General features: G+C 66.9%; 56 protein-coding genes and 1 riboswitch (2 of these 57 cut by a window edge). Of the genes, 36 read left to right on the top strand and 20 right to left on the bottom strand.

Annotated features, from left to right (window positions below):
• A protein-coding gene (locus AB3K92_RS09495) for a patatin-like phospholipase family protein (RefSeq protein ID WP_021159964.1) crosses the window boundary here: on the top strand, positions 1–135 show its 3' portion. 750 nt of this gene lie to the left of the window's left edge; the window shows 135 of its 885 coding nt (coding positions 751–885); its start codon lies beyond the left edge, outside the window; its stop codon occupies positions 133–135.
• A gap of 142 nt (positions 136–277) precedes the next feature.
• On the opposite strand, the gene AB3K92_RS09500 is transcribed toward AB3K92_RS09495, so the two are convergent.
• The 3 genes from AB3K92_RS09500 to AB3K92_RS09510 form a co-directional block, all read right to left on the bottom strand.
• Positions 278–1759, bottom strand: coding sequence for an aldehyde dehydrogenase family protein (locus tag AB3K92_RS09500; protein WP_111999569.1), 1482 nt, complete (start codon positions 1757–1759; stop codon positions 278–280).
• 28 nt (positions 1760–1787) lie between these two features.
• A complete protein-coding gene (speB, locus tag AB3K92_RS09505; RefSeq protein ID WP_059857490.1) occupies positions 1788–2738 on the bottom strand; it encodes an agmatinase in 951 nt (316 codons plus the stop codon).
• 168 nt (positions 2739–2906) lie between these two features.
• On the bottom strand, positions 2907–3806 hold the full coding sequence (locus tag AB3K92_RS09510; protein ID WP_060048566.1) for a helix-turn-helix transcriptional regulator: 900 nt from the start codon (positions 3804–3806) through the stop codon (positions 2907–2909).
• A gap of 198 nt (positions 3807–4004) precedes the next feature.
• Between AB3K92_RS09510 and AB3K92_RS09515 the strand changes: the two genes are divergently transcribed.
• From AB3K92_RS09515 to AB3K92_RS09530, 4 genes are all read left to right on the top strand, one after another.
• Positions 4005–4349, top strand: a complete 345-nt coding sequence (locus AB3K92_RS09515; RefSeq protein ID WP_027789860.1) for a cupin domain-containing protein — start codon at positions 4005–4007, stop codon at positions 4347–4349.
• A gap of 84 nt (positions 4350–4433) precedes the next feature.
• The gene (locus AB3K92_RS09520; RefSeq protein WP_042975380.1) at positions 4434–5891 is read left to right on the top strand and encodes an FAD-binding oxidoreductase; all 1458 of its coding nucleotides are present in this window, start codon (positions 4434–4436) and stop codon (positions 5889–5891) included.
• Positions 5892–5978: 87 nt separating this feature from the next.
• Positions 5979–7169: an MFS transporter gene (locus AB3K92_RS09525; protein ID WP_060070663.1), complete on the top strand. Its 1191-nt coding sequence runs from the start codon at positions 5979–5981 to the stop codon at positions 7167–7169.
• Positions 7170–7298: 129 nt separating this feature from the next.
• A complete protein-coding gene (locus AB3K92_RS09530) occupies positions 7299–8219 on the top strand; it encodes a LysR family transcriptional regulator (protein ID WP_042975417.1) in 921 nt (306 codons plus the stop codon).
• Positions 8220–8234: 15 nt separating this feature from the next.
• Here the strand turns inward: AB3K92_RS09530 and AB3K92_RS09535 are convergent, their stop codons facing one another.
• A complete protein-coding gene (locus AB3K92_RS09535; protein WP_060085742.1) occupies positions 8235–9065 on the bottom strand; it encodes a helix-turn-helix transcriptional regulator in 831 nt (276 codons plus the stop codon).
• Positions 9066–9303: 238 nt separating this feature from the next.
• Between AB3K92_RS09535 and AB3K92_RS09540 the strand changes: the two genes are divergently transcribed.
• The 4 genes from AB3K92_RS09540 (at position 9304) to AB3K92_RS09555 (ending at position 15246) form a co-directional block, all read left to right on the top strand.
• Positions 9304–11028, top strand: a complete 1725-nt coding sequence (locus AB3K92_RS09540) for an amidohydrolase (RefSeq protein ID WP_060225277.1) — start codon at positions 9304–9306, stop codon at positions 11026–11028.
• A 213-nt stretch (positions 11029–11241) separates the two neighbouring features.
• A complete protein-coding gene (locus tag AB3K92_RS09545; RefSeq protein WP_048024576.1) occupies positions 11242–12357 on the top strand; it encodes a polyamine ABC transporter substrate-binding protein in 1116 nt (371 codons plus the stop codon).
• A 97-nt stretch (positions 12358–12454) separates the two neighbouring features.
• Entirely contained in the window at positions 12455–14053 is a 1599-nt protein-coding gene (locus AB3K92_RS09550; protein WP_059654237.1) for a DUF3138 family protein, read from the top strand.
• 116 nt (positions 14054–14169) lie between these two features.
• Positions 14170–15246, top strand: coding sequence for a C45 family autoproteolytic acyltransferase/hydolase (locus tag AB3K92_RS09555; protein WP_369464897.1), 1077 nt, complete (start codon positions 14170–14172; stop codon positions 15244–15246).
• 57 nt (positions 15247–15303) lie between these two features.
• Here the strand turns inward: AB3K92_RS09555 and AB3K92_RS09560 are convergent, their stop codons facing one another.
• Positions 15304–16689 (bottom strand): MFS transporter, encoded by a 1386-nt coding sequence (locus tag AB3K92_RS09560; protein WP_369464898.1) that lies wholly within the window; start codon positions 16687–16689, stop codon positions 15304–15306.
• Positions 16690–16870: 181 nt separating this feature from the next.
• On the bottom strand, positions 16871–17731 hold the full coding sequence (locus AB3K92_RS09565; protein WP_060275332.1) for a hypothetical protein: 861 nt from the start codon (positions 17729–17731) through the stop codon (positions 16871–16873).
• A 26-nt stretch (positions 17732–17757) separates the two neighbouring features.
• On the opposite strand from AB3K92_RS09565, the gene AB3K92_RS09570 reads away from it, so the two are divergent.
• A complete protein-coding gene (locus AB3K92_RS09570) occupies positions 17758–18498 on the top strand; it encodes a YbhB/YbcL family Raf kinase inhibitor-like protein (protein WP_260426392.1) in 741 nt (246 codons plus the stop codon).
• On the opposite strand, the gene AB3K92_RS09575 is transcribed toward AB3K92_RS09570, so the two are convergent.
• Together AB3K92_RS09575 and AB3K92_RS09580 are read right to left on the bottom strand one after the other, a co-directional pair.
• Positions 18495–18863, bottom strand: coding sequence for a hypothetical protein (locus tag AB3K92_RS09575; protein WP_059488765.1), 369 nt, complete (start codon positions 18861–18863; stop codon positions 18495–18497). The two genes, AB3K92_RS09570 and AB3K92_RS09575, sit on opposite strands and share 4 nt — an antisense overlap.
• Before the next feature lie 30 nt (positions 18864–18893).
• Entirely contained in the window at positions 18894–19286 is a 393-nt protein-coding gene (locus AB3K92_RS09580; RefSeq protein WP_369464899.1) for a winged helix-turn-helix transcriptional regulator, read from the bottom strand.
• Positions 19287–19422: 136 nt separating this feature from the next.
• Here AB3K92_RS09580 and AB3K92_RS09585 point away from each other — a divergent pair, with 136 nt between their 5' ends.
• The 10 genes from AB3K92_RS09585 to arsH all read left to right on the top strand — a co-directional run bounded on the left by AB3K92_RS09585 (position 19423) and on the right by arsH (position 29801).
• On the top strand, positions 19423–20055 hold the full coding sequence (locus AB3K92_RS09585) for a glutathione binding-like protein (protein ID WP_369464901.1): 633 nt from the start codon (positions 19423–19425) through the stop codon (positions 20053–20055).
• Between the two features lie 87 nt (positions 20056–20142).
• Positions 20143–20526, top strand: a complete 384-nt coding sequence (locus tag AB3K92_RS09590) for a hypothetical protein (RefSeq protein WP_369464903.1) — start codon at positions 20143–20145, stop codon at positions 20524–20526.
• A 93-nt stretch (positions 20527–20619) separates the two neighbouring features.
• On the top strand, positions 20620–21912 hold the full coding sequence (locus AB3K92_RS09595; protein ID WP_369464904.1) for a TolC family protein: 1293 nt from the start codon (positions 20620–20622) through the stop codon (positions 21910–21912).
• Between the two features lie 11 nt (positions 21913–21923).
• The gene (locus tag AB3K92_RS09600) at positions 21924–23465 is read left to right on the top strand and encodes an efflux RND transporter periplasmic adaptor subunit (protein ID WP_369464905.1); all 1542 of its coding nucleotides are present in this window, start codon (positions 21924–21926) and stop codon (positions 23463–23465) included.
• A complete protein-coding gene (locus AB3K92_RS09605; protein ID WP_369464906.1) occupies positions 23462–26668 on the top strand; it encodes an efflux RND transporter permease subunit in 3207 nt (1068 codons plus the stop codon). Before AB3K92_RS09600 ends, AB3K92_RS09605 begins: the two co-directional genes overlap by 4 nt.
• Positions 26665–27033, top strand: a complete 369-nt coding sequence (locus tag AB3K92_RS09610; protein ID WP_059488773.1) for a copper-binding protein — start codon at positions 26665–26667, stop codon at positions 27031–27033. The genes AB3K92_RS09605 and AB3K92_RS09610 overlap by 4 nt, the downstream gene beginning before the upstream one ends.
• A 210-nt stretch (positions 27034–27243) precedes the next feature.
• Positions 27244–27576 (top strand): helix-turn-helix transcriptional regulator, encoded by a 333-nt coding sequence (locus AB3K92_RS09615; protein ID WP_042975389.1) that lies wholly within the window; start codon positions 27244–27246, stop codon positions 27574–27576.
• Positions 27573–28643 carry an ACR3 family arsenite efflux transporter gene (arsB, locus tag AB3K92_RS09620; RefSeq protein ID WP_369464907.1) on the top strand — a complete coding sequence of 357 codons (1071 nt, stop codon included), beginning with the start codon at positions 27573–27575 and terminating at the stop codon, positions 28641–28643. The genes AB3K92_RS09615 and arsB overlap by 4 nt, the downstream gene beginning before the upstream one ends.
• A 20-nt stretch (positions 28644–28663) precedes the next feature.
• A complete protein-coding gene (arsC, locus tag AB3K92_RS09625; protein WP_042975391.1) occupies positions 28664–29086 on the top strand; it encodes an arsenate reductase (glutaredoxin) in 423 nt (140 codons plus the stop codon).
• On the top strand, positions 29064–29801 hold the full coding sequence (arsH, locus tag AB3K92_RS09630; protein WP_081052748.1) for an arsenical resistance protein ArsH: 738 nt from the start codon (positions 29064–29066) through the stop codon (positions 29799–29801). The genes arsC and arsH overlap by 23 nt, the downstream gene beginning before the upstream one ends.
• 73 nt (positions 29802–29874) lie before the next feature.
• Here arsH and AB3K92_RS09635 read toward each other — a convergent pair whose 3' ends face one another.
• Entirely contained in the window at positions 29875–30885 is a 1011-nt protein-coding gene (locus tag AB3K92_RS09635) for a sodium:calcium antiporter (protein WP_369464908.1), read from the bottom strand.
• Positions 30886–30999: 114 nt separating this feature from the next.
• Positions 31000–31134: riboswitch (yybP-ykoY riboswitch) on the bottom strand.
• Positions 31135–31821: 687 nt separating this feature from the next.
• Between AB3K92_RS09635 and AB3K92_RS09640 the strand changes: the two genes are divergently transcribed.
• The 4 genes from AB3K92_RS09640 to AB3K92_RS09655 all read left to right on the top strand — a co-directional run bounded on the left by AB3K92_RS09640 (position 31822) and on the right by AB3K92_RS09655 (position 34403).
• The gene (locus tag AB3K92_RS09640) at positions 31822–32511 is read left to right on the top strand and encodes a hypothetical protein (protein ID WP_369464909.1); all 690 of its coding nucleotides are present in this window, start codon (positions 31822–31824) and stop codon (positions 32509–32511) included.
• Positions 32512–32919: 408 nt separating this feature from the next.
• Complete coding sequence (locus tag AB3K92_RS09645; RefSeq protein WP_048024557.1) at positions 32920–33195, top strand: metal/formaldehyde-sensitive transcriptional repressor; 276 nt, start codon at positions 32920–32922, stop codon at positions 33193–33195.
• Between the two features lie 12 nt (positions 33196–33207).
• Positions 33208–34215 carry a CDF family Co(II)/Ni(II) efflux transporter DmeF gene (dmeF, locus tag AB3K92_RS09650; protein ID WP_175925211.1) on the top strand — a complete coding sequence of 336 codons (1008 nt, stop codon included), beginning with the start codon at positions 33208–33210 and terminating at the stop codon, positions 34213–34215.
• Positions 34216–34217: 2 nt separating this feature from the next.
• Positions 34218–34403, top strand: a complete 186-nt coding sequence (locus tag AB3K92_RS09655) for a DUF1289 domain-containing protein (protein ID WP_021159996.1) — start codon at positions 34218–34220, stop codon at positions 34401–34403.
• A 73-nt stretch (positions 34404–34476) separates the two neighbouring features.
• Here the strand turns inward: AB3K92_RS09655 and AB3K92_RS09660 are convergent, their stop codons facing one another.
• Positions 34477–35889: a heavy metal sensor histidine kinase gene (locus AB3K92_RS09660; protein ID WP_369464910.1), complete on the bottom strand. Its 1413-nt coding sequence runs from the start codon at positions 35887–35889 to the stop codon at positions 34477–34479.
• Positions 35886–36557, bottom strand: coding sequence for a heavy metal response regulator transcription factor (locus AB3K92_RS09665; RefSeq protein WP_027789830.1), 672 nt, complete (start codon positions 36555–36557; stop codon positions 35886–35888). The genes AB3K92_RS09660 and AB3K92_RS09665 overlap by 4 nt, the downstream gene beginning before the upstream one ends.
• Positions 36558–36823: 266 nt before the next feature.
• On the opposite strand from AB3K92_RS09665, the gene AB3K92_RS09670 reads away from it, so the two are divergent.
• From AB3K92_RS09670 to AB3K92_RS09715, 10 genes are all read left to right on the top strand, one after another.
• The gene (locus AB3K92_RS09670; protein ID WP_059619007.1) at positions 36824–37180 is read left to right on the top strand and encodes a hypothetical protein; all 357 of its coding nucleotides are present in this window, start codon (positions 36824–36826) and stop codon (positions 37178–37180) included.
• Between the two features lie 90 nt (positions 37181–37270).
• Positions 37271–37549, top strand: a complete 279-nt coding sequence (locus tag AB3K92_RS09675) for a hypothetical protein (protein ID WP_175850790.1) — start codon at positions 37271–37273, stop codon at positions 37547–37549.
• A complete protein-coding gene (locus tag AB3K92_RS09680; protein WP_369464911.1) occupies positions 37546–39042 on the top strand; it encodes a TolC family protein in 1497 nt (498 codons plus the stop codon). The genes AB3K92_RS09675 and AB3K92_RS09680 overlap by 4 nt, the downstream gene beginning before the upstream one ends.
• A 1-nt stretch (position 39043) precedes the next feature.
• The gene (locus tag AB3K92_RS09685; RefSeq protein ID WP_059494350.1) at positions 39044–40339 is read left to right on the top strand and encodes a multicopper oxidase family protein; all 1296 of its coding nucleotides are present in this window, start codon (positions 39044–39046) and stop codon (positions 40337–40339) included.
• A gap of 68 nt (positions 40340–40407) precedes the next feature.
• Complete coding sequence (locus AB3K92_RS09690) at positions 40408–40755, top strand: copper-binding protein (RefSeq protein ID WP_048024600.1); 348 nt, start codon at positions 40408–40410, stop codon at positions 40753–40755.
• 14 nt (positions 40756–40769) lie between these two features.
• Positions 40770–41150 carry a copper homeostasis periplasmic binding protein CopC gene (copC, locus tag AB3K92_RS09695; protein WP_369464912.1) on the top strand — a complete coding sequence of 127 codons (381 nt, stop codon included), beginning with the start codon at positions 40770–40772 and terminating at the stop codon, positions 41148–41150.
• A complete protein-coding gene (locus tag AB3K92_RS09700) occupies positions 41147–42088 on the top strand; it encodes a CopD family protein (protein ID WP_369464913.1) in 942 nt (313 codons plus the stop codon). Before copC ends, AB3K92_RS09700 begins: the two co-directional genes overlap by 4 nt.
• 215 nt (positions 42089–42303) lie before the next feature.
• Positions 42304–44118: an ExeM/NucH family extracellular endonuclease gene (locus tag AB3K92_RS09705; protein WP_369464914.1), complete on the top strand. Its 1815-nt coding sequence runs from the start codon at positions 42304–42306 to the stop codon at positions 44116–44118.
• A 729-nt stretch (positions 44119–44847) separates the two neighbouring features.
• A complete protein-coding gene (locus AB3K92_RS09710) occupies positions 44848–46695 on the top strand; it encodes a peptidase S10 (RefSeq protein ID WP_048024534.1) in 1848 nt (615 codons plus the stop codon).
• A 43-nt stretch (positions 46696–46738) separates the two neighbouring features.
• A complete protein-coding gene (locus AB3K92_RS09715; protein WP_051392297.1) occupies positions 46739–47170 on the top strand; it encodes a hypothetical protein in 432 nt (143 codons plus the stop codon).
• On the opposite strand, the gene AB3K92_RS09720 is transcribed toward AB3K92_RS09715, so the two are convergent.
• Positions 47121–47435, bottom strand: coding sequence for a helix-turn-helix domain-containing protein (locus AB3K92_RS09720; RefSeq protein WP_369464915.1), 315 nt, complete (start codon positions 47433–47435; stop codon positions 47121–47123). The two genes, AB3K92_RS09715 and AB3K92_RS09720, sit on opposite strands and share 50 nt — an antisense overlap.
• Positions 47436–47470: 35 nt before the next feature.
• Positions 47471–48481 (bottom strand): GlxA family transcriptional regulator, encoded by a 1011-nt coding sequence (locus AB3K92_RS09725; RefSeq protein WP_369464916.1) that lies wholly within the window; start codon positions 48479–48481, stop codon positions 47471–47473.
• An 88-nt stretch (positions 48482–48569) separates the two neighbouring features.
• Here AB3K92_RS09725 and AB3K92_RS09730 point away from each other — a divergent pair, with 88 nt between their 5' ends.
• Positions 48570–49670: a DJ-1/PfpI family protein gene (locus AB3K92_RS09730; RefSeq protein WP_369464918.1), complete on the top strand. Its 1101-nt coding sequence runs from the start codon at positions 48570–48572 to the stop codon at positions 49668–49670.
• Between the two features lie 17 nt (positions 49671–49687).
• On the opposite strand, the gene AB3K92_RS09735 is transcribed toward AB3K92_RS09730, so the two are convergent.
• Complete coding sequence (locus AB3K92_RS09735; RefSeq protein ID WP_059817480.1) at positions 49688–50107, bottom strand: hypothetical protein; 420 nt, start codon at positions 50105–50107, stop codon at positions 49688–49690.
• 138 nt (positions 50108–50245) lie between these two features.
• The gene (locus tag AB3K92_RS09740) at positions 50246–51325 is read right to left on the bottom strand and encodes a zinc-binding alcohol dehydrogenase family protein (RefSeq protein ID WP_060305886.1); all 1080 of its coding nucleotides are present in this window, start codon (positions 51323–51325) and stop codon (positions 50246–50248) included.
• Between the two features lie 109 nt (positions 51326–51434).
• Between AB3K92_RS09740 and AB3K92_RS09745 the strand changes: the two genes are divergently transcribed.
• Positions 51435–52226 carry a helix-turn-helix transcriptional regulator gene (locus AB3K92_RS09745; protein ID WP_318827748.1) on the top strand — a complete coding sequence of 264 codons (792 nt, stop codon included), beginning with the start codon at positions 51435–51437 and terminating at the stop codon, positions 52224–52226.
• 97 nt (positions 52227–52323) lie between these two features.
• Here AB3K92_RS09745 and AB3K92_RS09750 read toward each other — a convergent pair whose 3' ends face one another.
• From AB3K92_RS09750 to AB3K92_RS09770, 5 genes are all read right to left on the bottom strand, one after another.
• Positions 52324–53802 (bottom strand): aminotransferase class V-fold PLP-dependent enzyme, encoded by a 1479-nt coding sequence (locus AB3K92_RS09750; RefSeq protein WP_059817486.1) that lies wholly within the window; start codon positions 53800–53802, stop codon positions 52324–52326.
• 270 nt (positions 53803–54072) lie between these two features.
• Positions 54073–54378 (bottom strand): TrfB-related DNA-binding protein, encoded by a 306-nt coding sequence (locus AB3K92_RS09755; protein WP_059817489.1) that lies wholly within the window; start codon positions 54376–54378, stop codon positions 54073–54075.
• Positions 54379–54396: 18 nt separating this feature from the next.
• Positions 54397–54654 carry a PAAR domain-containing protein gene (locus tag AB3K92_RS09760; RefSeq protein ID WP_081052751.1) on the bottom strand — a complete coding sequence of 86 codons (258 nt, stop codon included), beginning with the start codon at positions 54652–54654 and terminating at the stop codon, positions 54397–54399.
• Between the two features lie 70 nt (positions 54655–54724).
• On the bottom strand, positions 54725–56206 hold the full coding sequence (locus AB3K92_RS09765) for a virulence factor (RefSeq protein ID WP_369464919.1): 1482 nt from the start codon (positions 56204–56206) through the stop codon (positions 54725–54727).
• Positions 56203–56269 carry the 3' portion of a hypothetical protein gene (locus AB3K92_RS09770; RefSeq protein WP_081062592.1) on the bottom strand. 2246 nt of this gene lie beyond the right edge of the window, so only the last 67 of its 2313 coding nucleotides appear in the window; its start codon lies off the right edge, out of view — the gene reads right to left on this strand; the stop codon is at positions 56203–56205. Before AB3K92_RS09770 ends, AB3K92_RS09765 begins: the two co-directional genes overlap by 4 nt.

A 56269-nucleotide genomic window follows, 5' to 3' on the forward strand; every position in this document is an offset into this window, starting at 1 on the left:
TACTCGCAGTGCGCGCAACTGATCGACAAGGCCGCGGAACGCACGCGTGCGTGGATCGACGCGGGCGGCCTCGCTCAGTGCGAGATTCCCGGCCAGCTTCGCGAGCACGACCATGCCGCCGTGCTGTCGCATTGAGGGTGGCTCACGCGCGTTGAAATCTCGTGATCGGCGCTAGCCGAACACCCCGGCGCTCTCCCCGAAAATCCCCGAAGAACCAAAAAAAAACGGCACCGTGCACGAGTCACGGTGCCGCCAACGGCCTGAACGGCCGCACTGGTCAGTCGATCGCGCGCATCGCGTGGCGCAGTTCCTGATAGCTGCGCAGCCCCGCGACGCCGAGCTCACGGCCGATTCCGCTGAGCCCGAACCCGCCCCAGCACACGTGCGGATAGATGAGCTGCGGCGCGTTGATCCACACGAGCCCCGCGCGTACGCGCTGCTGGAACTGTTTCGCGATACCGGCATCGCGCGTCACGACGGTCGCGACGAGCCCGTAGCGCGTGTCGTTCGCGAGCGCAATCGCCTCGTCGTCGGTGCGGAACGATTTCACGCACGCGACGGGGCCGAACACTTCGTCGGTCCACAGCGGGTTGTCGGCGGCGGGCTCGGCGATCACGACGGGCGCCATGAAGAAGCCCGCACCGCCGGCATCCGTCACCCGGCCGCTGAAGGCGACGCGTGCGCCCGCATCGATGCCGTGCTGGAGCATCGTTTCGACGCGCGTGCGCTGCGCGGCCGAGATCAGCGGCCCCATCGCGACCTGTGCCGCGGCGGGCGGCGCGACGACGAGCGCACGCACGGCCGTCTCGAACGCGGCCATGAAGCTGCGGTACACGCTGTCGTGCACGAGGATGCGCGCGGTGGCCGAGCACATCTGGCCCGCGTTCGTGAACGCGCCCGCAACCGCGAGCGACACCGCGACGTCGAGATCGGCGTCGTCGCGCACGATCAGCGACGACTTGCCGCCGAGTTCGAGCGTCACGCGCTTCATGTCGACGGCCGCGGCCTGCATGACCTTGCGGCCGGCCGCCGTGCTGCCGGTAAACGAAATCTTGTCGATCAGCGGATGCGCGGTCAGCGCCGCGCCGACCTCGGCGCCGCCGTTCACGACGTTGACGACGCCGGCCGGCAGCCCCGCCTGCTCGACGATCTCGAGCAGCGCGTGCTCGGTCGGCGACGTGAGTTCGGACGGCTTCAGCACGACCGCGCAGCCGGCCGCGAGCGCGGGCGCGAGCTTCCATGCGGTCGTGACCATCGGGAAGTTCCACGGCATGACGAGCGCCGCGACGCCGACCGCGTCGTAAAAGCGTTCGGCCGTGACGGCGTCGCTCGGCAGCGCGACCGGTTCGGCCGCGAACAGCGCCGGGTCTTCGCACAGCTTCGCGTAGTACGCGAACGTGGCGGCAACGTCGCCGACATCGGCCTCGGCCTCGAACGGCGGCTTGCCGCTCACCTGCATCTGCAGTGCCGCCAGGCGGTCGCGCGATGCCTCGACACGTTCGGCGATCGTCGCGAGCATCCGGCCGCGTTCGGCCGGCGGCGTGTCGCGCCAGCCGGCGAATGCGTCGCGCGCGGCACGCACCGCGGCGTCGACGTGCGCGGCCGTCGCGAATTCCTGCCAGCCGATCGCGTCGCCGGTCGACGCGTTGAAGATCGGCGCGCCGGCCTGGTCGGAATGCGTGTGCACGGACTGCCCGGCGATGCGCGCGGCGGGCAGCACGAACGTCGCGGCGGAAGGGGAAAGCTCGGCGGTAGACATGAGGTTCATCCTGTCGAGGTCGGTCGGGTTAGCGGTAGGCGACGCCCGGCATCACGCAGAGCATCTCGAACGCGAGGTTCGCGCCCGTGAGCGCGGTGGTGCCGGTCGGATCGTACGGCGGCGCGACTTCGACGAGATCCGCGCCGACGATGTTCAGGCCTTTCATCCCGCGGATGATTTCCAGGCCCTGCTGCACGGTGAGGCCGCCGATTTCCGGCGTGCCGGTGCCGGGTGCGAACGACGGGTCGAGACCGTCGATGTCGAAGCTGAGATACACCGGCGTGTCGCCGACGCGTTCGCGCACCTGCGCCATCAGCGGCGCGAGCGACTGGTTCCAGCATTCCTCCGCCTGCACGACGGTGAAGCCCTGCTGGCGGCACCAGTCGAAATCGTCCGCGTGGTAGCCGGTGCCGCGCAGGCCGATCTGCGTGACCTTGTCGCATTGCAGCAGCCCGTCCTCCACCGCGCGGCGGAACGGCGTGCCGTGCGCGATCTTCTCGCCGAACATCGTGTCGTTCACGTCCGCGTGCGCGTCGACGTGGACGACGGCGACCTTGCCGTACTTCTTGTGCAGCGCGCGCAGGATCGGCCACGCGATCGTGTGATCGCCGCCGAGCGTGATCGGCCGGCAGCCGTTCGCGACGATCGCGTCGTATGCCTCTTCGATGCGGCGCACCGAGTCTTTCAGGTCGTACGGGTTGGTCGCGACGTCGCCGATGTCAGCCACCTGCAGCGAATCGAACGGTGCGGCGCGGGTGGCCATGTTGTACGGGCGCAGCAGCACGGATTCGGTGCGGATCTGACGCGGGCCGAAGCGCGAGCCCGAGCGGTTCGACGTGCCGAGGTCGAGCGGCACGCCGACGAAGCACACGTCGAGGCCGTCGGTCGTCTCGGCTTGCGGCAGGCGCATCATCGTGGCGATGCCGCCGAAGCGCGGCATCTCGTTGCCGCCCATCGGTTGATTGAGTTCGCGGGGCATGGGGCCGTCTCCTTTATCTGAGGTCAAGCGATCGGCCGATGGTAGAGGAGAACGCCCGCGCGAAGATTTTGAAGTCGCAACGTTTACATCGACGGGGCTCGATGCAAGTGGCGCCGCCGCATCGACGCGGCGCAACCGAACGCGGCCGCGCGGCCAGGTCAGGCCGGATCAGGCCTGATCCGGCCGGCGCGAGAGGGCCGGCGGCGCGGCGCCGTCGTGCGGGCCGGAGGAAGGGAACGCGGTGGTCGCCGAACCCCACGCGGCGAGTTCGCGCTTCGTGCGCACGCCGAGCTTCGCGAACGCGCGTTTCACGTACGACTCGGCCGACGCGACGCGCACGCCGAGGATCTCCGCCGTTTCCGGCACGGTCTTGCCGGAAAGCAGGTGCTTGCAGGTTTCGTATTCGCGCTTCGACAGCTTCACGCCGTCGGCCGCGATGCGCGCGTCGAACTGTGCGAGCGGGTGGACTTCGGGCGTCGGGTGCGCAATGCGCCGCGCGGCCGTGGTCGACGCGTGCAGTTCGAGCAGCGGGAACAGCACGTCGCTGATGCTGCGAAAGCGGTTCATCTCGGCGAGCGTGAACGGCGGCCGGTCGCGGCCGCGCTCCAGCGCGATCGAATGCTGCGAATAACGCGTGCCGCGTGCGAGCACGCATTCGTGGCCGATCTGTACGTCGTCGAACAGCCGCTGGCGGAATTCGCCGGGCGGGATCGCCGCGATGTCGCGCACGACGAGCATCGTGCCCGTCTTGCCGCGCAGCCCCGCGAACAGCGGGTCGCTGTCGAGAAAACGCTCGTAGTAGAGCGTCATCACGTCGGAGACGTCGGCGCTCGCCGCGCCGATGCCGCTGCTGCCGATCCATTCGCATCGGTAGCCGGTGGGCATCGAGCCGTCGACGCGCGAGCGTTCGACGTGCGCGACGTCGAGCGGCACCACTTCATTGAGCAGTTGCGTGAGGCGCGGCACGAAGTGCGGCGTGCCGACCGTCTCGATCAGCTCGCCCAGCGCCTTGAACGACACGTTGAAGCGGTCGTTGTCGCGGTGGAAGGGGTTCACGTTGAGCAGCATGCGGTTCCCCGGTGAAAAGCCGGCGGATTGTAGCGTCGGCCACGCAAAACGTCATTAGGGGGAAATCCCGTCGGGTGTCCCGGCGACCTGCCCGGCCCCGGAAAACACCGCTTGTCCCCCCCGGAGGGGGGCATACCGGGGCAGTGTAAATGAGTAACTTTGTCTCTGCTTTTTTCAATCAAGAGACGAAAGATTCTGATGACCAAACTGATCAAGGACATCCTGCCGCTCGGCGCAGGCATCGGCGAATTCACGAAGCTCGACTTCGGGATGGACGAAAGCGACTGGCGCGCGGCGGAAGGCAAGAGCGGCAACTACCTCATCGGCTGGTGGGAAGGCAAGGTCGGCTCGGTGGAGTTTCCGGAAACCGCGGCCGACGAAGCGGTGTGGCTCGTCGAGGGCCGGATCGCGCTGACCGACGTCGAAGGCAACCGCAAGGAATTCACGCCGGGCCAGGGCTACCTGCTGCCGGCCGGCTTCGCGGGCCGCTGGGAGACGATCGAGGACGCGAAGAAGTTCTACGTGCTGCTCGAGAAGTCGTGATGGTCGAAGCCGCCGCCGTGGTGTCGTCGTCCGTGTGACGCGCGCCCGGTGGCGGTTTCGTTTCCGCGTGTGATGGCAGGGATCATGGAAATGGAAGTCAAGGCAAGAGAGACTGCACCGGCGCAGGCGCACGCATTGCGTGGCGCGCCGGTCGCATTGGGCGTCGAGGCGGCGCTCGCGAATACGAAGCTGTTCCCGTACTGGCTCGACAACCCGGCCGCGCCGGCCACCGAGCCGGAACTCGTCGGCGACGTGACGGCCGACCTGCTGATCGTCGGCGGCGGCTTCACGGGGCTGTGGTCGGCCGTGCAGGCGAAGGAACAGATGCCGCACCTGAACGTGGTGCTGATCGAGGCCGGCAAGGTCGCGCACGGCGCATCGGGCCGCGCGGGCGGGATCATCTCGACGTCGGTGATGCACGGGCTGCCGAATGCGGTGCGCGTGTTCCCGAACGACATCGCGCAGCTCGAGGCGTTCGGCCATCACAACCTCGACGGCTTCGAGGAAACGCTGAAGCGCTACGACATCGACGCCGACATCGAATGGAACGGCGAGATGACGGTCGCGGTCGATCCCGAGCACATCGCGCACCTGAAGGGCGATTACGACCTGCATCGCGAGTACGGCCACAACGTCGTGCTGCTGAACCGCGACGAAACGCTCGAACAACTGAATTCACCGCTGTTCGCGGGCGCGTTGTGGTCGCGTAACCGCAGCGGCATCGTGCATCCGGCGAAGCTCGCGTGGGGGCTGAAGCGCGCGGCGCTGTCGCTCGGCGTGAAGCTGTACGAGCACACGCCGCTCGTGACCGTGACCGACGAAGGCAGCACCGTGTTCGTGAAGACGCCGAAGGGCAGCGTGCGCGCGCCGCGCGTCGTGTTCGGCAGCGGCACCGCGAAGGTCGGGATTCCCGACATCAACCGCCGCGTGATGCAGGTGCGCGACCACGTGCTCGCCACCGAGCCGCTCACCGACGAACAGCTCGCGCGGATCGGCTGGAAGAATCGCCAGGGCGTGTACGACACGCGCACGCAGCTCAACTATTTCCGGCTGACGAAGCACAACAACATCATCTTCGGCGGCCTGGTGAGCTATCACTTCGACGGCGATCCGGAACCGCATCAGGACGGCCAGCGCGAGACGTATTACCGGCTCGCGGAAGCGTTCTACCGCACCTTCCCGCAATTGAGCGACGTGCGCTTCTCGCATGCGTGGGGCGGCCCGATCGACTACTGCTCGCGCGGCTCGGTGTTCGCGAAGCGCTATCTCGGCGACAAGGCCGTGTTCGTCGCCGGCTATACGGGTTTCGGCGTCGCGGCGAGCCGGTTCGGCGCGTTCATGGGGCTGAACATCCTGTTCGATCGCGACAGCCCCGAGCGCAAGCTCGACATCGCGAACCAGAGCCCGAGCTACATCCCGCCCGAGCCGATGCGCTGGGTCGCCGCGAAGATCACGTTCCATGCGTTCGATGGCGCCGATGCGGAAGGCGGCTGGAAGCGCGCGTGGATCAGCGGCATCAAGGCGATGGGCTTCCCGATGTAAGCGACACGGCGGCCCGGGCCGGGCCGCCGCCATAACCCGCTCCCTCGAGGAGACGGTCCGCGCCGCGGACACGGAGAGAGACATCGAATGAACGTAGTGAACCTGCAGGACGAAGCGCGACAGGAAAGCGCGCCGTTCGTCGTCGTGATGCTGCTGCTCGGCATCCTCGGGCCGACGGTCTTCCTCGGCCTGCCCGCGATCGTCGGGCAGGTCGAACGCCATTGGGGCTTCGGCGAAGCGGCGCTCGGGCTGTCGAGCTTCATCGAGGTGCTCGGCGAATCGACGGGCACGCTGCTCGTCGCGTTCGTGCTAGGCCGCCAGCCGGTGCGGTGGGTGCTCGCGGGCGCGGTGACGCTCGCGGCCGGCGCGAACCTCGGCACGCTCGCGACGCACGGGCTCGTCGCGTATTCCGCGTTGCAGTTCATCGCGGGCGTCGGCTCGGGCGGGCTGAACGGGATCGCGCTGCGCTACCTGTCGTACTCGCGCGCGCCGGAACGCAATCTCGGGATCATGCTGATGGGGCAGGTGGCGTGGAGCATGGTGCTGCTGGCCTACATCTTCCCGATGCTGAGCGACGCATGGGGCGCGCACGGCGTGTTCGGTTTCGTCGCATGCGTGCTCGGCGTATTCGTGCTCGCGACGCCGCTGTTTCGCCGGGGCGAGACGCTGGCCGCCCCGGCACCGGCCGGCGTCGCCGGCCGCATCGACCGCCGGGGCGCGATGCTCGTGCTGTGCGCGCAGCTCGCGCTGTACGGCGGCGTCGGCGTCGTGTGGACCTTCCTCGAGAAGATCGGCACTGCGGCGGGCCTGAGCGGCAGGTCGGTGTCGCTCGTGCTCGGCGTCGCGAACGTCGCGAGCCTCGTGATCTGCGCGGCGATGCCGAAGCTCGGCGCGGGCGCGGGCCTGCGCCGCTGGGCGCTCGTCAACCTCGGCGGCTGCGCGGTCGCGGCGGTGCTGCTCGCGATGCCGGCATCGGCCTTGACGTTCACGCTCGGCGCGGTCGTGTTCATCGGCTGCTGGACGGGCGGCGCGCTGCTGATCTACGCGACGATTCCGCAGTACGACCTGGTCGGCAAGTCGGCCGCGCTGTCGCCGGGCTGCGTCGCGCTCGGCTATGGCGTCGGCTCGGTCGCGGGCGGCTCGCTGATCGAGCGCGCAGGCACGCAGTCGGCGCTGATCGCGGCGATCGTGCTGTGCGCGGTGGCGTTCCTGTGCTACCGGCGGCTGCGGCCGGCCGTGTTCGGCATGGAACACGCGCTCGCGGTGGCACCTGAATGACGGTTTCGACGCGCACCGCTGCCGATGGCGGCGCGCGTCCGGTCAAGTTCATCGGCGAAGGCGGCGGGCGTGGCGCGCGATGCGCGTCGTGCCGGCCGGGCAACGCGCACACGCGCAGCGGTTTCAGGCATGTTCTCGAATACATCCGATCTCGATCTCCGGCTCATCCGGGTCTTTCTGGCCGTCGTCGACGCACGCGGCATCACGGCCGCCGAGGCGTCGCTCGGCGTGCGGCAGTCGACCATCAGCACGCAGCTGTCGGCGCTCGAAGCGCGCGTCGGCTTCAAGCTGTGCGATCGCGGGCGCGGCGGCTTTCGCCTGACGTCGAAGGGCGAACGCTTCGCGGCCACCGCGCGCACGCTCGTCGCGGCGACCTCCGAATTCGTCGCGCGCGTGCGCGACATCGACCGCAAGCTGGTCGGCACGTTGTCGATCGGCCTGATCGGCCAGGCGCCGCTCGTCGAGAACGCGCGCGTGGCCGACGCGATCGGCGCATTCCGCAAGCGCGACCAGGCCGTCACGTTCGCGATGAAGGTCGCGTCGCCGCAGGAACTCGAGGAAAGCCTCGTCAACAACCAGCTCGATCTCGCGATCGGGTATTTCTGGCATCGCGTGCCCGGGCTGCTCTACACGCCGCTGTTCACCGAGCAGCAGGTGATCTACTGCGGGCGCGGGCATCCGCTGTTCCATGCGTCGCGGCCCGTGACGGCGGACGACCTCCAACTGCACGACTGGGTATGGCGCACCTATCCGGTGCCGGAGGAGCAGTATCCGCTGCCCGAGCGGCGCGTGACCGCGAGCGCGGACAGCATCGAGGCCGCGACGATCCTGATCCTGTCGGGCGGCCATCTCGGCTACCTGCCCGCGCACTACGCGGAGCCGTTCGAGCAGCGCGGGCTCGTGAAGGCCGTCGGCCGCGCGACGTTCAGCTTCGACGTGCCGCTGCATCTCGCGATGAAGCGCAGCACGAGCGACAAGCCGATCGTCGACGCGTTCTGCGAGGACCTGCTGCGCGCGTTCAACATCAAGGCGGCCGCGCTGGCCGCGTAAATCCGGGCCGCGCGTTCAGCAGTCGACGAGTACCCAGTCGAACAGCTCGCGGCGCGTGCGCACGCCGAGCTTCGCGAACGCGCGCTTCACGTACGACTCGGCCGTCGACAGCTTCACATCCAACTGCTGCGCGGCCTCGGGCACCGAGCGCCCGCACAGCATCAGCCGGCAGATCTCGTGCTCGCGGCGTGACAGCTGCACGTCCTGGCGTTCGAGGCGCGCGTCGAAGCTCGCCTGCGACGCGGCATTCACCGACACCGCCGCCACGCGTCGCGCCGCACACGTGCGCGCATGCAGCTCGAACATCGGGAACAGCAGATCGACCATCTGCCGGAAGTGAAACAGCTCGTCCGTGGTGAAAGCGGCGCGCCCGACCGTGCGCGCGAGCCCGAGCGCGTATTGCAGGTGCGCGTTGCCGTGCACGAGCAGGCATTCCTGCCCGATGCCGGGCTCGTCGAAGATCCGGCGGCGGAACTCGCCCTGCGCGATGCCGTCGACATGGCGCTGCACGAGCAGCGTGCCGGGTTTGCCGCGCAGCGGCGCGACCAGCGGATCGGCCTGGCAGTAGTCCTGGTAGTAGATATCCATCACGCGCAGCGTATCGGCCGCGAAGCGCAGGCTGCCGCTGCCGAGCCATTCGACGACGAAACCCGACGTGCTGCCCGTGTCGGCGCGCCAGCGCTCGAGGTGCACGGCGTCGGCGTCGATGCTGTCGTTGACGAACTCCGTGACCGCGCCGACGAAATCCGGTGTGCCGACCGCGCGCAGCGTCGCGCCGAGTGAGTCGGGACGCACGCCGATCAGGTAGTGGCCGCGGGCGGCAGGGTCGGGCTGGAGAAGTCGCATGGTCGGACGAAGGCGGTCGGGGGACAGCGCGACGTTACGCGAACGCCGTGCACGCGTCAGCCGGGAATTCACCGGATCAACCCCACGGATTTCGTGCGTTGTCCCCAAAACGACGACAAGACCGTGCGTGCGGCGGCCGGAATTCGCGGAAGCCCCGGCGGCGGGGGGGCATACCGGCGCGAATCGTCTGCCTATAGTGAAAGCACTTCGAAAACCTGATGACCAGAAAGGACAGGCCATGCAGATGCAACCGACGCACGCCGCCACGACGCCGGCGGATTTCGTTCTGACCCACGCGAAGGTCTATACCGTCGATCCGCACAAGCCCTGGGCGCAGGCCGTCGCCGTGCGCGACGGCCGGATCGTTTACGTGGGCGACACGGCGGCCGTGCAGGCGTTCGTCGGCGCGCAGACGAAGGTCGTCGACGCGGCCGGCCGGCTCGTGCTGCCGGGCTTCGTCGAATCGCACTGGCACTTCGAGACGACCGCGTTCGCGTTCCAGGCGTTCGTGAATTACGAGGATCCGCAGAAGGTGCTCGGCGCGCTGCGCGCGTATGTCGAATCGCATCCGGACGAGCCGGCGATCACCGGAATGGGCTGGGTGCAGGCGACGATTCCGCCCGCGCTGCTGCGCAAGGAGACGCTCGACGCGATCTGCGCGGATCGCCCCGTGTGCCTGCTGTCGACCGATTTCCATACGATGTGGGTGAACTCGAAGGCGCTGGAGATCGCCGGTATCGACGCGTCGACGCCGCCCGTGCAGGAAGGCGCGAGCTGGTTCGAGAAGGACGCGGCGACCGGCGAGCCGACCGGCCTGATCGTCGACGGTGCCGCGTATTCGTTGCTGATGCAGCGGATCAGCGCGGCCGGCCTGCTGCCGACCGGCATCGACCTGTACCTGAAATCGATCCCGCCGTGGCAGAAGAAGCTGTGCGCGGCCGGCGTGACGACCGTGTTCGACGCGGGCTTCTTCGACGCGAGCGGCGACCAGTCGCTGCTGTACGAGACGCTGCAGACGATGGAGCGCGCGGGCGACCTGAAGCTGCGGGTGGTCGGCAGCGTCGCGGTGATCGGCGAGATCGACGATCCGGTCGGCACGCTCGTCCGGTATCGCGAGCAGTACGATTCGCCGCTCGTGAAGGCGCGCGCATTGAAGCTGTTCCTCGACGGCACCGAGGCGAACCACACCGCGTACCTGCTCGAACCGTACGCGGACCGCCCGGACACCTGCGGAGCACCGACGATGCCGGCCGACACGTTCAACCGTTACCTGGTCGAAGCCGATCGCGCGAACGCGAACGTGATGGTCCATTGCGTCGGCGATGCGGCCGTGCGGATGGCGCTCGACGGCTTCGACGCGGTGAACCGCACGAACCCGCCGCGCGACCGCCGCCACGTGATCACGCACGCATTCCTCACGCATCCGGACGACATCCCGCGCTTTCGCCGCGCGGGCGTGATGGCGAACACGCAGCTGCAATGGGGCGTGGTCGACGCGTACACCGAGCAGCTGCGCGACCACTACGGCCACGAGCGCTGGAGCAACATGTACAAGTTCCGCACGTTCCTCGACGAAGGCGTGACGGTATCGATCGGCATGGACGGCCTGGCATGCCAGTGCCGCTGCCAGCACAAGCCGCTCGAACACATCGAGTCGGGCCATACGCGCCAGCTCGCGGGCGAGCCCGATGCGCCGGTGTTCCCGGACATCGCCGAGCGCCTGAGCATTCCGCAACTGATCGCCGCGTACACGATCCACGGCGCGTACCAGCTCGGGATGGAGCACGAGGTCGGCTCGCTGACGCCCGGCAAGCGCGCGGATCTCGTCGTGCTCGAGAACGACCTGTTCGAGGTCGGCCAGTACGACATCGGCCGCATCGATGTCGGGCTGACGATGATGGGCGGCCGCATCACGCACGTGGGCGACGATTTCGGCGCGCGCACGGGTATGCAGGCATCCTGAACGCGCATCCGGGCTGACGAAGCGGTGACGGAATCTTTCGGGATGCTTTCGTTTTCGCGGCTCGGCGCATCCGGCCGGAACCGGGTGCGCCGATTGTGCGGCGTGTCCCCCTATTGGCAGGGCAGACCGGCCAATTTCCTCTGGCTACATTTTTCCGGACCGAAGCACACACCCGTTCATCGCGAACGGACCATGATATCGACGGAGGAAACCATGGCAGGGGATTGGAGCAGGCATCTGGGAACGGCATGCGCGGCGCTCGCGCTGGGCGGCGTGCTGGGGGCCGGCGCGCCAGTTGCGCACGCGGCGGACGTCGTCAACGTGTACAACTGGGGCAACTCGATCGGCAAGGCGACGATCGCGAACTTCGAGAAGGCGACCGGCATCAAGGTCGTCTACCAGGAGTTCGATTCGAACGAGACGTTGCAGGCGAAGCTGCTGTCGGGCACGTCGGGTTACGACGTCGTCGTGCCGTCCGACATCTTCTGGGCGCGGCAGCTGCAGGCGGGCATCTTCCGCAAGATCGACAAGAGCCAGGTGCCGAACTACGGGCTGCTCGACCCGGAAATCCTGAAGGCGCTCGCGAAGGACGATCCGGGCAACCAGTACGGCATTCCGTGGACCTGGGGCACCGACGGGCTCGGGATGAACGTCGAGAAGGTGAAGGCCGCGCTCGGCAACGACGCGCCGCTCGACAGCTGGGCGCTGCTGTTCGATCCGAAGTACGCGCAGAAGCTGAAGCACTGCGGCGTGTCGGTGCTCGATTCGCCGGTCGATGCGTTCGGGATGGCGTTCGTCTACCTGAAGAAGGACCCGAACACGACGAACCCGGCCGACTACCAGGCCGCGTACGAGCTGCTGAAGTCGGTGCGCCCGTACATCACGCAGTTCAATTCGAGCAGCTACATCAACGATCTCGCGGGCGGCGACATCTGCCTCGCGCTCGGCTGGTCGGGCGACGTGAACTCCGCGCGGATCGCGGCCGCTTCCGCGAAGAAGCCGTATCACATCAAGTACGTGATCCCGACCGAGGGCAGCGCGATGTGGTTCGACATGATGGCCGTGCCGAAGGATGCACCGCACCCGGACGCCGCGCTGAAGTTCGTCAACTTCGTGCTGTCGGAGAAGGAGAGCGCGAACCTGACCAACGACACGTCGTACCCGTCGGCCGTGCCGTCGTCGAAGCGCCTCGTGCGCGCCGAAGTGACGAGCGATCCGGCCGTGTTCCCGCCCGCCGACGTGATCCGCAAGCTGAGCCTCAGCAAGCCGGTTCCGCCTGAGCTGATGCGTCTGCAGAACCGTCTCTGGACGAAGCTGAAGACCGAGTAAGCCGGCCGCCGCTTCCCCGATTCCCGCACACCTTTCGCGCGCCCCGCCGCTGATCGCGGCGGGCGGGGGCGCGCTCGTCCCGACGACCACCCAGAACATGACACTCAAACACATGACGGCGCTGTGCCTGCTTGCGTTCGACGCGGCCACGGCATTCGCGCACACGCCGCAGGCGACCGATGCGAGCAGGATGAAGGCGCTGCAGGCGCAGGTCACCGCGCTGCAGCAGCAGGTGAACGAGCTGCGCGCGAGCATGCTGGCCGCGCAGGCGCCCGGCACCGCGACGGCCGCCAACGCAGCCGGCGCCGCCACCGCAACATCGAGCGGCGCGAGGATCGGTTCGATCAACACGGCCGCCGCCGCCGCGCCGGCCGCCGATTCCGCACCGGCGTTCACGAACGACGACCTGCAGCAGATGCGCGAGCAGATCGCGAACGCGTCGCTGAAGGTCGACTCGCTGCAGGAAGCCGCGACGACCGGCCCGCTCGCGGGCCTGAGCATCACCGGCTACGTCGATCCCGTGTACCTGTTCAACCGCGCACAGCGCACGTCCGGGTTCCAGTTCCTGAACCACGACCCGGGCGCGTACGACTACTTCAACAGCACGATCGGCGACGTCTACCTCGACATCAAGAAGACCTTCGGCGTCGGCCCGATGGCGCCGTCGGCGGAGGTCGTGATCCAGCCGAACCGGGGCTTCGGCAACGTGTTCAGCAATTCGCACGGCGGCGTGGGCAACAACATCGTCACGCAGGCCGTGGTGACCGTGCCCCTCAGCACGACGCGCACCTTCGAGATCGGGATGATGCCGAGCCTCGCCGGCTACGAGGTGCAGCCGTCGACCCAGATGCTGACGCTCACGCACGGGCTGCTGTACGACTTCAGCGAACCGGGCAACCTGATCGGCGTCGGCCTGAAGGGCTCCAACGCGGCGATGACGCGCTTCTGGCAGGTCGTGATCGGCAACGAGGTGCTGCGCACCGCCGGCGCGATCGCGAACGCGGCGAACAACACGACCAAGACCAACTGGACGCCGACGATCACCGCGCGTTTCGACAACGCGACGTCGACCGCCTTCGACTTCGGCATTTCCGCGATGCTCGGCCGGCAGTCGCTGTTCTCGCCGTGCGCGACGGCGGGCGGTTACGGCTACCAGTGCAACGGCTCGTCGCCGACCGGCCTCTACAAGTACGTGGAAGCCGACGTGACCTATACGCACGACAAGACGCAGGTCAACGCGCAGGTCGACTACGGCGAGCTGCAGAAGGGGGCGTGGAACGGCGGTACCGCACGCTGGTACGGGATGTCGCTGCTCGGCCATACGAAGTGGACGCAGGCATGGGTCGGCCGCATGGGCGCGACGCTGCGTTTCGACTACCTGAACAACACGTCGAATGGCGGCGGCGGCACGAACATCCAGTACGGGCTCGCGGGCGGCAATCCGTCGGTGAACGGGTCGAGCGGCTTCGGCATCGATCCGGCGTGCTTCCAGGGTTCGTCGACGAACGGCACCGAGTGCAAGGGCGCGCAGCGTTACGCGATCACGGCCGACCTGCTGTTCTATCCGACGCAGCAGATCACCGTGAAGCTCGAGTATCGCCACGACGCGGCGAACCATCCGGTGTTCCTGAAGAGCAACGGCACGTACGCGCGCAGCAACGACCTGGCCGGGATGCAGTTCATCTATTCGTTCTGACCGTTCTGACGGGTCTCGCCGTTTCGGCCGGCGCGCATGCCGGTCGACCGGCTGCGCCATGCATCACGTTCCGGGCCGTGCTTGCCCGGAACCCATTCAACCCAGGAGATTTGACCTTGAAGCTGCACACCTTCGTGACCGACCTCACCGATCCGCACGAGCGCGGCCGCCTGATCGGCGCGCGTTTCGCCGCCGAGATTCGCGAGACGGTCGCGCTTTACCTCGCGTTCTTCCCGAAGCTCGGCATCGAGCCGCAGCGCGCGCGAGAGATCGGCGAAGCGAGCCTGGCCGCGCTCGGTGCGTGGTGCCCGCGGCTGGCCGCCGAAGTCGACGCGATCGCCGACGGCGTCGACCTGCCGCGCTGGCAGCTCGCGTGTCTGAACGCGCGCACCGAGATCCTCGCGACCGCGCCCGCATCGGCCGAAGGCGAGTGCTCGACGACCGTCTACGCGCCGGCCGGCCCGCACGCGCCGCGCACGCTGCAGACGTGGGACTGGCACGACAGCCTCGCGCCGCAGGGGCTGCTGATGCGGTTCGCGACGCCGCACGGCCGCACCGTCAAGCTGTTCTCCGAGTTCGGGATGCTCGCGAAGCTCGGCGTGAACAGCGCGGGGCTCGGGCTGCACTTCAACATCCTGCATCACGCGAGCGACAACGACAGTGCCGGTGTGCCCGTGCACGCGATCGCGCGGCGCCTGCTGGAAGATGCGGCGACGGTGCAGGAGGCGATCGAACTCGCGCGCACCGCGCGCGTGAGCGCGTCCACGGTGCTGACCGTGTTCACGCGGCAGGACGCGAACCCGCGCGCGGCGAGCATCGAGCTGAGCCCGTCGGGTGTCGCCGTGGTGGTGCCGCGTCCGGACGGCTGGCTGCTGCATACGAACCACTTCCTCGATCGCGCGCTGAGCGGCGGCGAGTGCATGCCCGACAGCTCGACCACGCGCGAACGCTTCGCGTACCTGAACGAAGTCGTGAACGGGATGACGAGCGCCGATGTGCGCGAGCGCGCGGCGGCAATGTGCGGTGCGGCCGGCGATCAGGCCGTCGTGTGTTTCCACGCCGATCCGTCGATGCCCGACACCGAGCGCTGGGAGACGCTGCTGACCGTCGGCATCGATACCGACGCGTGCGCACTCGACTACGTGGCGGGCAATCCGCACGATCTCGCGCGCGACGGGTTTCAGCGGTTCTGACGCGGTACGCGGGCGGCGGCAAGGCAGGGCGGCACGCGTGTGCCGCCCTCGCGAGGCTCATGCGTCGAGGCGTTCGACCTTGCCGACGAGCAAACCGTACGACAGGCTGCCCGCGAGTGCCATCGCGGCGATGTAGGTGATCGCGCGCGAGAAGTCCGCGCCGTTCACGAGCAGCCCGATCACGATCGGCGTCGCGATCGCGGACAGGTTGCCGATCAGGTTGAACACGCCGCCCGTGAGGCCGATCAGCCGCGCGGGCGCGAGCCCCGATACGAGCGACCACGTGATCGACGCGAAGCCGTTGCCGAAGAACGCGATCGTCATGAACGCGATCACCCAGCCGGTCGACGTGACGTAGTTCGCGCCGATGATGCTGGTCGAGATCAGCAGCCCCGAGATGATCGGCAGCTTGCGCGCGAAGCCCTGCGACGCGCCGCGACGCATCAGCCAGTCCGACAGCACGCCCGAGCACAGCACGCCGACGAACGCGGCGAGGAACGGCAGCGACGCGAGGAAGCCCGACTTGATGAAGTCCATTCCGCGATACTTGACGAGGTAGGTCGGGAACCACGTGAGGAAGAACCACAGCGTCGAGTTCAGCGCGAACTGGCCGAGATAGATGCCCCACAGCTTGCGCCGGCCGAGCACGACGCCAAGGTCGCGCCACGTCGACGGTGCGCGTTCGGTGCGCGCCGCGATGCGGTCTTCGAGATCGACGAGGCCGCCGCCGTCGCGGATCAGCGCGATCTCGGCCGCATTGACGCCGCGAAACGCGCGCGGCTCGCGATACACCGCATACCAGATCGCGGCCCATGCGATGCCGGCGAGGCCGGTCGCGACGAACACCATGTGCCAGCCCAGATGCACCTGCAGCCATGCGAGCACCGGCGTGAGGAACGCGAGGCCGACGAACTGGCCCGACGTGTAGCCGCCGATCGCGCTCGCGCGCTCGCGGGTCGGGAACCACGTCGTCACCACGCGGTTGTTGATCGGGTAGGCCGGCGCTTCGAGCGCGCCCACCGCGAGACGCAGCACGACCAGCCCGACGAACGAACCGGCGAAACCGAGCAGCAACGTCGCAGCCGACCACAGCGCGAGCGCGCCCGCATACAGCACGCGCGGCGATACCTTGTCGACGAGCCAGCCGCCCGGCACTTGCATCAGCGCGTAGGTCCAGCCGAACGCGGAAAACACGAGGCCCGCGCGCACCGGATCGATGTTCAGTGCCTTGAACAGCGCGGGCGCGGCGATCGACAGGTTGCTGCGGTCGAGATAGTTGATCACGACCGTGATGAACAGCAGCGCGAGGATCAGCAGGCGCTTGCGGCTGGGAGGTGCTGCCTGCGCGGCGGCCGCGCGGGCGGTTGAATCGGATGCGATGCCGGCGTGGGCGGGCAATCGATCCGGCGGGTTCGCGTGGGTGCGCGACGCGGATTGGGCCACGGTTGTCTCCTGTGTTCCATGCCCGGCCGTCGCCCGCGAGCGGGGCGGCCGAATCGAATGGCGTTGGGGAGAACGTTAGAGTCGCGGCGGGAAGTGCGTCAACATTTGGGCAGGTATCCCTATTAATGGGATGTTCGGCGTTCAATATGTGGGAAGCGTGGCGAATACGCGACCGCTTGCATCAGTTGCCCATCGCCTCCTTCGCACTGACCCAGCCCTGCACCGCGCCCGCATGCGGGTTGCGATACCGCACCTTCAGCCACTGGAAATCGGCGCTCGCGTCGATCACCTCCACCGTGTCGCCCGCGACGACATAACGGCGCGTGGGTGCATCGGACATCGCATCGTGCAGCGGCAGGCGTGCCGGGCGCACCTTGAACGTGACGGTGCCGCCGCCATAGGCGTCGGGGCGGCGCGCGACGCGCTTGCCTTGCGCGTCGTAGGTCAGCAGCATTGACGACGGGCCGTTGTCGGTGTCGAGCAGGTCGCGCAGGTCGTCCGGTATCGCTTCGCTCGACTGGTACAGGTACATCCTGCCGCTGCCGTCGAAGCGATACGCATCGGTGTACCAGATCGGGCCGCCGCGGCACGAGCTGTACAGCGTGCGCTCCTTCGGCTTCGCCTGGACGTTGACCAGCCCGTCGCAATTGCCGTGCGGCATGTCGCTCGCCGGCATCCGCAATGGCTCGAACTGCTGGCGCGCGGCGTCGTACAGGTAGATGCCGTAGCCATCGTTCACCATGCCGAGCGTCGCGTGCATCGCGAGATCGCGGTGGCCGTCGAAGTTGTAGTCGTCCGACGCGAGGTGATAGCGGCCTTCTTCGTCGGCGGCGGTCACGTCGAGCGTCTGCGTCTTGCCGCTCGGCAGGAAGCGCACGGTAACGTGCTCGCTGTCCGCCCGTTCGACGCGGGCCGTGACGGTGTCGTCGACCTTGAACGTGAGCAGCGGTTTGGCCGCTTGCGCGGCGGGCGCGATCGATGCGCAGGCGACGAACAGCATGGAGCCGTGGAGCAGCGAACGCAGTCGTGAAGGGCGCGTCATGATCGGATCAGGCATGAAGGGCGTGAATGATGATGGAAGCGGCCGGCCCGGACTTCCGTTTGCCGCCAATGTACCGGCATCCGGCTCTTTCCGCGAGCGGGGCCGGCATGGCCGGACATTACCGGGTAGTCGCGATACCGGTACCTTTGCTTGTCTTGTTCGGGGCCGGCGCGATTGCAAGAATGTCCGTTCCATTCCTGCTTGCTGGTGAGGTGACGATGACGATAGTCAAGCCCCGTTTCGCCCTTTGCGTGGCGATGCTCGCTGCCGGTACGGCACGGGCGGGCGATTTCTCGATCGAAAGTGCGGAGCTTGCCGGCGGCGCGTTCGGTCGCGCGCAGGTATCGGACAGCTTCGGCTGTCACGGTCAAAACATTTCGCCATCCATACGGTGGAGCGGTGTTCCGGAAGGCACGCAAAGCTACCTGCTGACGATGTTCGATGCCGACGCACCGACGGGCTCCGGATTCTGGCACTGGGTCGTCGCCGACATACCGGCGTCGGCGCATGGCATCGCGCCCGGTTCGGGCAATGACGTTGCCGGACTGCCGGCGGGTGCCGTCCCGATGAAGAACGACACCGGCCATGTCGGCTATCTTGGCCCGTGCCCGCCGCAGGGCGACACCCATCGCTACGTCATTACGCTGACCGCGCTCAAGGTGGCGAAGCTGCCGGTCGAACCTGACGCGACGCCTGCGGTCGTCGGCTACACCGCTCACTACCAGGCCCTCGCGAAGGCGACGATGACGGTGCGGTTGAGCCGTTAACCGCGCGTGCTGTCGTCCTGAAACCCGCTTTTCCCCGCGAAGATCTCCTTCAGCGCGGCGCGCAGCGTGGCCGGATCGTACTGGCCGGGCGCGAGATGGATCACGTAACGCGTCTGGCCGTCGAGTCGCGCGGCGATGCCGGGTTCGATCTCGATGTCGATCGTGTCGTCCGTCAGCGTCACCGACAGATCCTTGACGCGCCAGGTGATCTGGTCGCGCACCATCACTTCGATCAGCGTGTCGTCCGGAAAGCGCGACAGCGCGAAGCAATAGTCCTGCTCGGCGTCGTGACAGTAGATGTTGGCGAAGCTTTCGTCGTCGTCGAGATCGGACGTCGCCGCGCCGACGGTAGCGTGAAGTTCCATGAACGGGGTTCCTGCGTAAGGGGGGTAGGGTTATCGGTTCGAATGAAGGGCCGATCCGGTCGCTGCCGCTGCGCCGGGCGTCACGCCGGTGTCGCACGACGCAGCGGCATCGCGCGCTTTCAGCCACAGCCCGAATTCGCGCATGACCTCGACGACAGGCCGCAGCCGGTCGCCGTCGGCGCTCAGGTCGTACTCGACCCGCACCGGCACTTCCGGATAGACGGTGCGCCGCACGAGCCCGGCGTCTTCGAGTGCGCGCAGGTCGAGCGTCAGCATGCGCTGCGAGATGCCGGGCATGTCGCGGCGCAGGTCGCTGAAGCGTCGCGGCCCGTCGAGCAGATACGACACCAGCAGCAACCGCCAGCGGCCGCCGAGCAGGCGCATCGCTTCTTCAACGGAACATCCGGTCGCACTCGTTTTCATCGTGCTGAATCCTGGTCGGTAAATTTTTTGTGACTACGGCACAAACGACTGCCGTCTTCCCGGCGATGCGCCGATGCGAGATATTAGCGCCCGCGTCGCGGCGAATCGATACATGGACAACCCACGAAGGAAACGCATGAAGCTCTATCACGCTCCCGGAAGCTGTTCGCAGGCCATCTGCATCGTGCTGCGCGAAGGCGGCATCGACGCGGAGGTCATCAAGGTCGACGCACGCAAGCACGTCATTGAAGACGGACGCAATTACTACGATGTGAACGAACTCGGCTACGTGCCGCTGCTCGAACTCGACGACCGCACGCTGCTGCGCGAAGGCCCGGTGATCGCGCAGTATCTCGCGGATCTGTGCCCGGAAGCTGCGCTCGCGCCCAAGTACGGGACGCTCGCGCGCATCCGGTTGATGGAATGGCTCAATTTTCTCGGCACCGAGATCCACAAGGGGTTCATTCCGCTGCTGTATGCGGTACAGGCGGGGAAATACGTCGATCCGGCGAGAACGAAGCTCGACAGCCGTTTTGCATGGATCGACCGCCAGCTCGACGGCAACGCATACTTGACCGGCGACACGTTCACCGTTGCCGATGCCTACCTGTTCGCGCTGACCGGCTGGGGCAAGGCCGAATGGATGCGGTCGGTGTACAACGCGGATATCGACCTGACCCGGTATGGGCATCTGCGTGCGTGGTACGAGCGGGTGCGCGCGCGGCCGGCGGTGCAGGCCGTGCTGGAGGCCGAGGCGCTGGCGCGGTAGCGTGCGGTGGCGGCTGCGGATATGGCGCGTCGTTCCGCCGTATCGATGCGCCGCCACACAGCAAAACCCCGCGCTATAATCGCCCGCATGAAATTTCTCCGGACCGTCATCCTGCTGCTGCTTTGCGCAGTGCTGCCCATCAGCGGGCTGGCAGCCAGCGGCCTGGCCGGGGAATGCCCGATGATGCAGCAGGGCATGTCGATGTCGACGGACATGGACGCCGGCATGTCCGCGGACATGCCGGGTTGCGATTCGATGCAGTCGTCGTCCACCGGCAAGGCCCACGCGAAAGCGAAGGGCCTGCCCTGCAAGCTGACGGCGCAATGCCAGTTCGGCAGTCTCTATCATCCGGCCGCTCGCACCGAAGTCAGTCGTCCCGCTGCATTCGCCAGCGTCGTTGCCTTCCACTACGCGCAAATTCTCCCGGTCCGCGATCCGAACGGATTGTGGCGCCCTCCACGCATCAACTGATCCCGATCCGATAGGTTCGCCGCATTCGCGGTGAGGTTCGTCCTGTGCGCAGGACGTGGAATCCCCATGGGGTTCCGCCGTTGGGGTTAAACCATGTCATTCCATCCCGGCACGCCGCTTGCGCGGTGTGCGCGCCGGCGCGCGCCCATGCTTTGGGCGGCGCTGCTGGTTGCGGGCGCGGCTCACGCGCAGCAACCGCCTTTTACGCTGGACGCCGCGCTGCAGTCCGCCACCGATCATTCCGCGTCGATGCAGGCCGCCCAGGCTTCGGTGCGCGCGAGCTCCGAGGCGGCCGTGAAGGCCGGCCAGCTGCCCGACCCGATGCTCAAGGCCGGCATCGACAACCTGCCGGTCAATGGCGGCCAGCGCTTCACCGTCGGCCAGGACTTCATGACGATGCGCCGCATCGGCATCGAGCAGGAGTGGGTGTCCGGCGACAAGCGGCGCCTGCGTTCGGCACTGGCCAACGAGCAGGTCGGGCGCGAGCGCGCCGGTTATCTCGCGCAGCTCGCGAGCGTACGCCAGCAAACCGCAACGGCGTGGCTGAACGCCGTCTACGCGAAGCAGGCGCTCGCGTTGCAGCAGGCGTTGCTCGATCACATGAACCATGAATTCGACGCGACGAAGGCGTCGTATCGCGGCGCGAAGGCGAGTGCGGCCGATGTCGTCCAGGCGCGGGCCATGCTCGCGCAGACGCAGGATCAATGGCTGAAAGCGCGGCAGGTCTACCAGACCGCGCTCATCGCGTTGTCGCGCTGGACCGCCGTGCCGGCGTCGGACGTCACGGGCACGCCGCCCGCGCCGGAGTCGTTCGTGTCGTCGTTGCCGCCGGACGAGCTGCGCGTATCGCAGCCGGCGCTGATCACGGCCGCCGACGATATCGCCGTCGCCGAAGCCGATACCGCCGTCGCGAACAGCGAACGCCGCCCGAACTGGACGTGGGAGGTTGCGTACCAGCAGCGCGGCGGCGCGTATTCGAACATGGTGTCCGTCGGCGTCACGATTCCGTTGCCGCTCAATCGCAGGAACCGCCAGAACCGCGATGTCGCCGAGAAGGCCGAACTGGCGACGAAGGCGCGCCTGATGTACGAGGACACGCTGCGCCAGGTGCAGGCCGATATCCGCACGCAGTCCGAAACGCTCGCGAGCGGCCGCGAACGCATCGCGAACCTGAGTGCATCGCTGTTGCCCGCCGCCGACCAGCGCGTGCAGCTGGCCAATGCCGCCTACCGGGCGGGCACAGGTTCACTCGCCGATACGTTCGCCGCGCGGCGCGCGCAACTCGACGCGCAATTGCAGGTGCTCGATCTTAGGCGCGACGTGTCGCAGACCTGGGCGCAGCTCGAATATCAGGTCGTGCCGTCGACGATGGCCGCCGCGCAGTGAAGGAGAACCTCATGAAAAAGCAATCACTGGCGCGCGCGGTGCTGCTGACGTTTGCCGCCGCGGCGCTGCTCGGCGCCGGTTACGTCGCGGGCATGCGCGATGCGGCGGGCGGCGCATCGACCGCGTCGTCCGTAGCGCCCGGCGCCGCACCGTCCGGCAACACCGACCCGAGCACGGGCCGCAAGGTGCTGTACTGGCACGACCCGATGGTGCCGAACCAGCATTTCGACAAACCGGGCAAGTCGCCATTCATGGACATGCAGTTGCAGCCTGTCTATGCGGACGAGGGCGGCGGCGCGTCCGGTATCCGGATCGATCCGGGCCTGCAGCAGAATCTCGGCATCCGTTATGCGACGGTAAGACGCCAGCAGACGGCGGCCGGATTCGACGCGGTGGGCACCACGCAGTTCGACGAATCGCGCGCGGAGGTCGTCCAGTCGCGCGTCACCGGCTACATCGATCGCCTTTATGCGCGCGCACCGATGCAGCGCATCGCGAAGGGCGCGCCGGTCGCATCGTTGTTCGTGCCTGACTGGCTCGCGCCGCAGGAGGAATATCTCGCACTCAAGCGCGGCGGGACGGACGGCAGCCTGCTCGACGCATCGCGCGCGCGGATGCGGGCGCTGTCGATTCCCGACGGCATGATCGCGAGCCTCGATCGCACCGGCCGCGCACAGACGCACGTCGTGCTGAGCGCGCCGGAAACCGGCGTCGTCAGCGAGCTGAACGTGCGGGACGGCGCGATGGTCGTGCCCGGACAGACGCTGGCGAAGATTGCAGGGCTGTCGACGCTGTGGCTCATCGTCGAGGTGCCGGAAGCGCTTGCGTTGAACGTGCAGCCGGGGATGGCCGTCGACGCGACCTTCGCGGGCGATCCTGCGCGGCATTTCACCGGACGCATCCGCGAGGTGCTGCCCGGCATCAGCACGAGCAGCCGCACGCTGCAGGCGCGCGTGGAGCTCGACAACGCCGCGCTGAAGCTCACGCCCGGCATGCTGATGCGCGTGCGGGTCGCCGGGAAGGCGAGCGTGTCGCGCCTGCTCGTGCCGTCCGAAGCGGTGATCGCGACGGGCAAGCGCACGATCGTCATCGTGAAGAACGGCGACGGCCGGCTCCAGCCGGTGCAGGTGACGACCGGCAACGACATCGGCGGCGACACGGAAGTGCTCGGCGGGTTGAACGAAGGCGATACGGTCGTTGCATCGGGGCAGTTCCTGATCGATTCGGAGGCGAGCCTGAAGAGCGTGCTGCCGAAGCTGGAGAGCGGCAGCAGCGCAAGCGGGGCGGCGGTGACTTCCGGGCCGGCGCCGAAAGCGGCGGCACCGATCTACGAAACCATCGGCAAGGTCGAACAGGTCACGGCCGACGACATCACGTTCTCGCACCAGCCCGTGCCGGCGCTCGGCTGGGGCGCGATGACGATGACGTTCGGCAAGCCGTCGGCCACCGCGTTCCCTGGCGTGAAGCCGGGCCAGACGGTGCGTTTCGCGTTCACGCAGACCGACGACGGCTATCGCCTGACGAAGGTCGAGCCGCAGGGAGGCGAACGATGATCGCGCGCATCATTCGCTGGTCGGTCCACAACCGCTTCCTCGTGCTGCTCGCCACCGTGCTGATCGCCGCATGGGGCGTCCACTCGCTCCGGCAAACGCCGCTCGATGCGCTGCCCGACCTGTCGGACACGCAGGTAATCGTGAAGGCGTCGTACCCGGGCAAGGCGCCGCAGATCGTCGAGGACCAGGTGACCTATCCGTTGACGACCACGCTGCTCGGCGTGCCCGGCGCGAAAACCGTCCGCGCGTACTCGTCGTTCGGCGACGCGTTCGTCTACGTGCTGTTCGACGACCGAACCGATCCGTACTGGGCGCGCTCGCGCGTGCTCGAATACCTGAGCCAGGTGCAGAGCCGGCTGCCGGCCGGCGCGACCGTGTCGCTCGGCCCGGATGCGACCGGCGTCGGCTGGGTGTACGAGTACGCGCTCGTCGATCGCACCGGCCGTCACGATCCCGGGCAACTGCGCGCGCTCAACGACTGGTTCCTGAAGTTCGAGCTGAAGGCCGTGCCGGACGTCTCGGAAGTCGCGAGCATCGGCGGCATGGTGCGGCAGTACCAGGTCGTGCTCGATCCGGACAGGCTGCGCGCCTACGGCATCACGCAGGCGGAAATCGCGAATGCGCTCGGCAACGCGAACCAGGCGTCCGGCGGCTCGGTCGTCGAGCTGGCCGAGTCGGAGTACATGGTGCGCTCGACCGGCTACCTGCGCACGCTCGACGATTTCCGGCACGTGGTGCTGCGCACGAACGAAGCCGGCACGCCCGTGCTGCTCGGCGACGTCGCGCGCATCCAGGTCGGCCCCGCGATGCGGCGCGGGATCGCGGAGCTGAACGGGCAGGGCGAGGTGACGGGCGGCGTCGTCGTGATGCGCTCGGGCAAGAACGCGCTCACGACGATCGACGCGGTGAAGGCGAAGCTGGCCGACCTGAAGCGTTCGCTGCCGCCCGGCGTCGAGATCGTCACGACCTACGATCGCTCGCAACTGATCGAGCGCGCGGTGGGCAACCTGAAGGACAAGCTGATCGAGGAATTCGTCATCGTCGGCATCGTCTGCGCGGTGTTCCTGTTCCATCTGCGCAGCGCGTTCGTCGCGATCCTGTCGCTGCCGCTCGGCGTGCTGGCCGCGTTCATCGTGATGCGCTACCAGGGCGTCAACGCGAACCTGATGTCGCTCGGCGGGATCGCGATCGCGATCGGCGCGATGATCGACGCGGCGATCGTGATGATCGAGAACGCGCACAAGCATCTCGAGGCGTACGACCACGCGCATCCCGGCGAACCGGTCACGGCCGCGCGACGATGGGAACTCGTCGCGACGTCGGCCGCGGAGGTCGGGCCCGCGCTGTTCTTCTCGCTGCTGATCATCACGTTGTCGTTCATCCCGGTGTTTTCGCTGGAAGGGCAGGAAGGCAAGCTGTTCGCGCCGCTGGCGTTCACGAAGACGTACACGATCGCCGCCGCCGCCGGGCTGTCGGTGACGCTGGTGCCGGTGCTGATGGGCTATCTCGTGCGCGGCCGCATTCCGCACGAGCACGCGAACCCGATCAACCGCGTGCTGATCCGCGTGTACCGGCCGCTGCTCGACGCGACGCTCCGGCGGCCGTGGGTCGCGATCGGCGTCGCGGTCGTCGCGCTCGGACTGACGGCCGTACCGTTGTCGCGGCTCGGCGGCGAATTCATGCCGCCGCTCGACGAAGGCGACCTGCTCTACATGCCGACCGCGCTGCCGGGCATCTCCGCCGACAAGGCGAGCGAGCTGCTGCAGCAGACCGACCGGCTGATCAAGACCGTGCCCGAGGTCGACACGGTGTTCGGCAAGTCGGGCCGCGCCGATACGGCGACCGATCCCGCGCCGCTCGAGATGTTCGAAACGACGATCCGGTTCAAGCCGCGCAGCGCATGGCGGCCCGGCATGACGCCGGAGAAGCTCGTCGACGAACTCGACCGCACGGTGAAGGTGCCGGGCCTGTCGAACGTATGGGTGCCGCCGATCCGCAACCGGCTCGACATGCTGTCCACCGGCATCAAGACGCCGGTCGGCGTGAAGATTTCCGGGCCGGACCTGGCCGGGATCGACGCGATCGCGAAGCAGGTCGAGGCCGCGGTGAAGCGCGTGCCGGGCGTGACGTCCGCGCTTGCGGAACGGCTGAACGGCGGCCGCTATATCGACGTCGATATCGACCGGCTTGCCGCCGCGCGCTACGGATTGTCGGTGGCCGACATCCAGTCGGTGGTGTCGTCGGCGGTCGGCGGCGACGATGTCGGCGAAGTGATCGCAGGCCGCGAGCGCTTTCCGATCAACCTCCGCTACCCGCGCGAGGTGCGCGATTCGGTCGAGAACCTGCGGCAGCTGCCGGTCGTCACCGCGCGCGGCGCGCAGATCCGCCTCGGCGATGTCGCGCGCATCGCGATCGCCGACGGGCCGCCGATGATCCGCAGCGAGAACGCGCGACTCTCCGGCTACGTGTACGTCGACATCCGCGGCACCGATCTGCAGCGCGCCGTGCGCGCGATGCAGCAGGCCGTCGCGCAACTGGTCGCGTTGCCGCCCGGCTATTCGATCGCGTGGTCGGGGCAGTTCGAGTATCTCGAACGCGCGGCGGCCAGGCTGCGCACCGTCGTGCCCGTCACGCTCGTGGTGATCTTCGTGCTGCTGTTTCTCACGTTCGGCTCGGCGGCCGATGCACTGCTGCTGATGTCGACGGTGCCGTTCGCGCTGGTCGGCGGCTTCTGGCTCGTGTGGGCGCTCGGCCATGCGGTGTCCGTCGCGACGTCGGTGGGTTTCATCGCGCTCGCGGGCGTGGCCGCCGAATTCGGCGTCGTGATGCTGCTGTACCTGAAGGGCGCGCTGCAGCGCCGGCTCGATGCCGGCGAACCGCTGACCGACGCGCTGCTGCTCGACGCGATCCGCGAAGGCGCGGTGCTGCGCGTGCGGCCGAAGGCGATGACGGTCGCCGTCGTGCTCGCCGGCCTCGTGCCGATCATGGTCGGCCACGGTGCCGGTTCAGAAGTGATGCAGCGCATCGCCGCGCCGATGGTCGGCGGCATGATCACGGCGCCGCTGCTGTCGATGTTCGTCATTCCCGCCGCCTGGCTCCTGCTGCAGCGCCGCCATGCGCGAAGCACGGGCCGCGTGCGGCATTCCGATGCAGTACCTCACGGCACGAACGTGCCATCCATCCCAACCGGAGAATCACGATGAAGAAGTGGATCACTGTCACCACCACCGCAGCCGTTCTCGCGAGCGGCGCTTTCACCGCGCCCGCCTTCGCCGCCGGCGACATGGCCGGCATGGACATGTCGGGCATGAAGATGTCGTCGGGCGGTGCGGCCGAGTCGAACGCCGCGCTGACCGATGCCGAAGTGAAGAAGGTCGATGCCGCGAGCGGCCGGATCACGCTGAAGCACGGCGCGCTCGACAACGTCGGGATGCCGCCGATGACGATGGCGTTCAAGGCGAAGGACGCGGCGATGCTCGAGCACGCGCATGCGGGCGACAAGGTCAAGGTGCGGATCGAGAAGGTCGACGGCACGCTGACGATCGTCAAGCTCGTGAAGGCGTCCTGACCTGACGACATGCCGGTGCCTCGCCGCCGGCGAACCGGGGCGGCGGCTGCACCGGCGCCGCGCATGTCGGGGCCGGATGCGGCTCGCGTGGCGGCGTTCGACGATGCGCGGCGGGTCGGGGGCAGCCCGGTTATGCCGTTCGACAGGGAATCGGCACCTTTATTTCAACAATTCTTGAAATATGGAAATGAAGGCGCTATCCTTCGCGCCATGGACTCCAATCTCGTCGTGCGCGCCCTGGGCGCGCTTGCTCATGAAGCGCGCCTGGCCATCTTTCGCGCGCTGGTCGTCGCCGGGCCGCAAGGGCTGCCGGCCGGTGCGATCGCCCAGCAGATCGGGCTGTCGCCATCGAGCCTGTCGTTCCATCTGAAGGATTTGTCGCATGCGGAGCTGGTCACCGCGCGTCAGGACGGCCGGTTCATCTATTACGCGGCGAACTTCGAATCGATGAGCGGCCTCATCGGGTTCCTGACCGAAAACTGCTGCGCCGGCGCTGCGTGCGGCGTGCCGGCGGCGCCGGCCTGTTGCGGGGATCGCACATGAGCGGCTCGCACGCGGCCCCGTCGCAAGCCGCGGCGGCCAGGCCCGCCATCGGATTTTTCGAACGCTACCTGACCGTCTGGGTGGCGCTGTGCATCGTGCTCGGCATCGCGCTGGGCCTGGCACTGCCGGGGCTCTTTCAGCGCATCGGCCGCCTGGAATACGCGCAGGTCAACCTCCCCGTCGGGTTGTTGATCTGGGTGATGATCGTGCCGATGCTCGTCAAGGTCGACTTCGGCGCGTTGCATGAGGTTCGCCAGCACGTGCGGGGGATCGGCGTCACGCTCGTCGTGAACTGGCTCGTCAAGCCGTTCTCGATGGCCTTGCTCGGCTGGCTGTTCATCCGGCAGCTGTTCGCGCCGATGCTGCCGGCCGACCAGATCGACAGTTATATCGCCGGCCTGATCCTGCTGGCCGCCGCGCCGTGCACGGCGATGGTGTTCGTGTGGAGCCGGCTGACCGGCGGCGATCCGCTGTTCACGCTGTCGCAGGTCGCGCTGAACGACAGCATCATGGTGATCGCTTTCGCGCCGCTCGTCGGTCTGCTGCTGGGGATGTCCGCCATCACGGTGCCATGGGCGACGCTGCTCACGTCGGTCGCGCTCTACATCGTCATCCCGGTGATCCTCGCGCAAGCGTGGCGCAGGCTGTTGCTCGCCAGGGGGCAGGCGGCGTTCGACCGCGCGATGGCGAAGATCGGCCCCTGGTCCATCGCCGCGCTGCTGGCCACGCTGGTGCTGCTGTTCGCGTTCCAGGGCGAGGCGATCCTGAAGCAGCCGCTGGTGATCGCGCTGCTCGCGGTGCCGATCCTGATCCAGGTGTTCTTCAACGCAGCGCTCGCCTATGGGCTCAATCGCATCGTCGGCGAGAAACACAGCATCGCGTGCCCGTCGGCGCTGATCGGCGCGTCCAACTTTTTCGAGCTGGCCGTGGCGGCAGCCATCAGCCTGTTCGGCTTCCACTCGGGCGCGGCGCTCGCGACCGTCGTCGGCGTGCTCATCGAGGTGCCGGTCATGCTGCTCGTCGTGCGCGTCGTCAACCGTTCGAAGGGCTGGTACGAGCGCAAGTGAAATCAATCAGGATTCCGGAAATGACCGACATCACGATCTATCACAACCCCGATTGCGGTACGTCGCGCAACACGCTGGCGATGATACGCAACAGCGGCGTCGAACCGCGCGTCGTGCTGTACCTCGACACGCCGCCCGGGAAAGAGGCGTTGCGCGCGCTGATCGCGGCGATGGGCATCCCCGTTCGCGACGTGCTGCGTCGCAAGGGCACACCGTATGACGCGCTCGATCTCGACAATCCGAAATGGAGCGACGACGATCTGATCGGCTTCATGGTCGCGCATCCGCTCCTGATCAATCGCCCGATCGTCGTCACCCCGCTCGGCACGCGGCTGTGCCGCCCGTCCGAACGGGTGCTCGATATCCTGCCCGATCCGCAGAACGGGCCGTTTGCAAAGGAAGACGGCGAAATCGTGATCGATGCGGAGGGCAAGCGTGTCTGACCGCCTGAACGATCTGCCGCAACTCGACGCCGCGCTGTTTCGCGTGCCGGACGCGAGCCTGCTGCAACCCGCGCGCCCGTCGACGCATCCGCCACGCATCGTGCTGCTCTACGGGTCGTTGCGCGCGCGTTCGTTCAGCCGGCTGCTGGTCGAGGAGGCGGCGCGGCTGCTGACGGCCATGGGCGCCGATGTCAGGATCTTCAATCCGGCCGGATTGCCGTTGCCCGACGATGCACCCGAGCATCACCCGAAGGTGGCGGAGTTGCGCGAGCTCGTGCAATGGTCGGAGGGCATGGTGTGGTGCTCCCCCGAGCGGCACGGCGCGATGACCGGCGTGATGAAGGCGCAGATCGACTGGATTCCGCTGTCGGTCGGCGCGGTACGGCCGACGCAGGGCAAGACGCTGGCGGTCATGCAGGTCAGCGGCGGATCGCAATCGTTCAACGCGGTCAACCAGATGCGGGTGCTCGGGCGCTGGATGCGCATGCTGACCATTCCGAACCAGTCGTCCGTCGCGAAGGCGTTCATGGAGTTCGGCGACGACGACAGGATGAAGCCGTCCGCATATTTCGACCGGGTCGTCGACGTCATGGAGGAACTGGTCAAGTTCACGCTGCTCACGCGCGACGTCGGCGCGTACCTGACGGACCGGTACAGCGAGCGCAAGGAAAGCGCCGAACAGCTGTCGCAGCGTGTGAACCAGACACGCATCTGAACCGTTCGCGGGCACGCGGCGCGGCGGTGCATCGATCGCACCGCGGCAGCGTGCCCGTGCCGCGTGAGCCGGGTTACCGGGCCAGTGTCAGGAACAGATAGGCTGCGTAACCCGCGCCGTTCGCCAGCAACGCCCAGATCGCGAGCCCGCGCGTGCGCGCATTGATGCGCAGCCATGCGGCCGCCGCGAGCGTGACGATCACGCCGGTCAGCACTTCGAGGCGCGGCTCCCACGGTGTCAGCATGATGCCGATCGCCGGCAGCAGCGTGCCCTGGAACACCATCGCGCCGGTGATGTTGCCGAACGCGAGCGTGTCCTTCCCGCGGCGGATCCACAGCACGCTGTTGACCTTCTCGGGCAACTCCGTCGCGATCGGCACGATGATCAGCGACAGCAGCAATGCCGAGACGCCGAGCACGTGCGACACGCCTTCCACGCCGTGAATGAAACCCTTCGCCCCGCCGACCAGCAGCGCGACGCCGATAAGCAGCTGCAGCGCGATGGTCGCCAGGTTGGTCGGCAAGCCCACGCGCGACAGGAACATCTTGTGCGGCGCCTCGGTGCCATGCCCGGCGTCGACGAGCTGGTTCGACGCACGGAACGTCATCACGACATACATCACGTAGATCCCGACCAGCATCGCGGCGAGCAGCGCGCGCACGCCGCCGTTGTGATGCGGGACGAACATCGCGGCGGTGGCCAGCGAGAACGCGGCGAGAAAGTAGTTCAGGTCGCGCACGAAACCCGTCCGTTCGGGCACGATCGTGCCGCGCGGCCCGCGCGAGCGGATCACCGCGAGCGTCATCAGGAACGTGGTGAGCGTGGCGAGCATCAGCGGCGCGCCGAGAATCGCGCCGACACCGATCTCCTCGTTCACGGCCGGGTTTGCCGTGCCGCCGGCGAGCGCGAGCAGCGGCACCATCGTTTCGGGCAGCGCGGTGCCGACGGCGGCGAACAGTGAACCGGTGACGCCTTCGGAAATCTTCAGGCGTTCGCCGAGATGTTCGAGCGCATTGGTGAAGACCTCGGCGGCGACGAGGATGACGATCAGCATGACCGCCAGTTCGACGAACATGAACGTCATGCGGCACCTCCGCAGGCATGCGTGCGGACGGCGGCGAAACGCGGGGAGAGGGCGGTGGGGAACATGGGGACTCCGTGGTCGGACGTTGACGAACCATGGCACATCCGCCGACGTCCGACCAGGAACGACGCGATGTGCCGATGGTCTCGCCAGGCCGATCAGGCTGAACGCGCCACGGCCGCAGGCCGAGTGTGTTGACGCGTTCGCTTTCCGGAGACGGAAAGCAGGCTACTCCCCAAAGACGAAGGGCAGTCTAGCCGAGCGGGTTGCTTTCGACAAGCGTTCATTTCGTACGGTATTGTCGGGTCGGTGGGTATGGGGAGACGCTGAATGACTGGGCACGCAATGACCTGGCCGATGTGATGTGTCGATCGCGGGGCCGACGGAAGCGGTCACAAAAGAGGCGAAAGTGCTCGTTGTCAAAGACGAGGTTGACTGCCCGGCAGAACCCGTCGCTGCAGTACACGCGCATCTCGTCGGTGACGTGCTGCAAATGCCCTTTGAGGGCCGGCAGACTAACCGTGCCGGAGCGACTGGCATGGACCGACAATCTGCGGCGGTATCGATGGGCGGTTGGTGACCATCTTCGTGTGATCGGGGGGCGATTTCGTCGAGGAGGTTCGTGGCGGGATGCGGGACACATACCACTGCGGCCCGTCGACGCGAATCTGTTCACTCCACGCGCCCGGCCCCCGTGGAGGCTGACACGGTCGCCTTATTGGCAGACGAGGGGGCTGCGGAACTCGAGGACGCGATGTTGAGCCGTGTGGCGACGAAACCTTCTGTAACAGTCGTGCCGTAGGAAGACTGCCCGTACCGCTATGTCCTACATAGGTTCGGCTCGATCTGACAAGTTGTCTTCGTTATCGACGTTGGAAATGCCGGGGTTTTGATTACGCTGAGACCGGTTCTCTCGCGAATCGTCATTCAAGCGCTATGCCCGACGTCAAAAAAGTCCCGTATTACCAGCTGAAGGCGACCGTCGTCATTCTCAAAGCGGTCTCGACCGTTGTCGTCACATGCCTGGTTGTCGCCATTGCATTGATGTTCGTGCCAGTGGACGTCAGGAATGCGATCGTGCTTTTCTCGCTCAAGCATACGAAGAGCACGATCTTCGCCATCACGTCGATCATCTTCGTGCTCTACTTCTACCGGCTTGTCAGAAATATCGGCCATTTCAGCAGAACGAGGCGCGCAGGACTGGCGATCGTCACGCTGGGCTTCCTGGCATTCTTCTATCTCGTCAGCGTTCGCGGGATCACGACCGACGAAACCGACTGCCAGCGATACAACTACAACGCGAAACTGAACGGCGGCATCAAGCAGGTCGATGGCACAACCTATATCGTCAACATCTGCGGAAGCGGCCACCGCGGCAATGTCCTCTTTGCTGACCAAAACGAACAGATCAAAATCGTGGTGGCCGATGAGCACGGGTCGACACTTGCTACCCGGCTGTTTTTCGTCTTCTGGGGCGGCCGGCCTGGAAACGATCCGATCGAAATCCACGACGGCAAGCTGATCTACTTCGACGCATCGGATGCGTACGACAGCACGCGGACGATCTCGATGCCGCCGACCACGATAGATTGGGTCGCGGCGAGAATTCCGATTTCGCTGCGCTGATCCGGGGGCTGAAACCCGTCGCAGTCCCTGTGCCACGCGTCGGCACGAGCCACGTATGCCCGATCGTGTCGGTCGAGACTGCCGATGCAGCGCGTGACGTGCGATTCGACGATGTTTCCGATGTGATCGCCGAAGTGATGGCGCCTGCGAAGGCGGCCTGATCGTGGCCGTGAAATCGCCGTGCGTCGAGCCGTGTGTGTTCGCCGGTAATCATCGTGCTCATGGTGCCATCGGCGTCGATGCGCCGACGACCAGACTTCCCGCGCCGAGAAACAGCCTTGACGCTTCGCATCTGGCCGAGCGGATACCTTTCGACAAGCCTTCATCCCAAAAAAATATACCCCTCTCCCCTATACGGAAACCCTTCCGGATATATACTCCCCCTCCCTATCCAGGAGCCCGTCGTCGATGAGCCATACCGTTCGTGAAAAACAGAAGCTGCTGAACCGCGTGCGCCGGATCAAGGGTCAGGTCGAGGCCATCGAGCGCGCGCTCGGGGAGGAGCACGGCTGCAACGAGGTCCTGCAATTGATCACGAGTTGCCGCGGCGCGATGAACGGGCTGCTGGCCGTCGTGCTGGAAGACCACATTCGCGAGCATCTGGTCGATGCGCACGAGCCTGACGCACACGAAGGCAGCGCGACCGAGCAGCTGATTGACGTGGTGCACAGCTATTTCAAGTAATCGGGGCAGGACATGAACGCTTTCCAGGATGACGCATTCGGCGCCGGGCACGACCATATCTTTCTCGGTGCGGCGCACGAGCAGAACGAACGCAGGACGTGGATGGTCATCGGCCTGTGCTCGGCAATGATGGTGGCCGAGATCGTCGGCGGCACGCTGTTCGGGTCGCTCGCGCTCGTCGCCGACGGGTTGCACATGTCGACGCACGCGGGCGCGATGCTGATCGCCGCGCTGGCCTATACCTATGCGCGCAGGCATGCGGACGATCCGCGCTTCGTGTTCGGCACCGGCAAGCTGGGCGATCTGGCCGGGTTCACGAGCGCGATCGTGCTCGCGATGATCGCGATCCTGATCGGCTACGAGGCGGTTGCGCGTCTGCTGGCGCCCGTGCCCATTCACTTCGGCGAAGCGATTCCGATTGCCGTGCTGGGGCTCGCGGTGAATCTCGCCAGCGCGTGGCTGCTGAGCGGCGGCCATCACCACGGGCATGGCCATGGGCACGGTCATCATCATGGGCACGACCACGACCATGATCACGACGATGACCCTCATGCGCATCACGATCACGGTTCGCACACGGCGGCCCATCGCGACCACAACATCCGGTCGGCCTACGTTCACGTGATTGCCGACGCGGCCGTGTCGGTGCTGGCCATCGTTGGCCTGCTGCTCGCACGTGCATTCGGCTGGGTCTGGATGGACCCTGTCGCGGGCATTGTCGGCGCGCTCGTGATCGCGAACTGGTCGTACGGGCTGATGCGCGATACCGGCGGCATCCTGCTCGACGTCAACGTCGATCGCAAGCTGGCGGCGCGCATACGTGATGCGATCGAGGCGCTGGGCGACACGGTCAACGATCTTCACGTGTGGCGTGTCGGGCCGGGCCACATGAGTGCGATCGTGTCGGTCGAGACCGTCGAGACGGTGCGCGACGCGCGTTTCTACCATGCGCTGATCGAGGGTTTCGACGGCGTGTCGCACGTGACCGTCGAAGTGATGACGCCTGCGAAGGCGGCCTGACCGTGGCCGTGAAATCACCGTGCATCGAGCTGTGCGCGTTCGACGGCCGCACGGGCTTTTGCGTCGGCTGCCTGCGCACGCGCGACGAGGCGCGTGACTGGAAGAAGCTGACCGACCATCGCCGGCACCAGATACTGAACGACCGCAATCGCCGCCAGGCGAAAATCCGGCGCGAACCGGGGGAATGAAGGGGCGTCGTCGTCGTGCTTCGCCTGGTGTCGCGCCGGCCGTCACGCCGATTCGACACGCGCGGGAAACGCCTTACCCTTCGACGCCGCGCGGAAAATGAAGCGCAAACGTCGTGCGCCCGTCACGGCTTGCGACCTCGACCTTGCCGCGATGCAGCTCCATGATCGATTTCACGATCGCGAGCCCGAGGCCCGCGTTGCGCGCCGCGCCGTGCCGTGACGAATCGATGCGGTAGAAGCGCTCGAAGATCCGTTCGACCTGTTCGGGCGGAATTGCGGCACCGCGATTGGTGACTTCGACGACCGCATAGCCGCCTTGCGTGGACACCGCCAGCTCGATCGTCGACCCGGCTTGCGCGTGTTCGAGCGCGTTCGACGCGAGATTGCTGACGGCGCGCCGGAACAGCGTCGCATCGGCGACGACGGTCGATTCGCCTTGCACGTCGATGCGCACGCCGGTTTCATCGGCAAGCGCCTGGAAATACGACGCGAGCCGGCGCAACTCTCCGCCCGCGTCAAGTTCGGTGGTCTTCAGGTGCTGGCGCGCATTGTCGGTGCGTGCGAGAAACAGCATGTTCTCGATCATCCGCTGCAGCCGTTCGCATTCCTCGATGTTCGAATCGATCAGCGCTTCGTATTCCTCGGTCGTGCGCGCGCGCGACAGCGTGACCTGCGACGAACTGATCACGTTGGCGAGCGGCGTGCGCATGTCGTGCGCGAGATCCGACGAGAACTGGGAGAGCCGCACGAACGCGCGTTCGAGGCGGTCGAGCATCCGGTTGACCGACGTCGCGAGTTCACGCAGCTCGACCGGGCCGCCACGTGCGTCGAGCCGCGCGTTCAGGTTGTGCGCCTCGATGCGTGACGTCTGCCGGCCGAGGCTCTCGACCGGGCGCAGGCCGCGCGACGCGACCGCGTAACCGAGCGCGCCGACCAGCAGCGCGCCCGCGGCCGCCGCGAGCCAGATGTCGACGCGATAGCTTTCGAGCAACGACTGGCGATCGGTCGCCGTGCGTGCAAGCGCAACCTGGATCGCATCGCCGGACGGCAGCGTGGCGCGCGCATACACGCAGCGCGACGTGCCGATGCCGGGCGGCGCGCACGTGAACGGGGTGCCGGTTGCGCTGGCCGGATGGGGCGCGGCGATCACCGACGCCAGCGTGTGGCCGGCTTCGTCGGAATGCTTGACGAGCGCGCGGTTCCGCGCGTCGTAGATGCCGAGATAGACGCCCGGATGCGACAGCAGCACTTCATGAAACACGGCCGGATCGGCGCGCAGCGCGGCAGCCGAACCGCTCGCGTGCGCAAGCTGCAGGAACTGGTTGAGCTTGCCGGAGATCTCGATGTCGTCGCGCCGCGTCAGCTCGGCGGACAGCGAGCGATACAGGTACGCGCCGGTCAGCGCGAACACGAGCGCGGCGACGACGGCGAACGCCAGCGTCAGGCGCCGCAGCAGCGAATACGAGGCCGGGCTGCTGCGCGTCACGAACGATCCTCGAGCACGTAGCCCATCCCGCGGATCGTGTGGATCAGCTTCTTCTCATGGGCGTTGTCGATCTTCGCGCGCAGGCGCTTGATCGCGGCATCGACGACGTTCGTGTCGCTGTCGAAATTCATGTCCCAGATCTGCGACGTGATGAAGGTGCGCGTCAGCACTTCGCCTTCGCGTTCGGCGAGCAACTGCAGCAGCGCGAATTCCTGCGCGGTCAGGTCGATGCGGGTGTCGGCGCGCCGCACGCGGCGGCGGATCAGGTCGACTTCGAGATCGGCGACATGCAGGATGTCGCGCACGTTGCGCGGCGCGCGTCGCAGTAGCGAGCGGATGCGCGCGAGAAACTCGGCATACGCGAACGGCTTGAGCAGGTAGTCGTCGGCACCCAGCTCGAGCCCGGCGACCTTGTCCTCGATCGCCTCGCGCGCCGTGAGCAGCAGCACCGGCGTCTGCTTCTGCGCGCGCAGGCGCCGGAGCACCTCGAAGCCATCCATTTCCGGCAGCATCACGTCGAGCACGACGAGATCGAAATCCTCGTGCAGCGCAAGGAACAGCCCGTCCTTGCCGGTTTCCGCAATGTCGACCGTGTAGCTCGCCTCCATCAGCCCTTTCCGGAGGTACGACGCCATCTTGGGTTCGTCTTCGACTATCAGTATCCGCATGGTGAGGCAGGCTGTCCGTGATTCCAGCCGGTCAGTGTAACGCGTGAGCATAGGGCGCCGAGCGCGCGCGAAGAATGACCGCCGGATGACGGAATGGTCATGAAGCGCTTGCGGCGCGTCGCCCGCGTTTCGTGAAAATCCGGTCATGTTTCGGCCATGTCGTCGTCACCGCGACGGCGCTAAGCTGCGGCCGTCTTGTCCCCCGGCACGCGCTGTCACGGCGCCGCGCCGGCCCATCCGGTCGTTGCCTGCCTGATTCCGCATCCATGTCGTACTGGCGAAAATTCCTCCTCGTCGTGCTGCTGGCGCTGAGCCTGCCGATCCAGTCGTTCGCGACTGTTTCGATGCAGTGCGAACGCGTTGCCATAGCGCCGATGGAAGCGGCGTCGCACACGATGCCGGCCGCGCAGGACGGCCATCACGATGCCGACAGCCACGCCCGGCATGCGCCGGCGTGTTCCGCGTGCGTGTCCTGCTGCGTCGGCGCCGGCATGTCGGGCGCGCCCGCCGTCCCCGCCGCGGCCGGCGTTCGCGCGGCGATCGTCTCGCCGCCGCCCGCGGCCGGGGTCGTGTCGTTCCTGACCGGCGGCATCGACAGGCCGCCGCGCCGGCTTCTCGTCTAGACCATGCCCGTGGCCCAGACCGGCCGTGCTCCGCAATCCGCTCCGGCGGCGGCATCGCGTCCGCCGGACGACACACGACGAGACCCATTCATGCGATTGATTACTGCGGCGCTGCTTGGCGCGGCGGCCATCGTGCCGTCGCTCGCGCCTGCGCACACCCCGCTGCCCGATCCGGCGGACGCCGCCGCGGCGGTGCCGGACGTCACCGTGACGTCCGCATTCGACGGCTACCGGCCGTATCGGGACGACGAAGGCCCGGGCTGGAAACAGCTGAACCGCGACGTGACGGAACGGCCCGCGAAGGGGCGCACGACCGGTCATGCGGCTGGCGGCGCTACCCGTTCGATGCACGAGGAGGCCGCGCGATGACGATGCTGTCGATCTCGCCGAGGATCGGCGCGGCCGCGGCCGTGCTGGCCTTCCTCGCCGGCTGCACGACGTTTTCGAAGGACGGCGGTTTCGACGCGGTGTCGTCCGTCGCGTTGGAGCGCATCGGCAAGGACGCGGTCGTGGTCAGGACCGACGCCGACCGTGAAGCCGTCGACACGCGCACGAAGGAACTGCTCGCCAGGCCGCTGTCGATCGACGATGCGGTGCAGGTCGCGCTGCTGAACAACCGCGGCCTGCAGGCGTCGTACGCGGAACTGGGGCTGTCGGAGGCCGATCTCGTCCAGGCCGGCCGGCTGCCGAACCCGCGTTTCGCGTTCAGCCGCACCCGCGCCGGCGACGGCGAGCTGACCCTCGGCCGCACGTTCTCGGCGAACGTGTTCGCGCTGCTGACCCTGCCGCTCGCGACGAACATCGAACGCCGCCGCTTCGAGCAGACCAAGCTCGAAACCGCCGACGCGATGCTGAAGGTGGCCGCCGACGCGCGCCGCGCGTATGTCGAGGCCGTCGCGGCCGAACAGGCCGCGAACTATGCAGGGCAGGTGCGCGATGCCGCGAGTGCGGCCGCCGAACTGGCGCAGCGCATGCGGCAGGCCGGCAACTTCAGCCGCCTCGATTACGCGCGGGAACAGGCGTTCCACGCCGATGCGGTCGCGCAGCACGCGAAGGCGCGCCAGCAGGCCGTGGCCGCGCGCGAGAAGCTCACGCGCGCGATGGGGCTGTGGGGCGAACGCACGCGATACGCGTTGCCCGAGCGCCTGCCCGACCTGCCGAAAGCGCGGCCGGACCTGCCCGATCTCGAACGTTTCGCGATGCGCAACCGCCTCGACATCCAGGCCGCGAAGCTGCAGACGCAGGGTGTCGCGTCGTCGCTCGGCCTGAGCAAGGCCACGCGCTTCGTCAATGCGGTGGATCTCGGCTACGTGAACGACTACGAGACCGGCAAGGGTCACGAGCACGGCTTCGAGATCAGCGTCGAGATTCCGCTGTTCGACTGGGGCGGCGCGAAGGTCGCGCGGGCCGAGGCTATCTACATGCAGTCGGCGAACCGGCTCGCGAAAACGGCCATCGACGCGCGTTCCGAAGTGCGCGAATCGTATGCGGCCTACGTGACGAGCTACGACGTCGCCACCCACTACCGCGACGAAGTCGTGCCGCTGCGCAAGACGATCTCGGACGAGCTGCTGCTGCGCTACAACGGGATGCTCGCGAGCGTGTTCGAGCTGCTGGCCGATGCACGCGAACAGGTCGGCGCGGTGAACGGCTACATCGATGCGCTGAAGGACTACTGGCTCGCCGAAACCGATCTGCAGATGGCCGTCGGGGGCCGGCTGCCGACGCCGGGCGACGTGCCGCGCGCGACGCCATCTGCCCGGCCGGAATCCGCTTCCAGCGCCGACGCTGCGCCGCAGCCGGTTTCCACCCCCGCGGCGCAACCGGCGTCCGCGACGCAAACGCATCCTGAAGGTCATTGACATGGTGTCCCGTCGACAATTTCTCAGCCACTCGGGCGCCGCGCTGCTCGGTGCGGCGATGGTCAGCAAGGCCGGCGCCGCGTCGTTGCCCGAAGCGCCTACGATGACGAAAACCGGCACGCAGCCGCCGCTCGTGCCGCCGAACGGCCGGCCGTACACGCCCGTCGCGACGCTGAACGGCTGGACGCTGCCGTGGCGGATGAAGAACGGCTGGAAGGAGTTCCACCTGACGGCCGAGCCCGTCGTGCGCGAGATGGCGCCCGGCATGAACGCGAACCTGTGGGGCTACAACGGCCAGTCGCCCGGCCCGACGATCGAGGCCGTCGAAGGCGACAAGGTGCGCATCTTCGTGACCAACCGGCTGCCCGAGCACACGACGATCCACTGGCACGGGCTGCGGCTGCCGAACGGGATGGACGGCGTCGGCGGCCTCACGCAGCCGCATATCCCGCCCGGCAAGACCTTCGTCTACGAGTTCCAGCTCGAGGCGCACGGTACGTTCATGTATCACCCGCACGCCGACGAGATGGTGCAGATGGCGATGGGGATGATGGGCATGTTCATCGTGCACCCGAAGGATCGCGGCACGATGCCGGTCGATCGCGACTTCGTGTTCCTGCTCGCCGCGTACGACATCGATCCGGGCAGCTACACGCCGCGCGTGAACGAGATGACGGACTTCAACATGTGGACCTTCAACTCGCGCGTGTTCCCGGGCATCGATCCGCTGCCGGTGCGTGCGGGCGACCGCGTGCGGATTCGTTTCGGCAACCTGACGATGACGAATCATCCGATCCACCTGCACGGCTACAGCTTCGAAGTCGCGGGCACCGACGGCGGCTGGATTCCGCCGGCCGCGCGCTGGCCGGAAGTGACGGCCGATGTCGCGGTGGGGCAGATGCGCGCGATCGAGTTTACCGCCGATCGCCCGGGCGACTGGGCGTTCCACTGCCACAAGTCGCATCACACGATGAATGCGATGGGGCATCAGGTGCCGAATTTGATCGGCGTGCCGCAGCAGGATCTCGCGAAGCGCATCGGCAAGCTCGTGCCCGACTACATGGCGATGGGCAGCACGGGCGGCGCGATGGGCGGCATGGAGATGCCGTTGCCCGACAACACGCTGCCGATGATGACGGGCACGGGCCCGTTCGGGCCGCTGGAGATGGGCGGCATGTTCACGGTCTGCAAGGTGCGGCAGGGCCTCGGCCGCAACGACTATCGCGATCCGGGCTGGTTCAGGCATCCGAAGGGCACCGTCGCGTACGAGTACACCGGCGAACTGCCGGACGGTTGAGCAGCAGCATGCGGCGGCCGTACCGATGCGGCCGCCGGTTTCCATTCACTCACACGGGAGTCGACATGATGAAGCAGGGACTGGTTTTGATGGCAACGGGTTGGGCGCTGGCGTTTTCCGCCGCGTCGTACGCGGCGGGCGACATGGCCGGGATGGACATGAGCGGTGGCGCGAAGCAGGAAGCCGCGGCAAAGCGGAGCATGTCGCACGGCGAAATCCGCAAGGTCGACATGGCTGCGGCCAGGCTGACGATCAAGCACGGTCCGCTCGAGAACCTCGGGATGGATGCGATGACGATGGTGTTCAAGGTGAAGGACCCGGCGATGCTGTCGCAGGTGAAGGCGGGCGACAAGATCGACTTCGTCGCAGAGGACGTGAACGGTGCGCTGACCGTCGTCGAGCTGAAGAAGCCGTGATACGAGACATGAACATGAAGATCACGACTCTCAGGCGGCTGGCCGCCTTCGCCGTGGCCGGCACGATCGTCGCGGCCGCGCCGGTCGCCGCCTTGGCGCACGGCAAGCTGGAAAGCGCCGCACCGGCGACGGGCAGCACGGTCGACACGGCGCCCGACACGTTGCGGCTCACCTTCAACGAAGACCTCGAACCGACGTTCAGTTCGGTGAAGGTGTCGGACGCCAACGGCAACGCCGTCACGCAGGAAAAGGCGAAGGTCGATGCCTCGAACCCGCGCGTGATGACCATTGCGATGCCGAAGCTCGCGCCGGGCGCGTACACGGTGCAGTGGGTCGCGATGACGGCCGATGCGCATCGCACCAAGGGCGCCTATACGTTCCGGGTGACAGGGTGAACGACGGCTTCGTCGGTCTCCTGCGGCTCGTGTCGGTGGCGATCCAGAATGCCGGGTTCGCCGTCGTCGTCGGCGCGCTGCTCGGCAGCCACTGGCTCGCGCGCGGCGCGTCGGCGTGGCAGCACGGCATCGGGCGGCGGCTCGTCGCGACGCTGCGCATCGCGTCCGTCATATCGCTGCTTGCCAGCATCACCGCGTTCTGGGCGCACTGCGCGCTGATGAGCGACGTATCGATGCTCGACGCCGGACCGGCCGTCCGCGCGATGCTCGCGGGCACGGGGTTCGGTCATGCGTGGCTGGCCGGCGCCGTATTCATGCTCGTCGTCGTGCTGCTGTCGTTCGTCAGGCGAGCGCACGATTCGCGCTTTCCGTTCGCGATCTGGGCCGCGCTCGCCGGTGTCGCGCTCGCGCGCAGCAACGGCGGGCATCCGGTCGACGCAGGGCTGTTCAGCGTACCGGTGTGGATCGACTGGCTGCATCTGCTGGCGATCAGCGCGTGGGTCGGGCTCGTGCTCGTGACGGCGTTCGGCGTGATGCCGCGGCTCACCGGCCTGCCCGAGAGCGAACGCACGACGGGCGCATCGTTCGTGCAGTCGCTGTCCGATGCATCGACATATGCGCTGATCGTGTTGTTCGCAACCGGCGCATACAACGGCTGGCGCGGCGTCGATACGCCCGCCAACCTGCTCGCGTCGACGTACGGGCAGATCCTGCTGCTGAAGCTCGCGCTGGTGCTGATTGCCGCGGCGCTCGGCGGACACAACCGCTTCTTCGGGATGCCGAAGCTGTTGGCCGCGCTGAAGGACCCGGCCGCCGCGATGCCGGCCGGCCCGCTGCGGCAATTCGGTGCGGTGCTGCGGGTCGAGGCGGTCGTGCTCGGCGGCGTGCTGATGGTGGCGGCCGTGCTGGTGTCGAGCGCGTTGCCGGGGACGGTTTAGCGCGGCGGACCAAGAGCGAAGGCACGCGGGGGAGTCGTCGCAAGCACGACGAATTTTTTGTCGGACGATTTCCCCCGCATTTTCAGGCCCGGACATGCGAACGACGGCGATCGCGGCGTGATGACGACAATTACATCGGCCTGTCTTTCGATTACCAAAAACTGTCATTGAGCGCCGCTAAGCTTTCGCCACCCTCACAACCGGGATTCCCTGTCATGCGCTCGACAATCCGCCTCTTCACCCCGCTATTGCTGCTCCCGACGCTCGCCGCGCCGGTTTTCGCCGCCACCGCCGCGCCCGTCAGCCCTAACTGCGGCGGCAGCACGACGCCGATCGCCGATATCCAGGGGCCGGGCGCGCCGTCGCCGCTCGCCGGCCAGAACGTGTCGATCGAAGCCGTCGTCACCGCCGATTTCGGCGGCACGGACGGCTTCGGCGGCTTCTTCGTCCAGCAGGCCGACGCGCAGCGCCGCAACCAGCCGGGCGTGTCGGAAGGCCTGTTCGTCTATGCGCCGAAAGTGCGCGCGAAGGCCGGCGACCTCGTGCATGTGACGGGCAAGGTCGAGGAGAAGTACGGGCAGACGCAGCTCACGCAGTCGGGCGCGATCGCGGTGTGCGCGAACGGCCAGACCGTCACGCCCGCGACGCTCACGCTGCCGGTCGACAGCCCGAACGCGTTCGCCGCGTATGAAGGGATGCTGGTGCGCTTGCCGCAGACGCTGAACGTCACCGACAACTACGAACTCGGCCGTTACGGCAGCGTGATGCTCAGCAACGGTCGCCTGCGCACGCCGACGAGCGTCGTGCCGCCCGCGCAGGCACAGACGCAGATCGATGCGAACGCGCGCAACCGCCTGATCCTCGACGACGGCTCGAACAAGCAGAACCCCGCGACCGTGCCGTACCCGGCGCCGGGCCTGTCGGCCGCGAACACGCTGCGTGCGGGCTACACGGTGCGCGACGTCGAAGGCGTGCTCGAAGTGCGTTACGGCGCGTGGCGCGTGCAGCCGCTGCCCGGCGCGGCCGTGCCGGCATTCGAAGCCCGCACGAACCCGCGCACCAACGCGCCCGCGCGCGATCCGAAATCGAACCTGCGCGTCGCGTCGTTCAACGTTCTCAACTACTTCAACGGCAACGGTCTCGGCGGCGGCTTCGACGATCCGAACAACCGCGGCGCGAAGAACTTCCAGGAATTCCAGCGCCAGGAAGCGAAGATCGTCAGCGCGCTGAAGGCGATCGACGCCGACGTGATCGGCCTGATGGAAATCCAGAACAACGGCTACGGCGAACTGAGCGCGGTGCGCCAGCTCGCGGCGAAGCTCGGCAGCCAGTGGCGCGTGGTCGATCCGGGCACGTCGCGGCTCGGCGGCGATGCGATCACGGTCGCGATGATCTACGACAGCCGCAAGGTCGAGCCGGTCGGCCGCGCGGCCACGCTCGCGATCGACGACAAGAACCGCCAGCCGCTCGCGCAGTCGTTCCGGCTGGTCGGCGGCAACAAGCAGGCGCTGACGGTGGCCGTGAACCACCTGAAGTCGAAGAACTGCCCGGACGCCGCGAACGACGATCTCGACCAGGGTGACGGCCAGGGTTGCTGGAACCCGACGCGCACGCGCGCGGCGGCGAAGGTGGCCGACTGGCTCGCCGGCACCCCGACGGGCGTCGCGGGCCAGGGCGTGCTGCTGATCGGCGATTTCAACAGCTACACGTACGAAGACCCGATCCGCACGCTCGAATCGCGCGGCTATCGCAACCTCGTCGCGCGCTGGATCGGCCCGAATGCGTACAGCTATGTGTACAACGGCGAAGCCGGTTATCTCGATCACGCGCTCGCCACGCTGCCGCTCGCGTCGCACGTGAAGGCCGTGCACGAATGGCACATCAACGCGGACGAGCCGCTCGCGCTGCAGTACACGCTCGCCTACAAATCGGCGGAGCAGCAGAAGACGTTCTACGCGCCGGACGCGTATCGTTCGTCGGATCACGACCCGGTGCTGATCGATATCGCGCTGCCGGGCGGCGGGCATTGAGCGCGGGTTGAACCGGCTTCGCGATGGACGACGTGCGGCACGTGCGCACGTCGTCGCGCGGGCGGCGGATGAATCGCACGCCGTTCGCGCATCGACAAACCCGGCCGGATATCGGGTAAATAATTCCACTGGAATCGATGCAATTCCGCGAAATCGGTATTTTATGGATGGCGGAGATGCATAAGCCCCGGATTGAAGAATGATTGAAGTGAATCGAATCTTCGAATCAAGCCTGCATTTCGCCGCAATGCATTAATCGGTTGGCGATAATAAAAATGAAAGAAAAATCCTGCCGATCTGAAGGTATTGAGCGTGCTGCATCAATGCAGTAAAGGCTTCGTCGTTGTGCGCGAAAAGTAAAATATTCGGCGCGGCATTTCCGACAAGACGCACCTTGCACGAATAATCCCGTTTTCTTTCAAATGCCAGACACTGGCGGCCCTTCGCATCATTGCGGGATTTTTAATATCGGAATGATCTTTGACAACGCGGCGCAGCACCGCCTATTTTGTCGATGTCGTAAATTTCGGTAATCAGAAAAGAAGTCCAAACTGCAGGGGGCGGTTCAAGCACGATTCTCGCCAGCAGTTTGCTGTGTCTGTATCACGTTCAGTCTCTTGAAGCAGTCCGATCCCAACCGCCTTTGCGCGAGTGGCGGGTGTTGCTGCGCGTCTCGCCAGTGAGGGCGGCCTTTGTGAAGCGGTATCCGAACCAGCCACAAGGAACGAGATGAAACCAGACAGGAGCAGTACCGGCAGCCGCCATGGCCGTCGCGGCCGGATGGCCGGGCTAGGCGCATTGACCGCGATGACACTGGCGCTCGCGGCGTGCGGCGGCGACGATTCGTCGTCCGTCGGCGCATCGAGTCTCGCGCAGACAACGGCCAGCCAGCAGGCCAGCGCGCAAGCGGCCAGCAGTCAGGCGCCTGCGGCCAACCAGCCGTACGTCGACCCGGTCGCCTATTCGATGAACGCGACCGACGGCCTCGCCCCCGCGCAGGTGTCCGAGAAAGCGGCCGTCATGCATTACCAGTGGAAAAACGGCGGCACGACCGTCAACTACACGACGACCACCGGCCACCTGACCGCGCAGGACGCGAACGGCAATGCGGAAGCGTCGATGTCGTATGTCGCGTACACCGCGCCGAGCAAGAACGGCAAGCCGCGCCCCGTCACGTTCGTCTATAACGGCGGCCCCGGCTCGTCGTCGATCTGGCTGCGTCTCGGCTCGTTCGCGCCGACCCGCGTGGCCACGCCCGATCCGGGGTTCGGCAGCAACTGGCCGAACTATCCGCTCGTCGACAACGCCGACAGCCTGATCGACACCACCGACCTCGTGTTCATCGACCCGCCCGGCACCGGGCTGTCGGAAGCCGTGTTGCCGAACACCAACCAGAAGTACTGGGGTTCCGATGCGGACGTGAACATCATGCGCGACTTCATCCAGCGCTACCTGAACGTCAACAGCCGCAGCACGTCGCCGATCTACCTGTACGGCGAATCGTACGGCACGCCGCGTACCGACATGCTCGCGCTGGCGCTCGAATCGGCCGGCGTGCACCTGACGGGAATCGTGCTGCAGTCTGCAATCCTGAACTACTTCGCGGATGCGGTGGAAGCCGTGGCGATCACGCAGTCGACGGAGGGGCTGCTGCTCGAAACCGATACCGTGGCCGGTTACCTGCCCGGTTATGCGGCGGTCGCGGCGTACTTCAACCAGGTTTCGCCGGCACCGGTGAACCAGGATCTGTACGCACTGCAGACGGAACTGTTCACGACGCTGATCTACAACCAGCTGCAGAAGTATTCGCAGTCGTGGGTGTTGAGCCAGCTCGGCATTCCGGATGCGCTCGGCACGCCGGTGTTCCCGAGCGACGCGACGCTCAAGCTGTGGTCGATCCCGTCGAGCCTCACGCAACAGGCGCTGCGCGGTTACTTCAACGCGAATCCGTTCGGCACGAGCCTGCTGCCCGGGACGACGATCGGCCGGTACGACGGACGCGTGTCGTTGCCGAACTCCGATCCGCGGCTGCAGAACGACGGCGACCCGTCCGACATCCTGATTTCGCAGCCGTTCACGAACGCGCTCGCGACGCAGATGCCGGATTACCTCGGCTACACCGCCCCGAACGCGACGTACCTGCCGCTGAACGACAACATCATCGGCGTCTGGGACTTCTCGCACGACGGCCAGCCGATGCCCGACACGATCCCCGATCTGCTCGGTGCGCTGCAGCTCAACCCGAAGCTTCGCGTGCTCGCGGAGAACGGTTTCCACGACCTCGCGACGCCGTTCTTCAACACCGAGAAGCAGCTCGCGCGGCTGCAGACGGTGAAGGGCCTGAATCCGAAGCTGCAGGTGAACTTCTTCCAGGGCGGTCACATGATCTACCTGGACGACGTCGCCCGTCCGCAGATGAAGCGGGACCTGAAGACGTTCTACAAGGGCGCGCGGATTCCGACGGCACTGACGCTGCATACGCTGCCGCCGCCGTGGCCGGATGAAAACCCGCCGAGCGTGCCGACCGGCAGCGTCCCCGGCGCGACGGCCGCGACGACGCTGGCAGCGGCCCCGTGAGCGACGGACTCCTTGTCAAAGGAACCCTCTATTCATCCATTGAATGCGAGTGATCATGTCCCTAATCAATTTGATGCGGCGTATGTCCCCGTTGATCGTCCTCGGTGCCGTGATGAGCAGTGCCCACGCGTTGCCGCCGCAGTCGGTGGCGCCGGTGAAGCTGCCGCACGGCGGGCACGGTGTCGACGGTCCGTTCTTTCCTGCCACGCGGGCGGCGCCGGTGCTGCCGTCGACCGGCGCGACGTTGCAGCAGCAGGCGCAGCAGCGTGTCGATGCGCGGCTCGGCGCCAATACGGTGCTGAGCAACGGCGCGGCCGTGACGAAGGCGCAGGCGCAGAGCAGCGGGCTCGGCTTCGTGTCGAAGCACTTCGACGAGATCGATGCGAAGCACACCGGCCGCGTGACGATGAGCGATGTGCGGCAGTTCATCCAGCAGCGGCAGGTGCAGGCGCAGCAGGAACAACAGGACGAGTGACGTAGCAGGCAGGGCGGCGGCCGGTGCGGGATCGTTCGCACCGGCCGCCGGAAGGTGACAGGCGTTCAGGTTGCGTGGCGTGCGTGGCGCTTCGCGATGGCGACGGCAACTCGCCGAACATCGCGCGATAGTCCCGCGCGAAACTGCTCAGGCGCCGGAAGCCCCATCTGGTGGCTGCGGACGTTACGGAATCGCCGAGCCGGAACTCGCGGCGTGCGTGATTCAGGCGCACGTCCCGCAGGTTCGTGATGGGGTTCAGGTTCAACGTACGCTGGAACGCGTATTGCGCGGTGCGCCGGCTTACGCGATCCGCTGCCGGTCGCGCCTCGCGCCGAAGCGGGCGCGATAGTCGCGCGGCGAGACGCCGACCTGCTTCGCGAATGCGCGCTGCAACGCGTCGACGCTGCCGAATCCCGACTGCTCGGCGACCCGCTCGAGCGGCCAGTCGGCCCGCTCCAGCAGCGCCTTCGCGCGCTCGACGCGTGCCGCAAGGACGAACTGCGCGGGCGATCGCCCGGTTTCCTTGAGGAAGTTGCGCGCAAACGTGCGTTCGCTCATGTGCATCCGTGCGGCCAGCGCGGCGACGCCGAGATCGCCGGTCGGATCGTCGGCGATCCCTGTGAGCAGCGTCCGCATGCGCGGCGTCGCGTTGGCCTGGATATCGAGCCCGACGCTGAACTGCGCCTGCCCGCCGGGACGATGCATGAACAGCACGAGTTCGCGCGCGACCGCGAGCGCGGTCGGCGCGCCGCAGTCCGCCTCGACGAATGCAAGACACAGGTCGATGCCGGCCGTCACGCCGGCCGACGTATGAAACGGCGGATCGCTCACGTAGATCGCGTCCGGTTCGATTCGCGCGTCGGGGCACAGCGCCTGCAGCGTCGCACACTGGTTCCAGTGCGTGGTCGCGCGCTTGCCGTCCAGCCATCCGCCCGCGGCGAGCACGAACGCACCCGTGCAGATGCTTGCGATTCGCCGCGTGTCCGCGATCCGCGTGCGCAGCCACGGCAGCACGCCGGCTTCCGACGCCGCGTGTCGCAGCGCCGCTTCATTGCCGCCGGCGACGACGATCGTGTCGATCTGCCCCGGCAGTGCCGCCAGCGCGGCCGTACCGGCGAGGCGCAGGCCCGCGTGCGTGACGATGTCGTCGCCGTGTTGCGACGCGAGCGTGAGCCGGTACGGCCGCGCATGGTCGGGAAGATGACGGTTCGCGACCGCGAACACTTCCATCGGGCCCGTGATGTCGAGCGACTGGACGCCTTCGAAGCCGACGACAACGATGTCGCGTGCCGAACAGGTTGACTGGGACATGGCAGAAAGTGCGGTGGAGTTGTCCTTGTGACCGCGAGCATGATCCTTGTAATTTTCCGGACGTGCAATCGACGAATACGGATGGACGATGCGGTCAGGGAAGACAGGCGGGGCAGTGCTGCTCGTGTGCGCGATGCTGGGCGCGTGTGCGGCGGGGCTGGCGGCACCGGTGAGGGCGGAGGACACACCGCCGGTCGCACGAGCGCTCACGGTCGGCGCGCCGAAGGCGGGCCGCGTGCGACCGCTCGTGGCGATCGTCGCGGACAATGCAGGAACGGAGACGACCGATTTCATCGTTCCGTACGCGATTCTGAAGACGTCCGGTGCGGCCGATGTCGTCGCCGTATCGGCCGACGAAGGCGAGGTCGAACTGATGCCCGCGTTGCGCATGCTGGCCGACACCACGTTCGACCGGTTCGACGCGACCGTTCCGGCCGGGGCGGATGTCGTGATCGTTCCCGCGCTGCACGGTGCCGACCGGCCGGCGGTGCTGGCGTGGTTGCGCAAGCAGGCCGTTGGCGGCGCGACGATGGTGGCGATCTGCGATGGGGCGGAAGTCCTCGCGAATGCGGGCCTGCTCCAGCAGCGCACGGCGACGTCGCACTGGTATTCGCGCGATCGCCTGCGTCGCCGCTTTACCGGAACGACGTGGGTCGACGATCGCCGCTATGTGATGGACGGCAACGTCATGACGACGACAGGCGTGTCGGCGTCGATTCCCGCTTCGCTGGCATTGGTGAGTGCGCTGGCCGGGCCGGCCGCGGCGCGCGAGACTGCGCGGCGCGTCGGCGCGCAGGCATGGAGCGACGTTCATGACGGCAGCCGGTTCGTGTTGACCGCGCCGGCAGTGACGGTCGCATTGACGAACCGCCTCGCGTTCTGGCGGCACGAGACGTTCGATCTTCCGGTCGAAGACGGGTTCGACGAGCTTCCGGTTGCATTGACCGCCGACGCGTGGGCGCGGACCTGGCGCAGCGACGTCGTCGCGACGGCGGGCGCGCGCGTGATCGAGTCGAGGCACGGGCTGCGGTTGCTGGCGCAGCCGGCGAATGCCGGGCACGCGCGCGTGGCGATGCCGGCCGGACGGCGTGGCGAATCGGTGCTTCCGGGAGTGCTCGGAGACATCGCGGCACGCTACGGAGACGCGACATCGGGCTGGGTCGCGCTGCAACTGGAGTATCCGAAGTAGCGGCGCGTCGCGCGCGCTTACTTCACCCACTTCGCGAGCCTGGGATCGGGGTAAGGCAGGAGATCCTGCGACTGGGTGGGCTCGGCCGCCCATTTCTTTCCGTTCCAGTGGAAATCGGCCTGCGTTTCCGTCCCGTGGCCGTTCGAGTAGATGACAGCGGTGCAGGCGGCCTGGCCCGGATACGTCGGGTTTTTGGCGCCGATGCAGGACCCGAGAAATACCAATACGTCGCCGAGGCCGAACCGCTCCTGCATCGCGTAGGTCGCATCGAAGTCCGAGAGCCGGTCAGGGACGGGCGTCGCGTCGCACGCGGCGAGGCTCACGGCGAGCAGCAGCGCGGCGGCCCGGCCGGCACGCCGCCGGTTGCTCGGGCTGTCGGAGGAAGGAGCGCCGGCGTCGGCGCGCTTCCGCGCGCGGGAGTTTGACGGGCAGGGCATGCGGGTTTCGGGTGACGGACACGACGGGCATTGTGCCGGAATTCACTGGCGCCCGGGCTTGGCCGGTGGACACTCGCGCAGTGTTTCGCGCGCGCTTTCCACCGGATCGCGCTCCGCCACGATCGCCGCGTGCCGAGGTCAGGGCGCGATCACCGTCACCTTGAACGGCCCGCCGTTCGCGGCTGCATGCGCGACCGCATCGTTCGCGTCGTCGAGCGCGAACGCCGTCACGTCGAAATGCCCGAGATCGAGCAGCCCGCCGTGAACCAGCCCCGCCATCAGCGTCACCGCTTCCGTTGGATACATCCACTTGCCGCGCAGCGTGATGTCGTTGCGCATGATCCATGGATACGGCAACTCCAGCCCCGCCCCGCCGAGCATGCCGACGCCGCCCATCAGCACCACGCGCCCGTAGGGGCGCACGGCCATCACGGCGGCACGCACCGTCGTCGCCGGCACCGAAGGCGGCATCAGGTCGATCACGCAGTCGATCGGCCCCGGCGCTGCCTGCTGCATGCGGGCGCGATCAGCGGTTTCATCGCCGGTCAGCTCCACCGTGCGCACGCGGTCGCCGAAGCGGCGTTCGAGGTCGGCAAGTACGCGCGCATTGCGGCCGGGTGCGACCACGCACCGCGCGCCCATTGCCAGCGCCACCGCGATGCATGCGCTGCCGAAGTTGCCGGTCGCACCGCTGACGAGCAGGATCTCGCCCGCGCGCAGGTCGGACGCGAGCAGCCCGCCGTACGGCACGAGCAGCGTATTGAGCGCGCACCAGCGCGCGGCGTCGGCCGAGGCGATATCGCCGATGCGTACCGCGTTCTCGGTCGGCACGCGCAGCCGCTCGGCGAACGGGCCATCGTGAAAGTAGCGCTGCAACTGCTTGCCGCCTTCGCCGCGCGCGCTCCAGCCCTGCAGCACGATGTCGGGCATCCGCGCATCGTCGCGCGAGCGCACGGTCGGATCGCAGAACACCCAGTCGCCCGGCTGCAACTGCGTCGCGTCGGGGCCGGTTTGACGGACCCGGCCGATCGCGCCGCAGCCGGGCACCATCGGCAGTTCGAGCGGATAACGACGCTCGCCGTTGAACACTTCGCGCGCGTAGGGCAGAACCGGTGTCGCGACGACATCCACGATGACCTCGCCGGTGCCGAGCACGGGGTCGGGTATCGTCTCGATAGCAAGCGGCAGGCCGAGCGACTTCAGAATCGCAGCTTTCATGAGGGTTCCTGATGGAGGGGGCCCATCGATTCTGGCAGGCTTAGAATCCGCAACAAGGCTCGGCACGAGCCCAGGATCGGCCAATACCACCCTGCATGGAGCGAACCCGATGACCGTCACCACGCGAACGCCGTTCGGCGATTTCCTGCGCTCGCGGCGCAAGAAGCTGCGGCCGGATGCCGTCGGCCTGCACGGCGGCTCACGCAGGCGTACGCCCGGCCTGCGGCGCGAGGAAGTGGCGGAACTGGCCGGCATCGGCGTCGACTGGTACGTGCGGCTCGAGCAGGGGCGCGACGTCAGCCCGTCGGATGCGACGCTCGACGCGCTGGCACGCGCATTGCGGCTGGACAAGGCCGAGGCTGCCCATCTGCGCACGCTCGCACGGCGCGACGAGGCGCGTGCGTTCGTGCCGGAGCGTGTGCCGCCCGCGATCGCGCGGCTCGTTGCCTATCTTCAGCAGCCTGCATACGTGACCGGGCGGCGCTGGGACATCCTCGCGTGGAATGACGCCGCGGCCGAACTGCTCGGCTTCGACCGGCTGGCGGAAGCCGATCGCAACATCCTTGTCTACATGTTCGTCGAGCCGCACGCGCGTGCGCTCTTCGCCGCGAGCTGGGCCGACGAGGCGCGCCGGATGATCGCGCTGTTTCGCACGAACCACGATCTCTACGCGAGCGAGCCGGCATTCGTCGCGCTGGTGGAACGCTTGCGCGCCGGCAGCGTCGAGTTCGCGCAATGGTGGGACGAGCACGACGTGCGCAGCGGCGTGTCGGGCGAGAAGGTGCTCGTCCACGCGCAACGCGGCACGCAGCGCTACGAGTATGCGACGTTCCAGGCGAACGACGATCCCGCGCTGAAGCTGGCGGTCTATACGCCGATGGACGACGATGAAGGGAAGTGAGGCTGGGTAGGCCGGCGTCACCGCGCGTTCAGGCAGCGAAGCGTCGGCTTCGTGCGTGAACGCGGACGTTGCGGTGTAACGACGGAAGTGTGCCGGCTCAGGCCGTGCGTCGTGCCGACAGGCGATTCCACAGCATGCCGGCCCGGTTGCCGCTTCCGCAGTATGCGAGCACCGGTTTCGGCAGCGTGTCGACCAGCGCGCCGAATGCGTCGATGTCCGCCTCGCCGATGCGGTCGCGCTCGACCGGCAGGTAGCGCGCGTCGAGGCCCAGTTCGCGGGCCGCCGCGGCGATCTCGTCGAATGCGGGCTGGTCGGCGCCTTCGCCGTCGGGCCGGTTGCAGATCACCGAGCGGAAGCCGGCGTTGCGGATCGCCTTCAGATCGGCCGGCGTGATCTGCCGCGAAGCGGAAAACCCGTTCGCGGCTGTCGCACGACACTGCTCGATCGCGCGGCGGAAACAGGCGATCGCGAAATCGACGTCCTGCTCCGTCGTAAAGCGGCCGAAGCTCACGCGCACGGTGCGGCCTGCCGTCTCCGCGTCGAGGCCGATCGCGGTCAGCACGTGCGACGGTGCGCCGCTGGCCGAGTTGCACGCGGAGGTCGACGACACGGCAAGCGCTTCGTCGAGCATGAACGGGAAGAAGCCGGGCGCATTCACCGTCAGGCTCAGCGTGTGCGGGATGCGGCGTGCCGTGGCCGCGTTCTGCGTGACGTCGCCGAGCGCGGCGAGCGCGTTCGTCAGGCGCGCGCCGAGCGCCGCGATCCGCGCGGCTTCACCGTCGAGCTTTTCCGCGGCCAGTTCGCATGCGACGCCCATGCCGACGATCTGATGCGTCGCGAGCGTGCCCGAGCGCAGGCCGCGCTCGTGCCCGCCGCCGTGGATTTGCGGGGCGATCCGGTTGGCGATGTCGCGGCGCACGAACAGCGCGCCGATACCCTTCGGACCGTACACCTTGTGCGCGGACATCGACAGCATGTCGATGCCGAGCGCGCGCACGTCGATCGGCGTCTTGCCGAGCGCCTGCGCGGCGTCGACGTGGAGCAGCGCGCCGGCCGCGTGCACGATGCGGGAGATCGCGGCAATGTCGGTCAGCGTGCCGAGTTCGTTGTTCACCAGCATCAGCGACACGAGGCCCGTATCGGGGCCGATGGCGGCAGCGACGGCGTCGGCGGTGATTTCGCCGTCGCGCGTGGGCGCCACGAACGTGACCGACATGCCGTGCTTCGACAGGTTCGCCATCGTGTCGAGGATCGCCTTGTGCTCGATGCGGCTCGTGATCAGGTGGCGCTTGTCGGTCGCGTTTTCCGCGTAACCCTTCAGCGCGAGGTTGTTCGATTCGGTGGCGCCGGACGTCCAGACGATCTCGTCGGCATCCGCGCCGATCAGCGCGGCGACTTGCGCGCGGGCCTGCTCGACCTTGTCTTTCGCGAGCCGGCCGGCGGCGTGCGAGCTCGATGCGGGGTTGCCGAAGATGCCGTCGAAGCCGAGGCAGGCCGTCATCGCTTCGATCACGCCGGGATCGGCTGGCGTCGTGGCTGCGTAGTCGAGGTAGTGCAGCGTGGTGGGTTCGCTCATGTCCGTCTCTTGCTCTGTTCTTTCAGAATGGGAGAAATGATACGGGGGACAGAAGCGAAAAAGGATCCAAAATGGGTTGGTGTTTGGGCTTATCGTGGAATGTCGTTTTGTTTTTGTGGAAGTTGGGGGAATTTATTTCTTGATCGATGCCGCCGCGCGAGATGGCCCCGTCTCAGGGATGCGGGGGAAACGAGGGATACGTGGCACCGTTCCGCGACGTCTGCAAGACGGGGAAGGGGGCGCGGCGTTTCCCCCGGCTCGACCGGGTGATCACGGCGGATCGAGTAGCGTGGCCTGTCGGTGAGTGTCGCGTACCCATGCACGCAAGGCGCTTTCGTACCGGGCAGGGATCGTGATCGTCAGGGTGGTCAGGCGCGTGTCGTTGCCCGGCAATGCCAGATATCGCTGCCACGCTCTCCGTACCAGCTGCGACATGGCGGAATTGGTGATGCCGAGTTCGGCGGCGAGCTTGCGCTGCGACCGGCCCTTGACGAAGATTTCAAACAATGCCCACCGGTTCACCGGCTTGATCCGGGTATCGTGCAGCCTCAACAACCGAAACTGTTCGGCCGTCATGCGTCGAATCGGTGCCATTCAGATGCGCCCGGAAGTTTGCAGGGTAGATATCAAGGCCGCGCCGCAGGACGTCTTGTGATCGTGGAATGCGGCGGGGCGGCCTTCGACATTGAACGCCTCGTCTCCTTCAGCAATTACGCAGGCGCCGTGAAGCGGGCACGAACATGCATCGCCGACACGGGCGACCGCGCGTCCCATCACCTTGCTCGTCGCCGCTCCGGATTCGACCTTGCCGCCGTGAGTGTGCTGGTCGCCTACTCGAATGATTCCTCGCATATAACCCATTCCCAGTGTGATTTGGTGTGGCGGGTGCGTTCGTGCTCAACGCGCTGCGCGTCGACTTGCATCACCATGAATAGCCCTGCATCCCGTAGTTGGTGTCGTGACGACGCCCCCACCATGGGAGGTAGGCGTTGTTTCCACCACGCGCACGGAACCAGTCCTCGTTCGGATCGATTGGCGTGAGATTGGCCGGTGGCATGACCACGACGGCTGCGGGGTGTTTCGGGTCGGTCGTGCCCGCGACGAGCGCGTTGCCGCCGTAGTGATTGATCCGGCCGATTGCCAGCGCAACGTCGGTCAATGCGCTGCCGGTTCCCATGTCGCCGAGCAATGCCGACGTGTTGAACGTCTGATTCTTGTGGTCGTATTCCGGCAGGATTTCGGTGAGTGTCTGCGATAGGCCGACAAGTCGCGCCGATGCGGCGTCGCTACCAGTGCCGGCATCGTGAACGATGTATCTGATATCTGGAATCGCGATCCCTGCGTTGCGCGACGCCTGGTCGATGGTTGCCTTCCACGCTTGCACTGTTCGTGTCGTGCCGGACTTTTTCGAAAACGCGTCGGCGTTGCCGGTCGCTGCCTTGCCGATCCACGCGAGCGGTTCGCGCTCGGTGTTGAAGGTCGGGCCGGCGAGGAACAGCACGACGAGGTTCTCGTTGATCTGGGCATCGGTGGGCGGGAAATTCGGCGCGTCCCAATTCATCACCCACACGCTCTTGTCGGGGTTCGCTTGCAGATAGTCCAGCGCGTTGTTCAACGACGTGAAGCCGGCGTTTGCACCGCCTTGCGTGACCTGCACATCAGGGGGCGTGTCACGGCTCCACAGAGTTTTGGGGGACGGCGGGCCGATTTCATAGAATGTCATCATTCGATCGACCAGGCGCGATCGAGCGAACGTTGCGTCGAGACGAGAAGGAATGGCAATTTCAACGCGTATGCCCGCGAGTTCGCGCCAGTCCTTCTGATTCTTGGAGCCCACTGTGTAGAAGTACTTTGAATTCATCCCGTAGCGCGTTCGAAGCAGCAGTATGGATTTATCAACGTACTTGGCGTAGAAGCCCTTGAACGTCTCTGTCCCACGATTGCCATACACAAGTGCGCCAATTGACCGAAGTGAAGAGAATTTTTCAGGCTTCGTTCGCACCATATCGTCGTTCAAGTTCGGAGTAACAAGTCCTTGTGCCCACAACAACTGCCACTCTGTCGGGTAGTCCATCCGTTGCAATGGATTCAACCAGATCAGACCGACGACCTGCGCAACGAAAGGCTTGGCGGGTTCTTCCATTTGAGGAACTGCGCGAGTGACCGGATTGGGGCTTGTCTCGGCTTGCGCTGGGCGCGACATGGCTGTGGTGAATAGAAAGACCACGAGCGCTAGTAAGCTGGGCACAACTACGAATCTTTTCATCCAATCTCCAATTTCCAGGTGCGCCGGGTCCGGTTGTTCTACATGTGCCATTAACGTGGCCATCAGGGGGATCGCGATTAACCAGACCATAAGAGCGATAGCAATGCGTCGGAAGCGAGTGGCGATCAGAGCCTTCATAGCGGCCCTCCAGCCATCAGGTAGAACTGACCTTCGCGCTCGTCTACGATTTTGTCGGGCATG

Origin of the sequence: Burkholderia sp. Bmkn7, from assembly GCF_041103175.1 — a bacterium.
Taxonomy (GTDB): domain Bacteria; phylum Pseudomonadota; class Gammaproteobacteria; order Burkholderiales; family Burkholderiaceae; genus Burkholderia; species Burkholderia cepacia.

Bases quoted from the DNA above. Each gene is read 5' to 3' on its own strand.
- AB3K92_RS09500 (WP_111999569.1), bottom strand. From the start codon at position 1,759: ATGTCTACCGCCGAGCTTTCCCCTTCCGCCGCGACGTTCGTGCTGCCC.
- speB (WP_059857490.1), bottom strand. From the start codon at position 2,738: ATGCCCCGCGAACTCAATCAACCGATGGGCGGCAACGAGATGCCGCGC.
- AB3K92_RS09510 (WP_060048566.1), bottom strand. From the start codon at position 3,806: ATGCTGCTCAACGTGAACCCCTTCCACCGCGACAACGACCGCTTCAAC.
- AB3K92_RS09515 (WP_027789860.1), top strand. From the start codon at position 4,005: ATGACCAAACTGATCAAGGACATCCTGCCGCTCGGCGCAGGCATCGGC.
- AB3K92_RS09520 (WP_042975380.1), top strand. From the start codon at position 4,434: ATGGAAATGGAAGTCAAGGCAAGAGAGACTGCACCGGCGCAGGCGCAC.
- AB3K92_RS09525 (WP_060070663.1), top strand. From the start codon at position 5,979: ATGAACGTAGTGAACCTGCAGGACGAAGCGCGACAGGAAAGCGCGCCG.
- AB3K92_RS09530 (WP_042975417.1), top strand. From the start codon at position 7,299: ATGTTCTCGAATACATCCGATCTCGATCTCCGGCTCATCCGGGTCTTT.
- AB3K92_RS09535 (WP_060085742.1), bottom strand. From the start codon at position 9,065: ATGCGACTTCTCCAGCCCGACCCTGCCGCCCGCGGCCACTACCTGATC.
- AB3K92_RS09540 (WP_060225277.1), top strand. From the start codon at position 9,304: ATGCAGATGCAACCGACGCACGCCGCCACGACGCCGGCGGATTTCGTT.
- AB3K92_RS09545 (WP_048024576.1), top strand. From the start codon at position 11,242: ATGGCAGGGGATTGGAGCAGGCATCTGGGAACGGCATGCGCGGCGCTC.
- AB3K92_RS09550 (WP_059654237.1), top strand. From the start codon at position 12,455: ATGACACTCAAACACATGACGGCGCTGTGCCTGCTTGCGTTCGACGCG.
- AB3K92_RS09565 (WP_060275332.1), bottom strand. From the start codon at position 17,731: ATGACGCGCCCTTCACGACTGCGTTCGCTGCTCCACGGCTCCATGCTG.
- AB3K92_RS09570 (WP_260426392.1), top strand. From the start codon at position 17,758: ATGATGATGGAAGCGGCCGGCCCGGACTTCCGTTTGCCGCCAATGTAC.
- AB3K92_RS09575 (WP_059488765.1), bottom strand. From the start codon at position 18,863: ATGGAACTTCACGCTACCGTCGGCGCGGCGACGTCCGATCTCGACGAC.
- AB3K92_RS09580 (WP_369464899.1), bottom strand. From the start codon at position 19,286: ATGAAAACGAGTGCGACCGGATGTTCCGTTGAAGAAGCGATGCGCCTG.
- AB3K92_RS09585 (WP_369464901.1), top strand. From the start codon at position 19,423: ATGAAGCTCTATCACGCTCCCGGAAGCTGTTCGCAGGCCATCTGCATC.
- AB3K92_RS09590 (WP_369464903.1), top strand. From the start codon at position 20,143: ATGAAATTTCTCCGGACCGTCATCCTGCTGCTGCTTTGCGCAGTGCTG.
- AB3K92_RS09595 (WP_369464904.1), top strand. From the start codon at position 20,620: ATGTCATTCCATCCCGGCACGCCGCTTGCGCGGTGTGCGCGCCGGCGC.
- AB3K92_RS09600 (WP_369464905.1), top strand. From the start codon at position 21,924: ATGAAAAAGCAATCACTGGCGCGCGCGGTGCTGCTGACGTTTGCCGCC.
- AB3K92_RS09605 (WP_369464906.1), top strand. From the start codon at position 23,462: ATGATCGCGCGCATCATTCGCTGGTCGGTCCACAACCGCTTCCTCGTG.
- AB3K92_RS09610 (WP_059488773.1), top strand. From the start codon at position 26,665: ATGAAGAAGTGGATCACTGTCACCACCACCGCAGCCGTTCTCGCGAGC.
- AB3K92_RS09615 (WP_042975389.1), top strand. From the start codon at position 27,244: ATGGACTCCAATCTCGTCGTGCGCGCCCTGGGCGCGCTTGCTCATGAA.
- arsB (WP_369464907.1), top strand. From the start codon at position 27,573: ATGAGCGGCTCGCACGCGGCCCCGTCGCAAGCCGCGGCGGCCAGGCCC.
- arsC (WP_042975391.1), top strand. From the start codon at position 28,664: ATGACCGACATCACGATCTATCACAACCCCGATTGCGGTACGTCGCGC.
- arsH (WP_081052748.1), top strand. From the start codon at position 29,064: ATGCGGAGGGCAAGCGTGTCTGACCGCCTGAACGATCTGCCGCAACTC.
- AB3K92_RS09635 (WP_369464908.1), bottom strand. From the start codon at position 30,885: ATGACGTTCATGTTCGTCGAACTGGCGGTCATGCTGATCGTCATCCTC.
- AB3K92_RS09640 (WP_369464909.1), top strand. From the start codon at position 31,822: ATGCCCGACGTCAAAAAAGTCCCGTATTACCAGCTGAAGGCGACCGTC.
- AB3K92_RS09645 (WP_048024557.1), top strand. From the start codon at position 32,920: ATGAGCCATACCGTTCGTGAAAAACAGAAGCTGCTGAACCGCGTGCGC.
- dmeF (WP_175925211.1), top strand. From the start codon at position 33,208: ATGAACGCTTTCCAGGATGACGCATTCGGCGCCGGGCACGACCATATC.
- AB3K92_RS09665 (WP_027789830.1), bottom strand. From the start codon at position 36,557: ATGCGGATACTGATAGTCGAAGACGAACCCAAGATGGCGTCGTACCTC.
- AB3K92_RS09670 (WP_059619007.1), top strand. From the start codon at position 36,824: ATGTCGTACTGGCGAAAATTCCTCCTCGTCGTGCTGCTGGCGCTGAGC.
- AB3K92_RS09675 (WP_175850790.1), top strand. From the start codon at position 37,271: ATGCGATTGATTACTGCGGCGCTGCTTGGCGCGGCGGCCATCGTGCCG.
- AB3K92_RS09680 (WP_369464911.1), top strand. From the start codon at position 37,546: ATGACGATGCTGTCGATCTCGCCGAGGATCGGCGCGGCCGCGGCCGTG.
- AB3K92_RS09685 (WP_059494350.1), top strand. From the start codon at position 39,044: ATGGTGTCCCGTCGACAATTTCTCAGCCACTCGGGCGCCGCGCTGCTC.
- AB3K92_RS09690 (WP_048024600.1), top strand. From the start codon at position 40,408: ATGAAGCAGGGACTGGTTTTGATGGCAACGGGTTGGGCGCTGGCGTTT.
- copC (WP_369464912.1), top strand. From the start codon at position 40,770: ATGAAGATCACGACTCTCAGGCGGCTGGCCGCCTTCGCCGTGGCCGGC.
- AB3K92_RS09705 (WP_369464914.1), top strand. From the start codon at position 42,304: ATGCGCTCGACAATCCGCCTCTTCACCCCGCTATTGCTGCTCCCGACG.
- AB3K92_RS09710 (WP_048024534.1), top strand. From the start codon at position 44,848: ATGAAACCAGACAGGAGCAGTACCGGCAGCCGCCATGGCCGTCGCGGC.
- AB3K92_RS09715 (WP_051392297.1), top strand. From the start codon at position 46,739: ATGCGAGTGATCATGTCCCTAATCAATTTGATGCGGCGTATGTCCCCG.
- AB3K92_RS09725 (WP_369464916.1), bottom strand. From the start codon at position 48,481: ATGTCCCAGTCAACCTGTTCGGCACGCGACATCGTTGTCGTCGGCTTC.
- AB3K92_RS09730 (WP_369464918.1), top strand. From the start codon at position 48,570: ATGCGGTCAGGGAAGACAGGCGGGGCAGTGCTGCTCGTGTGCGCGATG.
- AB3K92_RS09735 (WP_059817480.1), bottom strand. From the start codon at position 50,107: ATGCCCTGCCCGTCAAACTCCCGCGCGCGGAAGCGCGCCGACGCCGGC.
- AB3K92_RS09740 (WP_060305886.1), bottom strand. From the start codon at position 51,325: ATGAAAGCTGCGATTCTGAAGTCGCTCGGCCTGCCGCTTGCTATCGAG.
- AB3K92_RS09745 (WP_318827748.1), top strand. From the start codon at position 51,435: ATGACCGTCACCACGCGAACGCCGTTCGGCGATTTCCTGCGCTCGCGG.
- AB3K92_RS09750 (WP_059817486.1), bottom strand. From the start codon at position 53,802: ATGAGCGAACCCACCACGCTGCACTACCTCGACTACGCAGCCACGACG.
- AB3K92_RS09755 (WP_059817489.1), bottom strand. From the start codon at position 54,378: ATGACGGCCGAACAGTTTCGGTTGTTGAGGCTGCACGATACCCGGATC.
- AB3K92_RS09760 (WP_081052751.1), bottom strand. From the start codon at position 54,654: ATGCGAGGAATCATTCGAGTAGGCGACCAGCACACTCACGGCGGCAAG.
- AB3K92_RS09765 (WP_369464919.1), bottom strand. From the start codon at position 56,206: ATGAAGGCTCTGATCGCCACTCGCTTCCGACGCATTGCTATCGCTCTT.